The sequence below is a fragment of the Methylobacterium ajmalii genome, assembly GCF_016613415.1.
GTDB classification, from domain to species: domain Bacteria; phylum Pseudomonadota; class Alphaproteobacteria; order Rhizobiales; family Beijerinckiaceae; genus Methylobacterium; species Methylobacterium ajmalii.
In genome coordinates this window covers 1-51,822 of record NZ_JACWCT010000071.1, presented here as the reverse complement: position 1 = coordinate 51,822, position 51,822 = coordinate 1, and the positions used below count along the sequence as shown (strand labels likewise).

Below are 51,822 nucleotides of genomic sequence, written 5' to 3'. Positions count from 1 at the left end.
CCGACGAGGAGGCCGAGGAGGCGGCGGCTGCCGCCGCGCAGGACGCCCCGGTCATGGACCAGGGCAGCTTCGGCGATCCGACCGCCGACCTCTACGACCAGGCGGTGGCGGTGGTGCTGCGGGACAAGAAGGCGTCCACGAGCTACATCCAGCGCCGCCTGCAGATCGGCTACAACCGGGCCGCCTCGCTGATGGAGCGGATGGAGCGCGAGGGCATCGTCGGCCCCGCCAACCATGCCGGCAAGCGGGAGATCCTGATCGAGCCCGCCCCGCAGCCCGGATCGGATGAGGCGTGAGCGGCCCCGCCGTCGCATATTCGCCACAGGGGGCGGCTCTATGGCGAGACCGCCCCCTCGTGGCACACCCGCTTCCCGGGTGGGCGGGGCACCGGCATCCCCGTGCCGGCCTGCCCCGGTCCCTCCCCGTCCGCCCACACGGAGAACCCTGCCGATGACCGGCCGTCCCCGCTCCGGCCCGCTCCGCGCGGCGTCCCTCGGCGCCGCCCTCTCGGTCGCCGCCCTGCTGAGCGTGGCCCCCGCCGAGGCGCAGGTGTCGTCGTTCCTCGACGGCCTGTTCGGCCGCAAGGACCCGGCCGCCGAGGCGCCGCAGCCGGACGCCGCGCCGGGCCAGGCCCCGACGGCCGGCCAAGGAAGCGGTCAAGGAAGCGGTCAGGCGTCCGGCTCCTCCGCCAGGGCGCCGCTGCCGCCGCGCCGGCCGGCCTCGCTCGGCGGCGGCAAGGGCGCCGCGCCCGAGCCGGTCGAGACCGCCGCGGTGCCGGCCGCCGCGCCGGCGCAGGTCGCCGCCGTGACTCCGGCCACCGCCGTCGATCCCGGCAACCCGGCCGCGGTGATCGAGCGCGCCAACGCCTATTTCAACGGCGTCACGACGCTCACCGGCAACTTCGTCCAGATCGGCGCCGACGGGCGCAAGATCGGCGGCAAGCTCACCCTGGCCAAGCCCGGCCGCCTGCGCTTCGACTACGACCAGCCCTCGACGCTGGAGGTGATCGCCGACGGCACATCGGTGGCGGTGCGGGACCGCAAGCTCGCGACCCAGGACCTCTACTTCATCTCGCAGACGCCGCTGAAATTCCTCTTGCGCGACAAGATCGACCTCGCCCGCGACCTCACCGTCACCGACGTGGCGGCCGAGCCCGGCGGCATCCGCATCGTGCTCGACGACCGCTCGACGCTGGGGGGCACCTCCCGCATCGCGCTCTACTTCGACGACGCGATGAAGACCCTGAGCCAGTGGCGGATCACCGACCCGCAGGGCTACCAGACCACCGTGCTGCTCTCCAACCTCCAGCGCGGCCGCGCCGTCGACGGCATGCTGTTCGTCATCAATTACGGCCGTGCGGTCGACAAGGAGCTGGAAGCCAAGATGCAGCAGGCCCGCCCGAACTGATCCATCCCCATGCGCTTCCCTCGTGTGCTACGCCATCGACATGTCGATGGCGTAGCGTCCGGCGCGTGAGCGCCGACGCCCATTCGGGCTTGCCTCTTCGAGTACCCGACCGTTGCGCCTCACCGTCAGCACCTGGAACATCAACTCCGTCCGCCTGCGCATCGACCTCGTGCGCCGCTTCCTCGACGAGGCGAAGCCCGATGTGCTCTGCCTGCAGGAGACCAAGTGCCCGGACGACCGCTTCCCGCTCAAGGAGCTGCAGGGCTTCGGCTATCCGCACGTCGTCTTCGCCGGGCAGAAGGGCTATAACGGCGTCGCGATCCTCTCGCGCCTGCCGCTCGTCACCCGCGAGGTGATGAGCTTCTGCGAGCGCCAGGACGCCCGCCACATCTCGGCGGTGCTCGGGCCCGAGGCGGGTGCGGCCGCCGGCATCGCGATCCACGATTTCTACGTCCCGGCCGGCGGCGACGTGCCGGACGTGAAGCTCAACGACAAGTTCGCCCACAAGCTCGCCTTCATGGACGAGCTGCGCGCCTGGGGCGGCCGGCGCCCCGCCGGCCCGGCGATCCTCGTCGGCGACCTCAACGTGGCGCCGCTCGAGCACGACGTCTGGTCCCACAAGCAGCTCCTCGACGTGGTGAGCCACACCCCGATCGAGACCGAGCGCCTGGAATCCCTGCGGGGCGAAGCCGGCTGGGTCGACACGATGCGCCACCTGCGCCCGCCGCCGGAGAAGATCTACACCTGGTGGAGCTACCGCTCCCCCGACTGGGCCGCCGCCGACAAGGGCCGTCGCCTCGACCACATCTGGGTCACGCCGGACCTCGCCGAGACGGTGAAGTCGGTGACGGTGGCGCGGCACACCCGGGCCTGGGAGAAGCCGTCGGACCATGTGCCGGTGACGGTGGAACTGGAGCTGTAGAGGCTCGACGGGAGCCCGCCTTCGAACTGCTATCGTCAGGAGGCGAGGCCGCCAGATGCAACGCGCCGCTGGCGGCCCAAGCAGATTTCGCCGAAGTGATTACCGGTTCGGCGCCGAAAATCCGCGACAAAACAATGACTCAGAGGGCTTCGCGATTGCAACGCGATCGTGAAGCGCTCTAGCGCGATCCGCCCTACCGATCCGCCTTCTCGCCCTTGGTCTCCCGGGCGACGAACGCCTTCGTCACCGGCACGATATGGGCAAACACCGCCTCGGCCATCCGCTCTTCCTCCTTGAGCGACAGGCGCAGGATCTCGATGTCCCGGCCGTGCCCCGCTTCCTCGGCGAGCGCGATCAGCGAGGTGTAGGCGGCGATCTCGTAGGTCTCGACCGAGTAGTCGGTGTAGAGGTTCTTCAGCACCTCGTCGCCGGTCACGCTGTGGACGAGCGCCGCGACGTTGCCGACCGTCTGGGTCACCACGTCCTTCAGGAGCGAGCGGTCCTCGCCGTGGCCGTGAAGCAGGTCGGCGAGGCGGGTGACCTGCTGGTCGGTCTCGCTCTTGTGCAGCCGCAGCGCCTGGGTCAGCTCAGGGTAGCTCTCGTAGCGCTCGATCTGGCGCTGGATCATCTGCGCCGCCTGCTTCTCCAGGGCGTGGGTGTTGCGCAGGGCCGTGACGTAGATCGCCTGCACGGTCTCGTCGGTCTCGGCAGCGGTGTGGGCGGCGGTCGTGGTCATGGCGCATCCTCTCGGGGCGTAGGGAACGGCGGGCAAACTGCTCGGGGGTATTCGGGTTCGAGCTCGGCCGTTCCCACACCCCCGGATGAGGGCGTGACGAAACCGCGCGTGGGGAGTGGACCGCCCACGGAACCCGGGGGAGTGGCAAGGACCGGCGGATCGTGTATAGGCTGCGCCACCCTCGCCCGCACACGGCGAGGTTTTTCGCCTTGGCAGACCGCGCTGGACGACATCCCGGCCCGGCCGAGCCCCGTGCGAAAGGCGGCCTCCTCGCGGAGCCCGCGCACCTCGTGAACCCGTAACACCGAAAGGACACGCGATGTCGATCACGGCGGAGCGCAAGACCGCGCTCATCAAGGAACACGCCCGCGGCGGGACCGACACCGGCTCGCCGGAAGTGCAGGTCGCGATCCTCACCGAGCGGATCCAGAACCTCACCGGGCACTTCAAGACCCACACCAAGGACAACCACTCGCGCCGCGGCCTGCTCAAGCTGGTCTCGCAGCGCCGGTCGCTCCTCGACTACCTGAAGCGCAAGGACGAGGCTCGCTACCGCGCCCTCATCGAGCGCCTCGGCATCCGCCGCTAAGGTGGATCTCACGCGGTTCGGGCACCGGTCCGGGCCGCGTTTTTGCGAGGAAGCCGAACTTCTCCATTGGAGGAGGTTTCCTCGTCCCGGGTGGGCCGGAATGGGTCCGGCCGCCCTTATTCCGGGACCCGCACGTCGAGATGCGGGCCGCGACCGCCAGGGCAGGATCGCCGGTGGCTCATCGCATGAGCCCCTCGCCGTCTTGCGCTGGCGTCGCCCTCCCGGACCGCAGGAAGGCATGACAAGATGTTCGACGTTCAACGCGAAGAGCTGCTGTGGGGCGGGCGCAAGCTCGTGCTCGAGACCGGCAAGGTCGCCCGCCAGGCCGACGGCGCCGTGATCGCCACCTACGGCGAGACCTCGGTGCTCGCCACCGTGGTGTCGATGAAGGAGCCGAAGCCCGGCATCGACTTCCTGCCGCTCACGGTGAACTACCAGGAGCGCACCTACGCCGCCGGCCGCATCCCGGGCGGCTACTTCAAGCGCGAGGGCCGTCCCTCCGAGAAGGAGACCCTGGTCTCCCGCCTGATCGACCGGCCGATCCGCCCCCTCTTCGTCGAGGGCTGGCGCAACGACACCCAGGTCGTCGTCACGGTGCTCTCGCACGACCTCGAGACCGATCCCGACATCCTCGCCATGGTGGCGGCCTCCGCGGCCCTGACGCTGTCGGGCGTGCCGTTCATGGGCCCGATCGGCGCGGCGCGCGTCGGCTATGTCGGCGGCCAGTACAAGCTCAACCCGCCCATCCAGGAGATGGAGGGCTCGACCCTCGACCTCGTCGTCGCCGGCACCCAGGACGCCGTGCTGATGGTCGAGTCCGAGGCGAAGGAGCTGCCCGAGGACGTGATGCTCGGGGCCGTGATGTTCGGCCACAAGCACTTCCAGCCGGTCATCGAGGCGATCGTCCGCCTGGCCGAGAAGGCCGCCAAGGAGCCGCGCAACTTCCAGCCCGCGGACAATTCCGAGGTCGAGAAGGCCGTGCTCGAGGTCTGCGAGACCGATCTGCGCGAGGCCTACAAGAAGACCGTCAAGCAGGAGCGCTACGCCGCCGTCGACGCCGTGAAGGCGAAGGTGATGGCCGCCCTGGCTCCGGCCGAGGGCGAGGCCCGCTTCGAGGCCGAGAAGGTCAAGGCCGCCTTCAAGGAGGCCCAGTCGAAGGTGGTCCGCTGGAACATCCTCGACACCGGCTCGCGCATCGACGGCCGCGACGTGAAGACCGTGCGTCCGATCGTCTCCGAGGTCGGCGTGCTGCCCCGCACCCACGGCTCGGCGCTGTTCACCCGCGGCGAGACCCAGGCGCTGGTCGTGGCGACGCTGGGCACCGGCGACGACGAGCAGTTCATCGACGCGCTCTCGGGCACCTACAAGGAGACGTTCCTCCTCCACTACAACTTCCCGCCCTATTCGGTGGGCGAGACCGGCCGCATGGGCTCGCCGGGCCGCCGCGAGATCGGCCACGGCAAGCTCGCCTGGCGCGCCGTGCACCCGGTCCTGCCGGCCGCCCACGAGTTCCCCTACACGATCCGCGTCGTGTCGGAGATCACCGAGTCGAACGGCTCGTCCTCGATGGCCTCGGTCTGCGGCGCCTCGCTGTCGCTGATGGATGCCGGCGTGCCCCTGCGCCGTCCGGTGGCCGGCATCGCCATGGGCCTCATCCTCGAGGGTGAGCGCTACGCGGTGCTGTCCGACATCCTGGGCGACGAGGATCACCTCGGCGACATGGACTTCAAGGTGGCCGGCACGGAGGAGGGCATCACCTCGCTCCAGATGGACATCAAGATCGCCGGCATCACCGAGGAGATCATGCGGGTGGCCCTGGCCCAGGCCAAGGACGGTCGCAGCACCATCCTCGACGCGATGGCGACGGCGCTCACCGCCGCCCGTCCCGAGCTCGGCGAGCATGCGCCGCGCATCGAGACGATGCAGATCCCGACCGACAAGATCCGCGAAGTGATCGGCACCGGCGGCAAGGTGATCCGCGAGATCGTCGAGAAGACCGGCGCCAAGATCGACATCCAGGACACCGGCATCATCAAGATCGCCTCGGCCGACGGCAAGGCGATCAAGGCGGCCTACAACTGGATCCGCTCGATCGTGGCCGAGGCCGAGGTCGGCATGATCTACGAGGGCACCGTCGTGAAGACGATGGAGTTCGGCGCCTTCGTCAACTTCTTCGGCGCCAAGGACGGCCTCGTCCACATCTCCGAGCTCGCCGCCCAGCGCGTCGCCAAGGTCACCGACGTGGTGAAGGAGGGCGACAAGGTGAAGGTGAAGTTCCTCGGCCAGGACGATCGCGGCAAGATCCGCCTGTCGATGAAGGTCGTCGACCAGGAGACCGGCGAGGACCTCACCGAGAAGCTGAAGGCCCAGCGCGACGCCGACCGCTCGCGCGAGCGTCAGCCGCGCGGCGAGTGATCGCCTGACCATCGGCGGGGCCCTCGCGGGTCCCGCCCTCGCTTGCGGAAAGCGCGGTCCCTCGGGGCCGCGCTTTTTTCGTGGGCGGGGCGAGCGAGTCCCCGGGGGCGTCAGGCCCGCGTCATGACCACGTCGAGCTGCGGCTTCTGGCTGATGGTCTGGAAGACCACGCAGTAGCGCTCGGTGAGCTTCAGGAGCTGGTCGAGCTTCTCCTGCGGCGCGTCCGCGTCGACCTCGAAGGTCAGCCGGATCGCCCGGAAGCCCACGGGGGCGCCCTTGTCGACGCCGAGCGTGCCGCGGAAGTCGAGGTCGCCCTCGGCCTTGACCAGCCCCTTGCGCAGCGGGATCTCCAGCGCGGTCGCCACCGCCTTCAGGGTCACGCCCGCGCAGGCGACCAGGGCCTCGAGCAGCATGTCGCCGGAGCACAGCTCGGCGCCCGAGCCGCCGCTCGCCGGGTGGAGGCCGGCCACCGCCAGCGCCCGGCCGGTCTCGACCTTGCAGGCGATGCCGCCGTCGTCGAGGGAGCCTTGCGCCTTCAGGGTGATCACGGCCGCGTCCGGATCGCTGCGGTAGCGGTCCTTGATCGGGGCCTGGAGCGAGCGCAGTTCGGTGGCGTCCATGGCGTGTCGTCCTCCCGGGGTTATGGGCGAACGGCTTAGCACCCCGTCCCGGCCGCTCGCCAGGGGACGGGACTCACGACCAAAGGCGGATCGACCGGCCGGCTCGTCCCCCGGGGCTCACCACCACAGCGCGGAGGCGTCGGGCTTCGCCCGGTCGGCCGCGCCCTCCGGGCGCAGCGAGCGGTCGAGGCTTGCCAGGATCGTGCGGGCGGCGGCCTCGCTGCCGGGCGAGGACGGCTGGCGCGGGCGGCTCAGGGGCAGCGGGATCGTGTCGTCGATCCGGCCGGGCTTGGGGCGCAACACCACGGCCCGGTCGGCCAGAGCCACCGCCTCGGCGACGTCGTGGGTGACGAGGAGCACGGTCGGCCGGCTCTCCTCCCACAGGGCCAGCAGGTGGCGGTGCAGCCCGGCCCGGGTCAGGGCGTCGAGGGCCGAGAACGGCTCGTCGAGGAGCAGCACCTTCGGGGCGGCCACGAAGGCGCGGGCGATCGCGACCCGCTGCTGCTGGCCGCCCGAGAGATCGCGGGGCCAGCGCCCGGCATGCTCGGCGAGGCCGACGCGCTCGAGGGCGTGCGCCACCCGGGCCCGGCGCTCGGCCCGGGGCAGGGCGGCGAGGCCGAAGGCCACGTTGTCGGCGACGCTGAGCCAGGGCAGCAGCCGCGGCTCCTGGAAGACGATGCCGACGCCTGGATGCGGGCCCGCGATCCCCTCCCCGTCGAGGTGGATGCCCCCGGCGCTCGCCCGGTCGAGCCCGGCGATCAGGCGCAGCAACGTGGTCTTGCCGCATCCCGAGCCGCCGATCAGCGCCACGATCTCGCCGGCCCGAACGGTGAGCGAGATGTCGGCGAGCGCCCGCGTGCCGTCGGCGTAGGTCTTCGACAGGTGGTCCAGGATCAGCATGCGAGCCTCAGCATCTCACAGCGACTCCCGGGCGGTGTCCTGCCAACGGGCGAGCGGCTGTGTCAGGCCGACCAGCACCGCGTCGCACAGCTTGCCCAGCGCCGCGAAGGCCAGGATCGCCGCGACGATCTGGTCGGGCTTGCCGAGCTGCTGGCCGTCGAGGAGGAGGTAGCCGAGGCCCTCCGAGGCGCCGAGCAGCTCGGCCGCCGCCACGAACATGAAGCCGAGGCCCAGCCCGGTCCGCAGGGCCACCAGGGTCGCGGGCAGCACCGCCGGCAGCAGGATGCGCCGGGCGAGCGCGAGCCTCGAGAGCCGGAAGACCCGCCCCACCTCGACGAGCTTGCGGTCGACCCCCGCGATGGCGCCGGCCACCCCGAGATAGACCGGAAAGAACACGCCGACCGCGATGAGGGTGATCTTCGAGGCCTCGAAGATGCCGAACCACAGGATGAACAGCGGCACCCAGGCGATCGACGGGATCGCCCTGAGCGCCTGCAAGCTCGGATCGATCAGCCGGCGCACCGGCGGCAAGGTGCCGGTGAGCGCCCCGACGAGGATCCCGGCGAGCGCGCCGAATCCGAACCCGGCCGCGACGCGGGTCAGGCTGGCCAGCACGTGGGTCCAGAGCTCGCCGCTCGCGGCAAGCCCCCACAGGGTGGCGAGCACCCGGCTCGGCGGCGGCACCAGCCGCCCTTGCGCCCACCCCGCCCGCACCGCCGCCTCCCAGCCGAGGGCGAGGCCGACCGGCAGGACGAGGCCGACGAGCATCCGGCCGCCGGGCAGGCGCAACGGACGCCGCGCGGCGGGGACGGCGGCTGCGGCCGCCACGGGCAAGGAGCTCGCTTCCATGGGTTACGGCGCGACCGGCCCGAAGCGCGGGTCGATCAGCGCCTGGACCGCGGCGCCGACATCGGTGCCGGCGGGGATCACCCCGGCATCGAGGAGCGCGGTGCCGGCATCCAGGATCGTCTCGGCCTGGAGCTTGCCGATCGCCGGCTGCGACAGGTCGGTGCGTTCGAGCTGGCGCGCCACCACCGGCTCGGGCAGCTTCGTCGCCGCGGTCAGGATGCGCTTGAGCTCCTGCGGGTCCGCGAGGGCGAGCTTGCGCGCCTCCTCGTAGGCACCCAGCACCGTGCGGGTCAGGTCCGGGTTCTGCTTGGCGAAGTCCTCGCGGACGTTGAGCACGCCCCAGGTGTTGGCCGCCGCGTCGCGGTGGAACAGCACGTCGCCGTTCTCGATCTCGGCCGCCGCCATGATCGGGTCGAGGCCCGCCCAGGCATCGACGTCGCCGCGGTCGAGCGCGGTGCGCCCGTCCGGATGCTGGAGCAGCACCAGCTTCACGTCGCGCTCGGTCAGGCCGGCGCCGCGTAGCGCCCGGATCAGGAAGATGTGCGGGTCGGTGCCGCGGGTGACGGCGACGCGGCGGCCCTTGAGGTCCTTGACCGCCGTGATGCCGGTCTCCGACCGGGTCACCAGCGCGGTCCATTCCGGCCGCGAGAAGGCGTAGACCGCCTTGATCGGGTTGCCGTTGATCCGCGCCAGCAGGGCGGCGGCGCCGGCGGTCGAGCCGAAATCGATCGAGCCGGCGTTGAGGAACTCGAGCGCCTTGTTGGAGCCGAGGGACTGGACCCAGCGCACCGTGATCCCTTGCGGCGCCAGCGCCTTCTCCAGGAGGCCCTTGTCCTTCAGGACGAGGCTGACGGGGTTGTAGGTCGCCCAATCGAGGCGCACCTCCTTGGCGGCCTGCGCGCGGGCCGGCGCGCCTGCGGCGAGGCAGAAGCTTCCGAGGGCGGCCCCGATCAACGCGCGGCGGTGGATGCGCATCCGTCTCTCCCTGGCTGGCCGCGCCTTCACCGGCGACCGGCCGGGAAGCTAGGGCGCGTCGTTCGGAGTGTCAAACGATCCGGCCGGTGAAGCGGATTAGCCTTTCGGAGCGAACGCCCGGCCGCCCCCTGCGGAAGCGTTGGCTTTCGGCGGGCCGGGATGCGAAACAGGCGGGGACGCGACGGGATCCGGCCGCGCCTCCCGGTCCCCGTCTCCCAGTCCCCGCCTCCCCCTCGCCCGAACCCGGCTGCCATGCCCGACACCACCGTCATCGACCCGTCCGACACCGAGGCCGCCCTGCGCGCGATGCTGGCCGGCATCGACCAGTCGCTCAGCGACCCGACCCGCCTGCGCGAGCGGCTGGTGCCGGAACTGCGCCGCATCATCGAGGCTGGCCGGGCCGAGGCCGAGCGGCGCCTGCTCGCCGACCGCGACGGCCATGCCTGCGCCGGGCTGATCTGCGCCCAGATGGATGCGGTGATCCGGGCGATCTACGACGCGGTGGTCAAGCGGCTCTACCGGGCCGACAACCCGACCGCCGCCGAGCAGATCGCCGTGGTGGCGACCGGCGGCTACGGCCGCGGCCTGCTGGCGCCGGGCTCCGACATCGATCTCCTGTTCCTCCTGCCCTACAAGCAGACCGCCTGGAGCGAGAGCGTCGTCGAGGCGATGCTCTACGTGCTGTGGGACCTCAAGCTGAAGGTCGGCCACGCCACCCGCTCGGTCGCCGACTGCCTGCGCGAGGGCCGCGGCGACATGACGATCCGCACGGCGCTCCTCGAATCGCGCTTCCTGTTCGGCGACCGCGCGCTGTTCGACGAGCTCGAGACCCGCTTCGACCGCGAGGTGGTGCAGGGCACGGCGGCGGAGTTCGTCGAGGCCAAGCTGAAGGAGCGCGACGCCCGCGTTCAGAAGAGCGGCGCCTCGCGCTACCTCGTCGAGCCCAACGTCAAGGACGGCAAGGGCGGGCTTCGCGACCTCAACACCCTGTTCTGGATCGCCAAGTACACCTTCCGGGTGAAGCGGGCCGAGGACCTGGTCGAGGCCGGCCTGTTCACGGCCGAGGAGTTTCGGCTGTTCGAGCGCTGCGACGAGTTCCTGTGGCGGGTGCGCTGCCACATGCACTTCGTCACCGGGCGCTCCGAGGAGCGGCTGGGCTTCGGCCTGCAGCCGCGCATCGCCGAGCGGCTGGATTACGGGGCGCGGGGCGGCCTCGCCGCGGTCGAGCGGTTCATGAAGGCCTACTTCCTCATCGCCAAGGACGTCGGCGACCTCACCGCCATCGTCTGCGCCGAGATGGAGGCACGCCACGCCAAGCGCCCCCCGGTGCTCGACCGCTGGCTGCGCCGCTTCAAGCAGCATTTCCGTGCCCCCGACCTGGAGGCGGACGATTTCCGCATCCATACCGGCCGGCTCGACGTCCGCGACGACGCCGCCTTCGAGCGCGATCCGGTCAACCTGATCCGGCTGTTCTGGCTCTCCGACCGGCACGACCTCGCGATCCATCCCGATGCCAGCCGGCTGGCGACGCGCTCGCTCGCGCTCCTCGGCCCGATGGTGCGGGTCGACCCGGAGGCCAACCGGCTCTTCCTGGAGCTCCTGACCTCGCAGAACGCCCCCGAGACGGTGCTGCGGCACATGAACGAGACCGGGGTGCTCGGGCGCTTCGTGCCGGATTTCGGCCGCATCGTCGCGATGATGCAGTTCAACATGTACCACCACTTCACGGTGGACGAGCACCTGATCCGCTCGCTGGGCGTGCTGGCGAAGATCGAGGCCGGGGAGCTGGAGGACGAGCATCCGCTGGCCCACCGCATCGTCGGCACGATCCAGAACCGCCGCGCCCTCTACGTGGCGATGTTCCTGCACGACATCGCCAAGGGCCGGAAGGAGGACCACTCGATCGCCGGCGCGGCGGTGGCCCGCAAGCTCGGGCCGCGCCTCGGGCTCGACGCGGCCGAGACCAGCACCGTCGCCTGGCTCGTCGAGCATCACCTCCTGATGTCGATGACGGCCCAGAGCCGCGACCTGTCCGACCCCAAGACCATCGAGACCTTCGCCAGCGTGGTGCAGAGCTTGGAGCGGCTGAAGCTGCTCCTGGTCATCACCATCGCCGACATCAAGGCGGTCGGCCCCGGGACCTGGACCGCCTGGAAGGCGACGCTCTTGCGCACCCTGTACTACGAGACCGAGATGGTGCTCTCGGGCGGCCGCTCGGAGATCCCGCGCACCGATCGCGTCCGGCTGATCCAGATGCGCCTGCGCGAGCAGCTCGGCGACTGGTCGGCGGAAGAGTTCGACGCCTACGCCGCGCGCCACTACCCGCATTACTGGCTCAAGGTCGATGCCGGGCGCCAGCTCAAGAACGCCCGCTTCATCCGCGCGGCCGCCGAGGCCGGCAACACCGTCGCCACCGCCTTCGAGACCGACCCGTCGCGCGGCGTGACCGAGCTCTGCGTCTACTCCCCCGACCACCCCCGGCTGCTCGCGATCCTGACCGGCGCCTGCGCGGCGTCCGGCGGCAACATCGTCGACGCGCAGATCTTCACCACCGCCGACGGCTTCGTCCTCGACACCATCACCCTGTCGCGGGCCTTCGAGCGCGACGAGGACGAGATGCGCCGGACCGGCCGCATCGCCACCGCGATCGAGCGGGCGCTGAAGGGCGAGATCCGCATCGCCGACCTCGTCGCCGACAAGCATCCGGTCAAGGACCGGCCGCGCACCTTCCAGGTCGCCCCCGATTTGTCGATCGACAACGCGCTCTCGGCCCGCGAGACCGTCCTGGAGATCTCCGGCCTCGACCGGCCGGGCCTCCTGTTCGATCTCACCTCGGCGCTCGGCCGGCTCAACCTCAACATCACCTCGGCCCATGTCGCGACCTTCGGCGAGCGGGCGGTCGACGTGTTCTACGTCACCGACCTCACCGGCACGAAGGTGACCCAGCCCGACCGGCAGGCGACGATCCGCCGGGCGGTGATGGCGGTGTTCGAGGCCGACCTGCCCCGCGGCGACCGTGGCCGCCGGTCCGGGACCAAGGCCTCTCTTAAGGACGAGCCCAACCGGGCGGCGCCCGCGTCCGGCGAAGCTTGATTTCGGGGGCCGTCCACCTGATATCGGGGTCACTCCCAGATCCCTTTTCCGGAATGACGATGACGCCGAACGACACGGAGAACGCCGCGCGGGCGCACGAGCCCGAGGCTGCCGAGGGCGCTCCCGCCTCCGCGCCGGAGGCCGCCCCGAAGGGCGACGCGCTGGCGACCCTCGAGGCCGAGAAGCTCGACCTCAAGGACAAGCTCCTGCGCACGCTGGCCGACATGGAGAACCTGCGCCGGCGCACCGAGCGCGAGGTGGCCGACGCCCGCACCTACGCGGTGACGAACTTCGCCCGCGACATGCTCAACGCCGCCGACAACGTCCGCCGCGCCCTCGAGAGCGTGCCGGCGGAGGCCCGCGAGACCGCCGAGGGCGCGCTCAAGGCGCTCGTCGACGGGATCGAGCTGACCGAGCGCGACCTGCTCAAGACCCTGGAGCGCCACGGCGTGAAGCGGGTCGACCCGCAAGGGCAGCGCTTCGATCCCAACCTGCACCAGGCGATGTTCGAGGTGCCGAACCCCGACGTCACCTCCGGCACCGTCGTGCAGGTGGTGCAGTCGGGCTACGTCATCGGCGAGCGCGTGCTGCGCCCGGCCCTCGTCGGCGTCGCGAAGGGCGGCCCGAAGGCCGAGGCGAAGCCCGCCGAGGCGTAAGGGCCTTCCCAACCGATCGCGGGGCGCCGGCCGGCGCCCCGCGCTCACGCCTCCTCGGCCGCCCGTTCCCGCGCCCCCGACCTGCCCGTCCCGGCCGGCGGCGTGCCGAAGGGCAGGCGCAGCCGGGCGATGCAGGGATAGATCGTCGGCAGCACCACCAGGGTGAGGAGCGTCGCAGTGACGAGGCCGCCGATCACCACCGTGGCGAGCGGGCGCTGCACCTCGGCGCCGGCGCTGGTCGAGAGCGCCATCGGCAGGAAGCCGAGGGCCGCCACCAGGGCGGTGGTCATCACCGGGCGCAGGCGCATCTCGGCGGCCCGGGTCGCGGCCTCCTCCGGGTCGAGGCCGCTGCGCTCGAGGTCGCGGATGTAGCTCGTCAGCACGACGCCGTTCAGCACCGCGATGCCGAAGGTGGCGATGAAGCCGATCGCCGCCGAGACCGAGAACGGCAGCCCGCGCAGAGAGAGCGCCAGGATCCCTCCGGTCGCCGCCACCGGCACGTTGAGGAAGATCAGACCGGCGAGGCGGATGTCGCCGAACATCACCACCAGCAGCACCAGGATCGCCGCCATCGCGGCCGGCACCACCACGACGAGCCGCGCGGTCGTCTCCTGCAGGTTCTGGTACTGGCCGCTCCATTGCAGGGCGTAGCGCGGCGGCAGCGGCACCTGGGCGGCGACCGCCGCCTGCGCCTCCGCGACGAAGCTCTGGACGTCGCGCCCCCGGACGTTGGCCTGGACCGAGATGCGCCGCTGCAGCCGCTCGCGGCTGATCTGGGCCGGGCCGGTCTTCACGCTCACCGAGGCCACGAGGGAGAGCGGCACCTGGGCGCGGCCGTCGCGCCCCACCGGCAGGGCGCGGATGCGCTCGAGGTCGGCCCGGTCGTCGGGGCTGAGGCGTACCACGATGTCGGTGATGGCGTTGTCGTCCCGGTAGACGCTTCCCGCCATGCGCCCGCCGATCGCCTCGACGACGTCGAGCACGTCGCTGACCGCGACCCCGTAGCGGGCGGCCGCCGCCCGGTCGACCTGGATCGACAGGGCCGGCATCCCGGCCTGGGCCTCGGCCTTGACGTCGGCCGCCCCCGGCACCGCTCCGACCGCGCGCACGATCGCGTCGGCCTTGTCCTTCAGGACCGCGAGGTCGTCGCCGTAGAGGCTGATCGCGACGTCGCCGCGCACGCCCTCGATCAGGTCGTCCATCCGCATCTGGATCGGCTGCGAGAAGGCGTAGGCCACGCCCGGCACCTCCTCGCGCAGGCGCTTGTCGAAGGCGGCGACGAGGCCGTCCTGGGTCGTCGCGGTGGTCCAGGTCGCGGGGTCGGCGAGCGTGACGAAGCTGTCGGTCGATTCGACGCCCATCGGGTCGGTCGGGATCTCGGCGCTGCCGGTGAGCGAGACCACCCGCTTCACCTCCGGGAAGGACTTCAGCACCGTCTCGATTCGCCGCACCGCCTTCAGCGAGGCGTCGAGGTTGATGCCCGGCAGCTTCTCGGAGGTGAGCACGATCGAGCCCTCCGAGAGCTTGGGCAGGAACTCGCCGCCGAGCCGCGTCGCGAGCCAGCAACTGCCGCCGAACAACGCCAGGGTGAGGAGCACGGTGGCCCCGGCCCGGCGCTCGGCCAGCCGCAGCACCGGCGTGTAGAGCGCCCGCATGCCGTGGACGAGGCGGGTCTCGCGCTCGCCGATGCCGGGGCCCGCCAGCATCAGCGCGGCGAGCGCCGGCATCAGCGTCAGGGTGAGGACGAGCGAGCCGGCGAGCGCCAGGATCACCGTCAGCGCCATCGGCCGGAACATCTTGCCCGCCACCCCTTCGAGGGCGAGCACCGGCAGGTAGACCAGGATGATGATCGCCACCGCGAACAGGATGGGCTTGGCCACCTCCGCGGCGGCGTCGCGGATCACCGCGAAGGCCGGGCGGTCGGGATGCTCGCCGCGGGCACGCAGCACGTTCTCGACCATCACCACCGCGCCGTCGACGATGAGGCCGAAATCGATCGCGCCGAGGCTCATCAGGTTGCCCGACAGGCCGAGCACCCGCATGCCCGCGAAGGCCATCAGCATCGAGAGCGGGATCGCGGCGGCGACGACCAGGCCGGCCCGCAGGTTGCCGAGCAGCAGGAGCAGCACGACGACGACCAGCACCGCGCCCTCGACGAGGTTGTGCGCCACGGTGTGGATCGTGCGCTCGACCAGCGTCGAGCGGTCGTAATAGGGCACGATGGCGACGCCGGGCGGCAATTGCCCGCGCAGCTCCTCGATCGTCGCCTTCACCCGCGCCACCACGGCGCTGGCATTCTCGCCCTGCTGCATCATTGCGATGCCGACCACCGTCTCGCCGGCGGCGTCGTGGCTCACCGCGCCGAGGCGGACCTTGGGCGCCTCCACCACCTGGCCCAGGGTCGCCACCGTGACCGGCACGCCGCCGGGCCGCGTCGCCACCACGATGCCGGCGATGTCCTCCGGCCCCTTGGCGAGGCCGAGGCCCCGGATCACCTCCTGCTGGTCGTTGTGCTCCAGGTAGGCGCCACCGCGCGCCATGTTGTTCTCGGCGAGCGCGGCGTAGACCTGGGACAGGGTGACCCCGTAGCGGCGCAGGTTCTCGGCCGAGACCCGGACCTCGTAGGTCGGCAGCTGGCCGCCGTAGATGTTCACGTCGGCGATGCCGGGGGTCAGCTTCAGGCGCGGCGCGATCGTCCATTGCAGCAGGCGCTTGAGCTCCATCGGCGAGTAGGCCGGCCCGCGCAGCTCGAACTGGTAGATTTCGCCGAGGCCGGTCGCCATCGGGCCCATCTGCGGGTCGCCGACGCCCGCCGGCATCATCGCCTTCGCCTGGGGCAGGCGCTGGAAGACCTGGGCGCGGGCCTCCGCGAGCGGCACTCCGTCCTCGAAGGTGACGTAGACCGCCGAGACGCCGTAGCGCGAGGTCGAGCGCAGGCCGGTGAGGCCGGGCGCGCCCGCCATCGCGCTCTCGACCGGAAAGCTCACCAGCCGCTCGACCTCGAGCGGCCCGAGGCCCGGCGAGAGGGTGAGCACCATCACCTGCTTGGGCGAGATGTCGGGCACCGCGTCGATCGACAGCCCGCGCAGGTTGGCGAGGCCGCCGGCGGCGCCGGCGAGCGCGATCATCAGCACCAGCCAGCGGCGGCGCACGAGGAGGGCGAACCAGGTCTTCATCGGATTCAGTCCGTGGAACCGAGGAGGGCGCGCAGCAGGATCGCCTTGAGGCCGAAGCTGCCGGTCGTCGCCACGGTCTCGCCGGGCGAGAGCCCCGCCGTGACCTCGACCCAGTCGGCCCGCTGCACGCCCAGGGTGAGCGCGCGCTTCTCGAACCGGTCCTCGCCGGTGCGCACGAAGGCGACCGGGCCGTCCTCGGTCAGCTGCAGGGCGGCGGCCGGCATGGTCGTGCCGCTGCGGCCGAGATCGGCCGCGATCTCGACCGAGACGAACATGTTGGCCCGCAGCCGCCCGTCCGGGTTGGCGATCTCGATCCGGGCCGGTGCGGTGTTGCTCGCCGGGTCGATCGCGGCGTTGACCGATCGCACCCGCCCCTCGAAGACCGGGCGCTCGGGCACCGGGGCCGTCACGGTGGCGGTGTCGCCCGCCTTCACGGCGTCGATGTCGCGCCCGTAGAGGTTGGCAAGCACCAGGATCCGGCGCGGATCGGCCACCGTGAAGGCGTCGCTGCCGGTATCCACCACCTGGCCGAGGCTGAGCGCGGCGCTGGTGACGACCCCGTCGATCGGCGAGACGATGGCGCTGGTCTCCGGGCTCGCGCCGGGCTCCGGCGCCAGGCGGGCGACCTGCGCGGTGTAGAGCCCGACCCGGGCCCGGGCCGACGCGGTGGCGGCCTGCGCCTTGGCGAGATCGACCCGGCGCCGGTCGACCTCGGCCTGGGCGACGCCGCTCACCTTCATCAGGTCCTGGCCGCGGGTGAGGTTGAGGGCGGCGACTGCCTCGGTGGCCTGGGCCTCGGCGAGGCTCGCCTGCGCCTCGGCCAGCCCGTTGCGGGCCTCCAGCAGGCCGGCGGCGTCGAGGGTGGCGAGGGTCTGGCCCGCCCGCACCGCGTCGCCCGGCTGTACCGCGAGCGACAGCACGCGGCCCGCCGCCCGCGGCTTCAGGTGGGTGACGCGGCGCTCGTCGAAGGCGACGGTGCCGGGGGTGCGGACCGGCAGGACGATGCGCCGCGTCTCGACCGGCCCGAAGGCGAGACCGAGACGCTTCTGCCCGGCGGCGTTGAGGGTGACGAGGTTGGGATCCGTGGGCGCGTCCTTCTGGGTATCCTTCGCCGCATCCTGCTCGGCGGCCGGCGTGTCGAGGAGCGGCGCGAGCAGCGGGGCGAGGCGCGCCGGCACGAGAGGTGCGAGGAGGTCGCGCGCCGCATCGCGCTGCCACCAGCCGAGGCCGAGCACGCAAGTGACGGCGAGGAGGACGATCGCCCATCGCGACGGCCCGCCGCCCGGCCCCCGCCCCGACGGGCGTCGCCGCGCCGGCTGAACCGGTGCGGCGATCCGCCCGCGCGGAGCCTGGTCCTCGTCGCGGGCGAGGTGCACCGCCCTCTCCATCGTCACGCCCACGACCGCCCTCGCCTCTCCAGATTGGAACCGTTCCAGCACCTAGCGAGGGTGGTCCGGCCCGCCATTAAATTCGCGTTCATCGTGCGATTCCGCCGAGGATCGCGGTGCGGTTCGTGAGACAAGGCGTCGGGTTCACGCAGCGCGGCGAAGGACGGTGGCGAAGCTTCTGCTGATCGAGGACGATGCCGAGACGGCGACCGAGCTGCTCGGCGATTTGCGCGGGCGCGGCTACGCCGTCGACTGGGTCGCGACCGGGCCGGAGGGCGCGGCGCGCGCCCGGGCGGAGCCCTGGGACGCGATCATCCTCGACCGGATGCTGCCGGGCCTCGACGGGCTGAGCCTGCTGCGCGACCTGCGCGGGGCGGGCGACCGCACCCCCGCCCTGGTGCTCAGCGCGCTCGGCGACGTCGACGAGCGCATCCGCGGCCTGCGGGCGGGGGGCGACGACTACCTGGCCAAGCCCTTCGTCCTCGCCGAGCTCGCCGCCCGGATCGAGGCGCTGCTGCGCCGCCCGGCCGACACCCGCGAGACGCTGCTGCGGGTCGGCGACCTCGAGATCGACCTCATCGCCGGCACCGGCCGGCGCGGCGCCCGCGACCTCGACCTCTTGCCGCGGGAACTGAAGCTCCTCGAATACCTGATGCGCCGGCCCGGCCAGGTCATCACCCGGGCGCTGCTGTTCGAGGAGGTGTGGAACTACCGCTTCACCCCGAAATCCAACCTGATCGACGTCCATCTCGGCCGCCTGCGCCGCAAGCTCGAGGCGGAGGGCGAGGCGCCGCTGATCCACAACGTGCGCGGCATCGGCTTTGCCCTGATGCCCGATGCCTGACCTCTTCCGCTCCACCGGCTTTCGCTGGGCGCTCGGCATCGCCGCCTGGACCACCGTGATGGCGCTGACGATGTTCGCCTTCGTCTACTGGCAGACGGCGGACTTCATGCGCGAGGAACTGGCCGAGACCCTGCGGCTCGAGGTGCGCGCCGCGGCCGCCCAGCCGGCGGCGGCGACCGAGCGGGTCGAGACCTGGATCGCCATGGACCGGCACGCCACCCATTACGCCGGACTGTTCGGGCCCGACGGAACGCGGCACGCCGGCAACCTCGTCGCCCTGCCGGCCGCCCTGCCCCGGGACGGCGACGCCGCCCGGGTCGATGCCGTGCTCGATCTGAGCCAGGGACGCGTCGACGACGCGATCTGGGCCGCCGCCCTGGCGCTGCCCGACGGCGGCACTGTGGTGATCGCCCACGACACCGACGAGATCGACCGGGTGCGCACCACGACCCTGCGCGCCCTCGGCCTCGGCCTCGTGCCGATTCTGGTCCTGTCGGGGCTCGGCGGCCTGGTGCTCGCCGGCCGGGCGCGGCGGCGGCTCGCCACCACCGAGGTCGCGGTGGCGGAGGTGATGCGCGGCGATCTCGGCCGGCGCCTGCCGGTCGGCCGGGCCAACGACGAGTTCGACCGCCTCGCCGGCACGGTGAACCGGATGCTCGACGAGATCGAGCACCTCGTCCACGAGGTCCAGAGCGTCGGCGACGCGGTGGCGCACGACCTGCGCACGCCGCTCACCCGCCTGCGGGCCCGGCTGGAGCGCAGCCGCGAGCAGGCGACGAGCGTCGCCGAGCTGCACGCGGCCATCGACCAGGGCCTCGCCTGGATCGACCAGACGCTCGCCATGATCACCGCCGTCCTGCGGATCGGCGAGATCGAGCACGGGCGCCGCCGCGCCGGCTTCGCCCCCGTCGATCTCGGCGAGGTGGTGCGCGAGGCCGCCGAGTTCTTCGAGCCGGTGGCCGAGGACAAGGCCGTCGCGCTCGCGCTCGCGGTGGATTCCGGGCTGCCCCCGGTCGAGGGCGACCGCGACCTCCTGTTCGAGGCGGTCTCGAACCTGATCGACAACGCGGTGAAGTTCACCCCGGCCGGCGGCACGGTGCGGGTGGAGTTCGCCGCGAGCGAGGCCGGCCGCGCGGTCGTGGTCTCGGATACCGGACCGGGCATCCCGGAGGCCGAGCGGGCCCAGGTGTTTCGCCGCTTCTACCGGGCCGAGCCCGCCCGCCACACCCCGGGCCACGGCCTCGGTCTCGGCCTCGTCGCGGCGATCGCCCGGATGCACGGCTTCTCGGTCGCGGCCGATGCGGCGCCCGGCGGGGGCGCGCGCTTCACCCTGGTCTGCCCGGCAGGCCCGTCGCGCAGGACGTGAACGCCTTCACCCGCGCCCCGCCCCCTCCCGGCTCTCCTCGACGACGTGGGCCAGAATCTCCGACAGGCGCGCTGCCGCATCGGGGCGGCCGATCCGTCGGAAGGCGGCGATCAGGCCGGCGGCGTCCTCGCGCAGCATCCGGGTCGGCAGGTGGCTCGCCAGCGAGGGCGCCACGGTGGCGACGAGGCGGGCGACGCCGTGCTGCTGGGTCGCCGGCAGAACCGGCAGGCTGCGCGCCAGCGCGCGCAGGATCAGGGCGAGGCTCTGGTGCTGGCGCGATTCGGCCGCGGCGACGACCAGGCTCTCGATCGCGTCGAGAACCTGGTCCGGCAACCGGTCGCGATAGGCGATCCGGGACGAGGGCGCGCGCGGCACCGGCGCCGCCCAGTCGTGCAGCAGGCGCTGGAGGGCGTGGACCGCGATGGCCCCGACGGCCGGGTCCGAGCGGGCGGTCGAGATCGCGGTCCAGCCGATCGTGCCGATATGGTCGAGGCTGAAGGCCGGGTCGTGGGCGACGTCGCGCTGGTCCTCGATGGCGAGGGCGGCGCCCACCGCCTCGACCAGGGCCGGATCGGCGGGGCCGCCGACGACGACCGCGACCGCCCCGCCCGGCGGCACGAAGCCGCCGACGGGGAGCGTCAGGACGAGATGCCGTCCCGGATGCGCCTCCAGGGCGCGGGTGAGCCCGCCGACGTCGATCCGCGTCAGGTAGCCTCCGGTCGCGGCGAGGACCGGGATGCCGTCGCCGGGCGGGCCGGACGGCTCGGCGGTCGCGGCGAGCAGCGGCAGCTGGCGCGCTCGCGCCGCGACCGCGGCCTCGCGGATCGTCGCGATGGCGGTGACGGGCCGGGTCTGGTCGATGGTGGTGTAGATCAGCACCACCAGGGCGACGAGGGAGACGGCGCCGAGCAGCGTCGAGATCATCACCCCCAGCACCGGTGCCGTGGTGTGGGTGGTCTGGACCAGGGTGATGAGGACGAACAGCGACACGCCGACGAAGAAGCCGAACCAGGCGCTGTTGGCGCGCCGGCGCAGGTAATGGTCGACGATCTGCGAGTTGAGGGTGGCGGCGCCCTGCTGCACCGCCAGCAGCAGGATCGAGAAGGTGATCGAGGTGACGCTGATCAGGCTGCCGGCGATGGTCGACAGCATGCTGATCGCCGACTGGGTGTCGCCGACATACTGGCTGAGGAAGGTGCGCAACGGCCCCCACCCCTCCCGCGGCCCGGCGGTGTTGTCGATCCGGTCGATCGTGTGGGCGAGCACCACGAAGCCGAGCACGATCACGACCGGCAGGCCGAGGAATTCCGAGAACGAGCGCCTGAGGCCGGACAGGGCGCGCGGCGTCGCGAGGCGCGCGGTCATGCGGGCGCTCCTCCGCCCGTGCATCGTCCCGTCATGAGAACCCCCCCGTCGTGCTCGGCGGGGATCTGGGGCGTTTCCCTACGGCATCAATCCGCGATCACCCCCCGAGCGGCGAGGGCACCGGCGACACCCCCTGCGCCCCGGCCGCCCGCCGCTCGGCCGCGAGCGCCCGGGCGTAGGACGGCTCGGCCTGCAATCCGGCCCAGTACGTCTTGGCGAAGTCCGGCAGCTGCTCGCCGAGGCCCGCGAACTCGGCCAGCATCAGGGCGTAGCCGACCGAGATGTCGGCGGCGGTGAAGCGCCCGGCGGCAATGAATGGGCGCTCGCCCAGCACCGCGCCGAAGCCCTTCAGCCGCGACAGGAACCAGCGCGAATAATCCTCGACGAGGCCGGGGTTGCGCCGCTCCGGCGGCTCGAACCGGCCGTAACGCAGCACCAGGGTCTGCGGGAAGGTCAGCGTCGCCTCGCCGAAATGCAGCGCGTTGAGGTAGCGGCCGTAATCCGGCTCGTCGGGCCGCACCCCGAGCCCGCCGGCGCCGTGGCGCGCCGCCAGGTATTCGCAGATCGCCGCCGATTCGGTCATCCGCACCTCGCCGTCCTCGAGGAGCGGGATCGTCCCGAGGGGATTGAGGGCGAAATACTCCTTGGCGTGGACCCGCGGCGGGAACGGCAGCATCGCCAGTTCGTAGGGCAGGCCCAGTGCCTCCAGGGCCCAGAGCGGCCGGAACGAGCGGGCGCCGACGCAGTGATGCAGCTTCATCTCGTCACCAACGGGCAGTTGCCGGCCTTCAGCGGACGGAAGGCCTGGTCGGCGGGAATCGTCGAGACCAGGCGGTAATAGTCCCACGGGCCCTTCGACTCGGACGGCTTCTTGACCTCGAACAGGTACATCGGGTGGGTCACCCGCCCGTCGGCCCGCACCTCGGAGCGGCCGAAGAGCGGGTCCTCCGCCGGCACCCGGCGCATCTCGGCGGTCACCGTCGCGGGGTCCTTGCTGCCGGTCGCCTTCACGGCCTTGAGGTAGTGCATCATGCCGGAATAGACGCCGGCCTGGACCATGGTCGGCATCCGGCCCTTGTGGCGCTCGGCGAAGCGCCGCGACCAGGCGCGGGTGCCGTCGTTGAGGTCCCAGTAGAAGGCTTCCGTCAGTACCAGCCCCTGCGCCACCTTGAGGCCGAGGGAATGCACGTCGCTCAGGAAGACCAGGAGGCCGGCGAGGCGCTGCCCGCCCTCCGCGACGCCGAACTCGGCGCCCTGCTTGATGGTGTTGATGGTGTCGCTGCCGGCATTGGCGAGCCCGACGACCTTGGCCTTCGAGCCCTGCGCCTGGATCAGGAACGAGGAGAAATCGTTGGCCGCCACCGGGTGGCGGACCGACCCCAGCACCTTGCCGCCGTTGCGCTCCACCACCTCCGACACGTCGCGCTCCAGCGCCTTGCCGAAGGCGTAGTCGGCGGTGATGAAGAACCAGGTGTCGCCGCCACTCCGCACCATCGCCCCGCCGGTGCCGTTGGCGAGCGCCCAGGTGTCGTAGGTCCAGTGGATGGTGTTGGGCGAGCAGAGCGCCCCGGTGATCTCCGAGGCGCCCGCCCCCGAATTGATCATCAGCCGGTTCTTCTCGCGCACGATCTGGTGCACGGCGAGCGCCACCGAGGAGAACGGCACGTCCAGCACCACGTCGAGGTCGTCGCGGTCGATCCACTGGCGCACGATGCCGGCGCCGACATCCGGCTTGTTCTGATGGTCGGCCGACAGGACCCGGATGTCGAAGTCCGGGTTCTGCGCCTTGAAGTCGGCCGCCGCCATCTCGGCCGCCACCACCGAGCCTTCGCCGGCGAGGTCCGAATAGGGCCCGGCGCGGTCGTTGAGCACGCCGAGGGTGACGCGGGTGGAGGCGGCCTGGGCCTCGGCGAGGCAGAGGAGCGAGGCGGCGGCGAGCGCCAGCCATCGTGTCGATCGGCGAAAGGTGGATGTCGGCATGGTGTCCTCCCGGTTTCGTGATGGCATCCGGTCGTTGGTCGCCGGATATTCCTTTGGATCTCCATCGTCATCCTGGGGCCGCGCAGCGAAATCCAGGATGGCGGCGTGTGTCTGAGAGCCTGATTGCTCGATTCAGGCCATCAATCCCACCCGCGACCTCATCCTGAGGTGTCATTCCATCGCAGATGGACTGACCTCGAAGGAGGGCTCCAGGGGTCTCAGCGCTTCCTGGAGCCCTCCTTCGAGGTCAGCCGATTTTCAATCGGCTAACGCCTCAGGATGAGGTCGCGGATGGGAGGCAGAATTCTCATGTTAGCTTCTGATATGGAGCGATCATGAGGCCGGGACGATCGTCACACCCCTCCCCGCTCCCGCAACGCCCGCCGGATGATCTTGCCGGTCGCGGTCATCGGCAGTTCCTCCACGAAGGCGACGTGGCGCGGGTATTCGTGGGCGGCGAGCCGGGTGCGGACGAAGTCCTGGATCGCGCGGGCCAGTTCCGGCGTGCCCGCGACGCCCTCCTTGAGCACGATGAAGGCCTTCACCGCCTCGGTCCGCACCGGGTCCGGCACGCCGACGACCCCGCAGAGCGCGACGGCGGGGTGGCGCAGCAGGCAATCCTCGATCTCGCCGGGGCCGATCCGGTAGCCCGACGAGGTGATGACGTCGTCGTCGCGGCCGACGAACCACAGGAAGCCATCCGGGTCGCGCCGGCCGAGATCGCCGGTGATCAGCCACTCGCCGATGAATTTTCTCTCGATCGCCTCGGGGTTGCGCCAGTAGCCGAGAAACATCACAGGATCGGGCCGGCGCACCGCGATGTGGCCGGTGGTGCCGTCCAGCACCTCGTGGCCCTCCCCGTCGACGATGCGGACGTCGTGGCCCGGCACCGGCTTGCCCATGGCGCCGGGCCGGGCCGGGAACAGGTCGGAGCAGGAGGAGACGACGAGGTTGCACTCGGTCTGGCCGTAGAACTCGTTGACCGGCACGCCGAGCACCGCCTCGCCCCAGGCCAGCATCTCGGTGCCCAGGCTCTCGCCGCCGCTGCCGACGGAGCGCAGGTTCAGGCCCGGATAGGGCGTCGTGCGGGTCTGGCGCATCAGCTTCATGGCGGTGGGCGGCAGGAAGACGTTCCTCACCCCCTGCTCGGCCATCAGCCGGAACGCTCCTTCCGGATCGAATTTCTTGGCGCGGTGCGAGACGACCGGCACGCCGTGATGCAGCGCCGGCAGCAGCACGTCGAGGAGGCCGCCGATCCAGGCCCAGTCGGCGGGAGTCCAGTACCGGTCGCCGGGCTGCGGCAGGAAGCGCTGGGGCATCTCGACCCCCGGCAGGTGGCCGAGCAGCACCCGGTGGGCGTGGAGCGCCCCCTTCGGGTCGCCGGTGGTGCCGGAGGTGTAGATGATCACGGCCGGGTCGTCGGCCGCGGTGTCGACCGGGGTGAAGGCATCGGAGGCCCGCCCGCACAGGGCATGGAAATCCTCCGCGCCCTCGCCTGCGCCGTCGATGCAGTAGACCCGCTCCAGGCCGGGCAGCGCGTCGCGGATGCCGGCGATGAGCGCGGCGCCGGCCCGGTCGGTGACCACGGCCCTGGCGCCGCTGTTGCCGAGGCGGTAGGCGAGCGCGTCGGGCCCGAACAGCACGAAGAGCGGGATGGTGATCAGCCCGGCCCGGAAACCGGTGATGTGCGCCACCGCCGTCTCGGGCGCCTGCGGCAGCAGCACGCCGATCCGGTCGCCGCGAGCGAGCCCGTGCGCCGCCAGAACGTTGGCGAAGCGGTTCGACCAGCGCCGCAGGTCGTCGAAGCCGTAGCGCCGCACGGCGCCGTCTTGGTCGAGGTGGATCAGCGCGAGCGGGTTTCCGGGGGCGTGCCGGTCGCAGACGTCGGTGCCGATGTTGTAGCGGGCCGGAATCCGCCAGCGGAAGTTGTCGAGGAGGTCGGCGTAGGTGTCCGCGCGCTGCAGCATCGGCGTGTTCCACCCGTAATTCTCACGCGGACCGTTCGGCGATCCTTGGATTGAAACGATCGTTCATTCGTTTTTGAGTGTCAACATGGGGGCTGGATCGGCGGCGGGTATGGGTGGACCAAGGCGCGCCATGACGACCGTCACTGCGTCCCACCCACGACCTCATCCTGAGGTGTTAGCCGATCTTCGATCGGCTGACCTCGAAGGAGGGTTCCAGGGATCGCACAGTTTTCTGGAAGCCTCCTTCGAGGTCAGTCCATCTCGATGGACTGACGCCTCAGGATGAGGTCGCGAGTGGGGGGAATGGGACATCGACGATGTCGCCTCACCCCCCCTTCACCGCCCCCGCCGTCAGCCCGGCGACGATCTGGCGCTGGGCGAACACCGTCAGCACCAGCACCGGCAGGGTGACGATGAGGGCGGCGGCTGCGAGCGGGCCCCAGCTCAGCTGGTCGAACGAGATCATGTTGTAGACCGCCACCGGCAGGGTCCGGGTCTCGCGTCCGGCGAGCACGATGCCGAAGACGAAGTTGTTCCAGGAGAAGATCACCGCCAGGATCATCGCGACGGCGATGCCGGGCCTGGCGATCGGCAGCGCCACGTAGCGAAACACCTGCCAGCGGCTGGCGCCGTCGATGACCGCCGCCTCCTCCAGCTCCATCGGCGTGGTCTCGAAGTAGCCGATCATGATCCAGATCACGATCGGCACCGTGACGACGAGGTGGATGATGATCTGCGGCCACAGCGTCCCGAGCAGCCCGAGCCACTGGAACAGCAGGAAGAGCGGGATGAGGTACGACAGGCCCGGGGTGATGCGGGCGACCAGGATCACCACCGCGGCCTTCGCCGCCTTCATCCGGGCGATGCCGTAACCGGCCGGCACCCCGACGAGGAGCGCGAGCCCCGTCGCCGTGCCCGTCACCAGCAGGCTGTTGAGGAAGTAGGTCGAGAACCGGTTCGATTCGAGGACGTCGATGTAGTTCTTCCAGGCGAAGCGCTCGGGAATCAGCACCGGCGGATAGGCGGCGTTGTCGATCTCGTACTTGACCGAGAGCGACAGCATCCAGACGAAGAACAGGATCACCGGCGAGACGATGACCAGGACGGCGAAGAGCAGGGCGGCCTGCCGGAGAAGCCAGCGGACATTCATGCCACCGCTCCCTGCGTGCGCTTGCGGACCACCAGCAGGGCGGCGGCGAGCGCGATGATGAGCAGGAAGAACACCACGGCGATCGCCGACCCGTAGCCGACGTCGTAGTAGGCGAAGGCGACGCTGTAGAGGTAGATGTTGATCGTCTCGGACGCGGTGCCGGGTCCCCCTTGAGTGATCGCGAAGATGATGTCGAAGCTCTTCACCGCATCGATCATCCGGATCATCGCGGCGACGAACAGGAAGGGTGCGACCAGCGGCAGGGTGATGTGGCGAAATACCTGCCAGAGCGAGGCGCCGTCGATCTGCGCGCTCTCGTAGGGCTCGGTGGGAAGCGCCGCGAGGCCGCCGAGCACGATCAGCATCACGAGGGGCGTCCATTGCCAGGTCTCGACCAGCACCAGCGACGGGATCACGGTCGCCGGGTGAAAGACCCAGAGCTGTGGCGGGATGCCGACCAGCGAGAGCAGGTAGTTCAGCACCCCGAGCTGGGGGTGGAACATCATGGTCCAGACGAGCGCGATGGCCACCGGCGTCGCCATCATCGGCAGGATGAACACCCCGCGCAGGAAGCCGCGCAGGGGGAAGCGGGCGTGGAACACGCAGGCCGCCAGCGTGCCGAGGATCAGCGGCAGCACCACCGAGAGCGCGGTGTAGACCAGCGTCTGCCACACCGCGTCGAGGAAGCGCGGATCGGTGGGCAACCGCGCGTAGTTCGACAGGCCGACGAAGGCCGGCGCCGCACCGACCTTCCATTCGTGCAGGCTCATCCACAGGGTGAAGGCCCAGGGAAACACGATCACCCCGACGACGACGACGAGGGCCGGCACCACGAAGGGCCAGTAGCCCGGCGGCTGCCAGCGGGCGGCCGGCACCTCGGCGGGCGCCAGTTCCTCGGTCGGGGCGACCGGTGGCGCGAGGCCGGCCCGGGCCATCAGGCCTTCTCGCTGCGCTCGAGGATCGGGCGGTACTGCTCGGCCGCCTTCTTCAGCTCGGCTGCCGGGTCGGCCCCCGACAGGGTGGCGGTGACGGCGGAGCCGACGATGTCGCGGAACTCCGCCACCGGCACCACGACCGGCAGGCCGAGCTTGCTGATCTTGGCTGAGCCGATCGCCGAATCGAGCCACTCGCGCGGCATCTTCACGCCCTGCTGGACCTCGGCGTCTCCGAGGATCGAGTCGCGGAACGGCACGCCGCCGCCGGCCTGGAGCAGGCGCGCGCCCATCAGCTTCGAGACCGCCCACTGGCAGTAGAGGTAGCCCGCCTCCTTCTTCGAGCTGGCCGCCGCCACCCCGATGCCGTCGCCGTAGGTGGCCGCCGCGTGGTCCGCCGGCCCCTTCGGCACCACCGCGTAGCCGACCTTGCCGACGACCCGCGACGCATTGGGGTCCTCCAGCGGCGGGGCCCAGCCGACGCCGTCGAGCCACATCGCGGCGCGGCCCTGCGTGAAGGCCGCCATCGACTCCATCCAGTTGAAGCCGACGACGCCGGGCGGCGCGGTCTTGGTCAGCAGCCGCTGGTAGAGCCTGGTCGCCTCGACCGCCTCCGGGCCGTCGATCAGCAGGTTGCCCTTGTCGTCGAGGAAGCGGCCGCCATAGGCGAGGAAGAACGCGCCCCACAATGCCATGTTGGCGTTGCGCAGGCCCCGGCCGACGAAGCCGTAGGTGCCGGCCTTCGGGTCGGTCAGCGTCTCGGCCGCCCGCATCATCTCGTCGAAGGTCGTCGGGAACGCGACGTTCTTCTTCTGGAAGAGTTCCTTGTTCCAGTACAGGATGAAGTAGTCGACCGAGAGCGGCAGCGAACGCATCTCGCCGTTCGGGGTCTTGGCGTAGAGAAGGCCGGCCGAGCTGAAATCGGCCTCCTTCAGGGAGGGCTCGGTCAGGGCCGGGTCCTTCATGAACCCGGTGAGGTCGGCGAGCCAGCCGGCCTTGTCGAACTGGCGCTTCTGGACGTGGTAGCTCAGATGCACCACGTCGAAGCTCGGCCGGCCCGAGGTCAGCTCGATGACGATCTTCTGGCGTTGCTGCTGCTCGGGGATCACCTCGGAGGAGACCTTGATCCCGGTGAGCGCCGTGAACTCGGCGGCGCTGCGGTGGAGCAGGTCGCCGCGCGGCCCCTTGATCAGGTTGACCTCGAGGGAGGTGCCGGCGTGGCGCTTCCAGTCCACCGCCGCGAAGGCCGGCCGGATGCCCAGGGATCCCCCGCCCATCACGCCGAGACCGACCGCGGCGGCGCCGGACGCCAGGAGGCTGCGACGGCTCGGGCCGCCGCGAGACATCTCGCTCATCGTTTCCACCCTTGCGATTCCGCCCGGATCTGGCGCCGGGCTGGTTCGGGGCGGGGCCGGTCTTCCGGTCCCCGAGGCGCTGCGCCGCGTGAATTGGCGTCGCGGAGCGGCAGCGCTGCCGACCGAACGTAGTGCAAGAGCCGCGCTGGTGGGAAGCGGTTCGCTGCGGGGAACGTGGGAAAAATCCGTGAGCGAGCGCCGTGCCGAAAGCCAGTCAAAATGACGTCAGAGCGCCTGCCGGCAAAATGGATGCGAGTGCGCTATCGAAAATTTTGCAAAAACAAACATTAAAATGTTTTTTATTGCGATGCTATTATAATATTTTTCAGCACCCGGGCAAGCCTGAACGCGATACACCAGCTCGTTGAAGCGCTTCATCGATTTTCTCGACTCGGCGCTCGATCTTTGTAACCTCGATCGAAACCGAATCCCGCCCTTCACCCCACTGGCTCTCTTTTGCAAGCCCTTCGATGAATTTCTTATAACAATCACTATCGCTTTTTGCGATCGCGTTCATTTCAGGTAAGTGGCGAACTTGATGAGACGGCGCAAGAAAATTGCGGCCTATCAACATGCCTACGGCGAGCGCTGCCAGCAATTCGATTGTCTTGAGCACGATGCGCAATCGATCGACGCTCATTCTATCCGAGCCTCCGCGTGCAGGATCGCAGTCCGTCCGGCATTTCGTCGACAACAGCGAAAGAGGAACGGCCGATCGGGGCCTCACCCTACGCCTTGCCGAGATCCAGCGTCAGGGCGAAGCACGCCCCGTCCGTGCCCGTGACGGTGAGCTCGCCGCCGAGCTGGCGCGACAGGCCGTGGATCACCCGCATGCCGAGGCTGCGGCGGGCGGCGCCCGCGTCGAAGCCCTCCGGCAGGCCGACGCCGTCGTCCGACACGCTCAGGCGCACCCGGTCCTCGTCCCGCGCCTCCGCCTCGACCCGCACCGGGCCGTGGCCGTCCGGGTAGGCGTACTTGATCGCATTGGTGACGAGCTCGTTGACGAACAGCCCGAGCGGGATCGCGAGGTCGGCCGGGATCGGCATGGCGGGGGCCCGGCAGGTGATGGCGTGGCCGGGCGCGCTCTCGCGCAGCTTCTCGCACAGGCTCTCGAGGAAGCCCGAAAGCTCCACCGCCGCGAGGTCGGGCTGGCGCCAGAGCTGGTCGTGGACCTGGGCCACCGCCTCGACCCGCGAGCGGGCATCGGCGAGGGCGTCGCGCGCCTGCTGGTTCTCGGTGGTGCGGGCCTGGAGCGAGAGAAGCCCCGCCACGGTGGCGAGGCTATTCTTGACCCGGTGGCTCATCTCGCGGGTCAGCAGCTCCTGCCGGTCGAGGGCGGCCTGGAGCCGGGCCTCCGAGCGCTGGCGCTCGATCGCGCCGCCGAGCAGGTTGGCGAAGCCCTGCATGAAGGCGATGTCGGCCTCGTCGAACTGGCCCTCGCGGGTGTCGTCGACCTCCAGCACGCCGAAATCGCCCTGGCGGTTGCGGATCAGCACGTTCAGCGCCCGGCGCACGCCGTGATCCGCCATCAGCTGCGGGGTGCGGAAGCGGCGCTCGTTCTCGAGGTGGTTGGAGATCACCGGCTGCCCGGTCTTGAGGGCGTAGCCCGCCGGCGAGGCGAGGTCGGCGCCGACATGGGCCTGGCCGACGACGTTCGGCCCCCAGCCGACGCCCGCGATGACGAGCAGCGTGTCCTCGCCGGGCTTGTACTCGAGCGCCTTGCAGAACTGCGCCGACATGCCCTCCGCGCACAGTTCCGTCGCGCGTTGCAGCAGCTGCCCGAGATCGTCGGCGCGCAGCGCCTCGACGCCGAATTCCGACAGGATCTTCTGCTGCTTCAGGCGGTAGTCGAGGTCCGAACGGCTGAGTTCCGCCATCGTGCGAGATCCTGCCCTTTCCCAGCGACAGAGGCGGGAGATGGTTCCGTCAGGTCGCCGTAGCGTAGCCGGACCCGATCAGGCCAGAAGGTTCATGTCTGCGCGGACGGGTCAAGCGCGCCGATCGCAGCGGAGCGGGGACGGCGCAGAGGGCAGGAACTCACGAGCGGGACCTTCCGGGGCGGTCGAGCGACCCCATATCGCAGGGGGTCGCCCACAGCAGGAGCGCGAATCCGATGCTGCGCCTCGTCGCCCTCGGTGTCATCGTCGCCGCCGCCGCGACGATCCTGGTCGCCGCCTGGAATCCCTCGGCGCTCCTGGCACAGCAGGAGACCGGGTGCCGCCCTCCCCTCAAATCCGCCGCCGGCGCCTGCGTCGCCCAGTGCCCGGCGGGCTACGAGGATCGCGGTCGGACCTGCGTCTTCCGCAGCCTGTCGCGCTGACGCCTCAGGCGGCCTCTGTCTCGGCCCCGATTTCGTGCCTGGTCGCGGCGGGCGGCGCGGCATGGGCGTCGCCCCAGGCCTTCAGCGCCCGGATCACCGGTTCGAGGCTGCGGCCGCGCTCGGTCAGGCGGTACTCCACCCGGGGCGGCACCTCGGCGTAGACCGTACGGTGGACGAACCCGTCCGCCTCCAGCTCCCTGAGCTGGTTCGTCAGCATGCGCTGGGTCACGTTCGGCATCCGGCGGCGCAGGCCGTTGAAGCGCAGGGACCCGCCGTCCGGCGCCTCCGCCAGCAGGTGGTAGAGGATCACCCCCTTCCACTTGCCGTCGATCAGCTGCAGCGTCGCTTCCACGGCGCAGCCCGGGCTGCAATCCAGGCTGCGGTGCCGGGTGCGGGCCATGACGGTATCCTTTTCGACACTATGGGCGCTTCATGTGCGTTCTTGCGTGGCCGGAGGGTAGCGGTCATCTCGGCTCCAGTCATCCAAGGAGCCCGCTGATGCGCGCCGTCGGTTACCAGACCTCCCTGCCGATCGAGGACGAGGCCGCCCTCCAGGACATCACTCTGCCCCGCCCCGAGCCGACCGGCCGCGACCTCCTGGTCGAGGTCCGGGCGGTGTCGGTGAACCCCGTCGACACCAAGGTGCGCCGCCGCGCCGCCCCGGAGGCGGGTGCCTGGAAGGTCCTGGGCTGGGACGCCGCCGGCGTCGTCGTGGCGGCCGGCCCCGAGGCGACGCGGTTCCGCCCGGGCGATGCGGTGTTCTATGCCGGGGCCCTGGAGCGCCCCGGCACCAACGCCGAGTTCCACCTCGTCGACGAGCGCATCGTCGGCGGGAAGCCCGCCTCGCTCTCCTTCGCCGAGGCCGCCGCCCTGCCGCTCACCGCGATCACCGCCTGGGAGACGCTGTTCGACCGGCTCGACGTGCGAAAGCCCGTGCCGGGCGCCGCGAACGCGATCCTGATCGTCGGCGGGGCCGGCGGCGTCGGCTCGATCGCGACGCAACTGGCGCGCCGGCTCACCGACCTCACGGTGATCGCCACCGCGTCGCGGCCGGAGACGAAGGACTGGTGCCGGGCGCTCGGCGCCCACCACGTCGTCGATCACGGCGCCGCGCTGGCGCAACAGGTCGCCGACCTCGGGCTCGGCGCCCCGGGGCTGGTCTTCTCGACCACCCACACCGACACGCATCTTCCGGCCATCGCCGAGCTGATGGCGCCGCAGGGTCGCCTCGCGCTGATCGACGACCCGGCGACGCTCGACGTGTCGCTCCTCAAGCGCAAGAGCCTGTCGCTGCACTGGGAGTTCATGTTCACCCGGCCGATGTTCGGCACCGTCGACATCGCGGCGCAAGGAGCGTTGCTCGACGAGGTCGCCCGGCTCGTCGATCGGGGCGCCCTGCGTACCACGCTCGCCGAGCATTTCGGTCCGATCACCGCGGCGAACCTGCGCCGGGCGCACGCGCTCCTGGAGAGCGGGCGTGCGAAGGGGAAGATCGTTCTGGAAGGGTTCGCCTGAGGGGCGCTTCTATCGCCCGTCGTTCCCCCCGCGGTCACCCCGGGGCCGCGAGAGCGGACCCCGGGACGACCCTGTGGGGCGGGACGGCGGGCCCCGTGCCTCAGCGCATCACCTGCCGCTGCGCCCGATGCATCTTCGCCTTGGCGTGATGCCGAGGGGCGACGCCGTGCCGGACCCGGTGCGTCCGCATCCGCGGCGCGTAAGCCGGCTCGTCGTCATAGCCCGCCGGGCCGTAGCCGTAGCCCGGCGTCTGGTACTGGTAGGCGCGCACCGGCCGCATCGGCGCCTGGATCCCGTCATAGGGACCGTGCCCGGTCCGGGCCCGGTAGGCGGCGCCGGCGAAGTCGCCGGGGGTCGGCGGCGTGCCGGGCTGTGAGAAGCTGGTCTCGGGCCGGTAGGCCGGGCCCCAGCCGATCTCGTCGTCGCCCGCGGGGTCCCGGCCGGGAAGGCCGGTGGCGTAGCCGACGCTCTGGGCCGCCGCCGGCAGGGCGGTCGCCAGGGTGGCGAGGCCGGCGAGCAGGCCCGCCGCGAGGATGCGTGTACGCATGGACGTGTCCTTCCTGTCAGGAGTCGGGATCAGTACGGGCGATTGCCGAGGACGTAGTCGGCCGGGCGGTGCGGGCGGTTCAGCGGGCCTTCGCTCACGCTGTCGCCGTAATAGCCGAATCCGGTCGGCCCGAAGCCGCCGCCATTGGTGACGGCGGCGACCGGCACGGCGCGGATCGCCACGAGCCCGCTCGCGCCCACGGGCAGCGGCCCGATGACGGCATCGGGAGACATCTGCAGCACGACGGGGCCGGCCGCTGCGGCGCGGTTGTAGATGTCGGGCTCGGCGACGGGCGGGCGCACCCGCACCCCGAGCGGAGCTTGCGCGAAGGCGGGGCCCGACAGGCAGGCCAGGGCGGCGAGCGGCAGGATGAAGCGACGGACCACGCGGGGCATCCTCGTTGATGGATGCCGGTCAACGCGCGGCAGGCCGCGCCCGGTTCCGGGGCGCGGCGAGCTGTCCGGGTCGGTCGAGTCGTGCGAGGGCGGCGTACGCCCCGCGTATCAGCCCTTGGTGCGGACCACGACCTCGCGCTCGCGCCGGATCCGCTCGCACTCGGCCCAGTAGCCGTTGAGGAGCGCCGGGGTCGAGGAGCAGCGATAGGCGATGTCGGGGCTCGGGGCCGGGACGGGGTCGCGGGCGATGATCGGGTTCGGCGCGCAGGCGGCCGGGAGGGCGGCCGCGGCGGCGAGAACGACGAGCTTCAGCGAGCGACGCATCGGATACCCTAGGGTGGAGCAGAACCTTGGCCGCACCCTGACGCCCCGTCCCGCCCGGATCAACCCAGGGCGCGGCCGAGGCGACGACACGGGGATGCGATTGCGCCTCCCCTGTCGCCCCCCGGCCACAAGCCGCCGGATCAGCCGACCTTCTGCATCGGCACGACGTTGTGCAGGGTGCGGTCGGCGTTGTCGAAGAAGCGGCGGATGTTGCGGGCCGCCTGGCGGATGCGCTGCTCGTTCTCGACCAGCGCGATGCGGACGTACTCGTCGCCGTGCTCGCCGAAGCCGATGCCCGGCGCCACCGCCACGTCGGCCTTCTCGACCAGAAGCTTCGAGAATTCCAGGCTGCCGAGGCTGCGGAAGCGCTCCGGGATCGGCACCCAGGCGAACATCGACGCGGACGGGACCGGGATGTCCCAGCCGGTCTTCTGGAAGGCGTCGACCATCGCGTCGCGGCGGCGGCGATAGGTGGCGCGCATCTCGTGGATGCAGTCCTCCGGGCCGTTCAGCGCCGCGGTGGCGGCGACCTGGATCGGCGTGAAGGCGCCGTAATCGAGGTAGGACTTCACCCGCGTCAGCGCCGCCAGCAGCCGCTCGTTGCCGACGGCGAAGCCCATCCGCCAGCCGGCCATCGAGAAGGTCTTCGACAGCGAGGTGAACTCCACCGCCACGTCGATCGCGCCCGGCACCTGCAGTACGGAGGGCGGCGGGTTGTGATCGTCGAAATAGACCTCGGCGTAGGCGAGGTCGGAGAGCAGGATCAGCTCGTGCTTCTTCGCGAAGGCGACGAGGTCGCGGTAGAAGTCGAGGGAGGCGACGTAGGCGGTCGGGTTCGAGGGATAGCAGACCACCATCGCCACGGGCTTGGGGATCGAGTGCTGCATCGCCCGCTCGGCCGCCGGGAAGAAGGCCGGGGTCGGCTCGGCCGGGACCGAGCGGACCACGCCGCCCGCCATCAGGAAGCCGAAGGCGTGGATCGGGTAGCTCGGGTTGGGCACCAGCACCACGTCGCCCGGCGCCGTGATGGCCTGCGCCATGTTGGCGAAGCCTTCCTTGGAGCCGAGGGTGGCCACAACCTGCGTGTCGGGATTGAGCGAGACGCCGAAGCGGCGCTGGTAGTAGTTCGCCTGGGCGCGGCGCAGGCCCGCGATGCCCTTCGAGGCCGAGTAGCGGTCGGTGCGCGGCTTGCCGGCGGTCTCGACCAGCTTCTCGATCACGTGGCGGGGCGCGTCGAGGTCCGGGTTGCCCATGCCGAGGTCGATGATGTCGGCGCCGTTGGCGCGGGCGGCGGCCTTGATCCGGTTGACCTGCTCGAAGACGTAGGGGGGCAGTCGCTTGATGCGGTGAAAATCGGTCATGGCCGGGTCCTGGATCGGCGCCGCCGCTGCGACGCGCGTGTCACATACGCTGTCTAGAGGGGTTTTGGGGCGAGAGGAAGATTCGCCGGGGTGCCGCCGCCCTGGGACTTAAGCCTCACCCGGCGGTGTCGCTCCCCCTTCGTCACCCGGGGCGTCACTCGGCGGGCGGCACCTTGGGCGGGGCCGGCGGCTTGACCGCGCCGCCGACCTTGGCGGCATCGCGGCCCCGCGCCTCGTTGCGCTGGCGGCTGGCGTCGAGCTCGGCCTCGAGCGCCTTCACGCCGGCGGCCGACTTGGCGCGAGTTTCGCGAGGCGGGGCCGAGACGCCGACGGGCAGGAAGTCGCCGCCGCCGCGGCGGGACTTCTCGACGAAGTCGGGCGCGGCCACCTCCTTGGGGCCGAGGCCCGCCGACTTGGCGGCGTCGCGGATGCCGGCCCCGTCGAGGACGCAGCCCCCGGCGGACAAGCAGGTGACGACGAGCGCGGCGGCGGCGGCGAGGCGGGGCGAAACAACGGGGAAGACGGGCATGGACGGGCGAGAACCTTGCGCGAGGGCAGCGTGGCGGTGAGGAAACCGGGTCCGGTCATCTGGCGCAACCGGCGGTTTGGGACGATATCTTGTCGGAAAGGCGGCTCGCCGAAGCCGGCCACAATACGGGAGGAGAGTGCGCGTGACGTCTTCTGAACGAGGTGCGGCGCCGACTGCGAAGGTCCCGGTCGCTGAAGTCCCCGTTGCGGACATGGAGGCCCTGTCGCGCAACGCGGGCCTGATGACCGAGCAGTTCAGCCGGGCGCTCGCCGCCTACGCCAAGCCCCTCGAGGAGGGCAAGCCGAACGCGGCGCTCGCCGAGTCGGTGACCGAGGTCGTGCGCACGCTCGGCACCGTGGCGGAGAAGTGGTTCACCGACCCCCAGAAGGCGATGGAGGCCCAGAGCCTGATCGGCGGCCAGTTCCTGGCCCTGTGGGGCTCGACCCTGCAGCGGATGCAGGGCGAGACGGTCACCCCCGTGGCCCTGCCCGATCCCAAGGACAAGCGCTTCGCCGCCCCCGAATGGACGACGAACCCGGTCTTCGACTTCCTGAAGCAGGGCTACCTCATCACCACGCGGTGGGCCGAGATCATGGTCGACGAGGCCGAGGGGCTCGACGACCACACCCGCGCCAAGGCGCAGTTCTACGTCCGGCAGATCTCCGGCGCGATGTCGCCGTCGAACTTCCTCGCGACGAACCCCGAGCTCCTGCGCGAGACGTTTCGGGAGAACGGCGCCAACCTGGTGCGCGGCATGAAGATGCTGGCCGAGGACGTCGAGGCCGGCGGCGGCGAATTGCGCGTGCGCCAGACCGATCCGGGCCAGTTCAAGGTCGGCGTCAACATGGCGAGCACGCCGGGCGAGGTGATCTTCCGCAACGACCTGATCGAGCTGATCCAGTACGCGCCGCAGACCGAGACGGTGCTCAAGCGCCCGCTCCTGATCGTGCCGCCCTGGATCAACAAGTTCTACATCCTCGATCTGAACAAGGACAAGAGCTACATCGGCTGGGCGGTCGCCCAAGGCCTGACGGTGTTCGTGATCTCCTGGGTCAACCCGGATGCGCGCCACGCCTCGAAGGACTTCGAGAGCTACATGCGCGAGGGCGTCTTCTCGGCGCTCGAAGCGATCGAGCAGGCGACCGGCGAACGCCAGGTCTCGGCGGTGGGCTACTGCGTCGGCGGCACGCTGCTCGCCGTGAGCCTGGCCTACATGGCGGCGGTGGGCGACGACCGCATCGCCAGCGCCACCTTCCTGACAACCCAGGTCGACTTCACCCATGCCGGCGACCTCAAGGTCTTCGTCGACGAGGCCCAGATCCGCTCGATCGAGGCCGGCATGAAGGACCGCGGCTACCTCGAAGGCGCCAAGATGGCCAACGCCTTCAACATGCTGCGACCCAACGACCTGATCTGGCCCTACGTCGTCAACAACTACCTGAAGGGCAAGGCGCCGCTGCCCTTCGACCTGCTGTACTGGAACTCCGACGCGACCCGGATGCCGGCCGCCAACCACTCGTTCTACCTGCGCAACTGCTACCTCGACAACAAGCTGTCGCGCGGCGAGATGGTGCTCGGCAACGTGCGCCTCGACCTCGGCAAGGTGACCGCGCCCGTCTTCAACCTCGCGACCCGCGAGGACCACATCGCCCCGGCCCTCTCGGTCTTCGAGGGCTGCCGCGCCTTCGGCGGTACCGTCGACTACGTGCTGGCGGGCTCGGGCCACATCGCCGGCGTGGTCAACCCGCCGGCCAAGCCCAAGTACCAGTACTGGACCGGCGGTCCGGCCTACGGCTCGCTCCAGGACTGGATCGCGGCGGCGACCGAACATCCGGGCTCGTGGTGGCCCTACTGGCTCTCCTGGCTCGAGCACCAGAACAACGAGCGGGTGCCGGCGCGCCGGCCCGGCGGCGGGGTGCTGCCTTCGCTCGGGGCGGCGCCAGGGACCTACGTGCTCGAAAAGGCGTGAGACGAGAAAGGCCCCCGGGAGATCCTCCCGGGGGCCTTTCTCTTGACGGTGGTTGGGTTTCAGTACTTGCGCACCAGCGGCACCGGGATCGGCGCCGGGGCCGGCGGGTTGTCCCAGCGGTACTTCAGGCCGACCGAGACGATGTCGGCGCTGGCGTCGGTGGTGGCCAGGAAGGCCAGCGGCGCGGTGTAGAGCGGCTCGCCCGGCACCAGCGCGATCCGGTTGCGGCCGGCGGCGAACAGGTGCTGGTAGGAGACGTCGAACTGGATCTTCTCGCTGTAGCGGTAGCTGGCGCCGACCGACGCGAAGTAGCGGTCGCCGTCGGGCAGGCGGGTCGAGCGGTTCGAGTTGTCGATCGGCGACTGCTCGTAGGCGACGCCGACGCGGCCGGTCCATTGCGGGGTGAAGTCGTACTCGGCGCCGAGCGAGTAGTAGAAGCCGTTCTTGTAGTTGAGCGGCAGGGCCGTCACCGGCCGGCCGAGCGCCACCGAGACGATCGCCGGCGAGCCGATGCGGGTCCAGTTGTCCCACTCGAAGCCGAAGTTCAGGCGGAAGTCCCGGGTGATCGCCTGCGTCAGGCCGACCGAGACCTTCTCGGGGGTGTTGAGGCTGGCACGGACCTGACCGATGCCGAAGGCCGAGCCCTCGATCCGGTGGTTGATCGACGAGCGGTAGCCGACGCCGACCGTGGTCCCCTCCGAGAGCCGCGCCACCACGCCGGCCGTGAAGCCCCAGGCCCAGTCGTCGCCCTTGAGGAAGGCGGAGTTCGCCAGCGGCGTGATGCCGGTGGCCTGGCGCAGGGTGAGCTTGAAGTATTCCAGCACCGGGCCGGCCGCGACCGACAGCCAGTCGTTGACCTTGTAGCCGATCACCGGGTTGAAGTTCAGGGTGAAGATCTTGGACGAGCGGCTGTAGGTCTGGCCGGCCCAGACCTGGTTCGGCTTGGTGATGAGGCCGAACGGCGCGGCGCCGGACAGGCCGAGATAGAGCCGGTCGTTGATCTGGTAGTTCGAGTACGTCGCCGGCAGCACCGCCGCCTGGCCGATATCGCCCGACTCGCCGAGCCCGATGAGCGGCGGGAAGGTGCCGGTGGTCGGCGTGATCCGGGCCGAGGGGGCGACCAGGGTGGCGTTGAAGTCCGAGTTCCAGCCCGGCTTCATCGTGACGACGGCCGGGTTCCAGAACATCGACGACAGGCCGCCGGAGCCGGCGGCGGCACCCGCGAAGGCGAGGCCCATCGCCTGGGCGCTCTGCTCGCGCAGGCCGAACGCCCCCGCCTGCGCGGCCCCGCTGGCCCCCGCCAGCAATGCCACCGAGGCGCCGGCCAGCAGCGCCGTCCTCCTCAAACCCGTCATGACGTTACCTCGACCCCGAATTCGTAAGCGATGCCGCGCGGCTTCCAGACGCCCGCAGCTTGAGCGGAATGATGCGGCAGCAGGCAGGGGCTGCGCAATCCCGCCGGGTCGCCGGTCGCCGGTCATGTCCTCAAGACGATCTCTCGCATCGGTCAGACAAGAGCGAGTCGATGGAAGAGATGTCTGGGAATTCAGTCGTTGTCTCTTGGCGTCGCGTGTATAGCGTGGACGCCCGGATCGGCGCGCGGCGGCCGCGTCCGACACGGTTTCGCCTCAGATGTGACGAAACTGCAACGGGGCGATGCCGCGGACGCGGGCGTATCGGCTTGCGACGGCGGCGCACCGGCGCCAATGTCCCGGCCCGACGGGCCTCAGGCTCGGATGGACAGGGGGAGACGGCCGATGAAGCTTGTACGCTGGGGCGAGAGCGGGGCGGAGAAGCCGGGCCTGATCGACGCCGCGGGGGCGATCCGCGACCTGTCGGGCGTGGTCCGCGACATCGCCGGCCCCTTCCTCGCCGCCGACACCCTGGCGAACCTGCGCCGGATCGATGCGGCGACCCTGCCGGAGGTGCCGGCCGGCACGCGGCTCGGCGCCTGCGTCGGCCAGGTGCGCAACTTCATCGCCATCGGCCTCAACTACGCCGACCACGCCGCCGAGACCGGCTCGCCGATCCCCGCCGAGCCGATCCTGTTCAACAAGGCGCCGTCCTGCATCGTCGGCCCGAACGACACCGTGATCCTGCCCAAGGGCTCGGCCAAGACCGACTGGGAGGTCGAGCTCGCCATCGTCATCGGCAAGCGGGCCTCCTACGTCCACGCCAACGAGGCGCTCGACTACGTCGCCGGCTATTGCGTCTGCCACGACGTCTCCGAGCGCGAGTTCCAGCTCGAGCGCGGCGGCACCTGGACCAAGGGCAAGGGCTGCCCGACCTTCGGCCCCCTCGGGCCCTGGCTCGTCACCCCCGACGAGGTCGGCGACGTGCAGAACCTCGACATGTGGCTCGACGTGAACGGCGAGCGGATGCAGACCGGCTCGACCCGCACGATGATCTTCGACGTGCGCCAGATCGTCTCCTACCTGTCGCACTTCATGCTGCTCGAGCCCGGCGACGTCATCACCACCGGCACGCCGCCCGGCGTCGGCATGGGCATGAAGCCGCCGCGCTACCTCAAGTCCGGCGACGTCGTCAGCCTCGGCATCGCCGGCCTCGGCGAGCAGCGCCAGGCCGTCGTCGCCTTCGACGACTGGACCGCCAAGGTCGCGGCCGGCGAGCCGACCAACTGACCGTGACCGGGCCCGCGGCGCCGCCGCGGGTCCCTCCCCCCGAAGGACCGCACCCGTGAACGTCCTCGTCGTCGACGACCATCCGATCGTGCTGCAGGGCTGCCGCCGCGTGCTGGAGGATGCCGGCGTCGAGACCGTGCACGAGGCCACCGGCATCGCCGCCGGCTATCGCCGCTTCCGCCGCCACCGCCCGGACCTCGTGGTCGCCGACCTGACCTTCCAGGGCGCCGCGCTCAGCGGCCTGGCGCTGATCCGGCGGATCCGCTCGGTGGCGCCCGAGACCCGCATCCTGGTGTTCAGCATGCACGACGACCCGGAGATCGCCGTCCGGGCGATCGAGAGCGGGGCGACCGGCTACGTCCTCAAGGACACCGCCTCGATGGAGCTGCACATCGCCTTCGAGCGGGTGCGCGACGGCGGCACCTACGTGGCGCCCTCCCTCGCCGCCGAGGTCGACCGGCTGCGCCGCGAGGCGCCGGCTGCCCCGCCCCTCACCCCGCGCGAGCGGCAGATCCTCGAGCGGCTCGGCGCCGGGCGCTCGCACGGGGCGATCGCCGAGGAACTGGGCCTCAGCTACAAGACCATCGCCAATGCCTGCACGCAGCTGCGCCGCAAGCTCGGCGCCCGCACCCTCGCCGACCTGATCCGCATCGGCCTGCGTGCCACGCGCGCGCCGTGAGACGGATGTTCCCGCCCGCGGGAGGTCCGGCAAGCGGGGTCCCGGGGGCGGGAACCTTGGCCGCAAGGTGGCACCTGCCACGGCCACGCTCGATCCCCGGTCGACGAGCGAAGACTGTTAACGTTCGTAAACCCGCTCGGTTCCCGTAATCGGTCGGCGCGAATATGCGCAAAGTATTCTCGATTTTGACTGTTCCATAATGTCGCCTCGTTCGGTTCTATGTTGCGCCGCGTCAAGCAACAAGAACGGGAATGCGAAATGGTTTCGAAGGCAAAGCTGGCGATCGTCGGTCTCGCTCTCGCGGGTGCCGCCGGGGTGACGTTACAAGCCAGCACGCCCGCCGAAGCCCAGTCCGGTCGTGCCTCCTGGTACGGTCCCGGATTTCAGGGCCGGCGCACTGCCAACGGCGAGCGCTTCAACACGCACGCCCTCACGGCGGCTCACCGCCGCCTCCCCTTCGGCACCCGGGTCCGGGTGACCAACACGTCGAACGGCCGCTCCGTCGTGGTCCGCATCAACGACCGCGGCCCGTATGTCGGCGGCCGGGTGATCGACCTGTCCCAGGCCTCGGCCCGCGCGATCGGAATCTCGGGCGTCGCCCGGGTGCAGCTGAGCCGCCTCTGAGCGTTCCTCCCCTCCGTCACCGGGCGGTTCCGGCGGGCTCCACCGCGCCGTCGTCTTGACGCGGGGCGATTCAGCGACAGACGAGGGCCGCGCCGGTCTCGGCCGCGCGGTCCTCGTCTGTCGCGACATCTCGGGCTTGACCTGCCGCCAGGTTGCCCGCGCCCACAGGAATGCTATGGGACGCCATCGGCCGGGGCACGCGCCCATGGCCGGGACCGTCCGCCCGCGACCCGCCCCCCCTCGCTCCCCCCGGAGATCATCCGTGCTCCTGCGCTCCACCCTCCTCCTCGTCCTCACGACGGGCGCGGCCCTCGCCGAACCCGTCGTGGTCGACCGCGCGGTGCTCAAGCAGTACTGCACCGGCGATTACCTGACCTATTGCGGGAACTTCGCGCCGGACGGTCCCGAGGTGCAGGCCTGCTTCCGCCAGAACAAGGCGAAGCTGTCGCAGAACTGCCAGGCCGCGATCACCAGCTACATGAAGGCGCAGCGCAAGGGCTGAGCCGCACGAGCCGGCCCGCACCCGTCCGGCCGGCACGGCTCACGGCCGGGGCGAAGGACCGTCGGCGCGCCTTGGCGTGGTGGTGCCGCCATCCCGGCCCCCGTGAAGGACGACCCCCATCCGCTCTCCCCCCGGAGAGCGAACCTCCCCACGGACGGCTGAACCCTCCGAGCCGTCCCGGCGCCGCGCCAGCGGGGCCCGGAAGGACGTCCGGAGAGTGCTCCATCGGGGTTCAGCCGATATAGGCCCCCGCCCCCTCGAACGTCACCCCGGCGAAATCCCCCCGGCGCCAGCGCAGGCGGACCTCGACCGTGCGCAGCTCGTGGGCGGCGATCACGAGCGGAAACGTCTCCGGCAGGGTGAAACGGGCGGGCACGCGCAGCCGCGCGCCGGCGGCCGAGAGGTCGGCGATCTCGCACGCCACGAGCCGGTCGGGCCCGAGGACGATCCGCCCCTGCTGGATCACGCGGTGGCGCCGGCCCGCGCGGGGGATCGGCTCGGATCCGCGACCGTCGTCGAGTTTCGGCACGTGAGGGCCGGGGCGATCGGTCTCCGGTCGGTCGGCCATGGTCTCCCCGCTTCCGGGCCGCGACGCCCCTTCCGCCACGCTTACGGCGTTCCGGCCGCGGCGCAAAGCCGGGACGCGCCCGGCCGCTCGCGTTAACCGGTCATAAAGCCTGTTCCTTCATGTCTCGTTAGCCATCCACCATCCGATCGATCCCGGCCATGCCCGCAGCCCCGGCCACATCCCAGCGTCCCGCCCCCACCGGGGGTGCTCCCAAAGGGGCCGCTCCCAAAGGGGCCGCTCCCAAAGGGGCCGCTCCTAGGCGTCCGGCGCTCGAGCGTCCCGCGCCGCCGAGCCCGATCGCGGGCCTGATCGCCCGCCGCCGGGCCCGGGAGGCCGCGACCGAGCGGGGCGTGTTCGGCGCCGCCATCCTGCTGGCGCTCACCGCGACGGGCTTTGCCGGCTACACCCTGTCCCAGCCGACGCGGCCCTACGACGTGCGCGAGGTGCTGCCGGCGAGCGCCGGGCCGTTCACCTGGCGGCGGATCGCGACGCCCGCCGCCCAGCCCGAGATCGACCTCGACCCGGTGATCACCGGCTCGCTGCCGGACGCCCCGCCGACACCGTCCTCCCCCGCCGCCCCGGCCCAGGGCCCGGGCCTCGTCGTGCCGGCGGCACCGCCGCAATCCGGCTTCGTCCTGCGCCGAGCCGGCGCCGGCCAGGCCGTGGTGGAAGGGCGCGACGGCCTCCACCAGATCGCCGTCGGCTCGGTGCTGCCGGGGGGCGGCCGGGTGCTGTCGATCCGCAGCACCGGCGCCGGCTGGATCGTCATCACCACCGAGACCATCATCGGACCGACCCCGCTGTGAGCGCGGCGCGGCGAGCCTTCGGCCGGGTGGCAAGCCCCGAGCAAGCGTGTCCGCCTAGAGCGGAGGCCTCATCGGGGCTTCGTGCCGCTGCGGCCAGGCACCCCGCCCACCGGGCCGACGGGCCGGAGAGCTGATCCGTGACGACTCTCACGAGCTACATGCTGCTGTCGCGAAATCTCGCGACCTCGCTGCAGCGCAAGGGCGCGGAGCCGATCGTGGCCCGCGACACCGCCTATTACCAGGCCAACATCGGCAAGGTGAAGTCGATCGACGACTTCATGGCCGATACCCGCCTCTACAACTACGCCGTCAAGGCCTTCGGCCTCGAGGACATGGGCTACGCCAAGGCGTTCATGCGCAAGGTCCTGACCGAGGGCACGGATTCCTCCGCTGCCTTCGCCAACCGTCTGGCCGACGACCGCTACGTCGCCTTCGCCAAGGCCTTCGACTTCGCGCCCGGCCCCTCGGCGGCCGGCATCGACGGGGTGTTGAAGGAAGGCCAGGCGCCGGTCCCGGCGGTCGCCGCCCGGCTCTCCCTGCCGGGCGCGCTCGCCACGACCTACGACTTCTCCGGCACCAACGAGGCGCGCTTCACGCTCTCGTCCCAGGTCGATGCGGGAACGACGAAGTCCGCCACCATCGTGCTCAACCGAGCCGCCCTCGCCGGCAAGGTCGCCGACCTCGCCAACGTCACCCCGACCGAGCTCGGCCAGGCGATCAGCGCCCAGATCGGCGCCTCGGGCGCCGACGGGCTGATGGGCAAGGTGCAGGTCGGCATCGGCGTCAACGGCAACCTGTTCTTCGAGACCACCGACTACACCGATTACGGCTTCGACGGGGCGCCGGGCGGCGACGGCGTCAACGCCGACACGATCTACGCCGCGGGCGGCAAGGTCCGCACCCTGAGCGTCACCAACGCGCCTCTGTCCGGCGCCGGCCAGAATGCGGTCGACATCGGCAACGGCACCGACCTGCCGCCTGGCGCCAATGTCCAGGCGGTGGTCGACGCCTACCTGCAGCAGAGCCTCGAAGCGGATGCCGGCGCCCAGGATACCGGCGTGCGCCTCGCCCTCTACTTCGCCCGCAAGGCGCCGGGCCTCAACAGCGGCTACGACATCCTGAGCGACCCCGCCCTGACCCAGGTCGTCAACACGGTGATCGGCCTGCCGGCGACGAGCAGCGCCACCACCACCGACGCCCTGACGGTGCGGGCCAAGCTCATCTCCTCGAAGGTCGACTTCGCGAGCTTCCAGGACCCGGCCAAGGTCGAGGCCTTCGCCCGCCGCTTCGCGGCGATCTGGGACGCGCAGAACAACACCGCCACGGACCCGATCCTGGCGCTGTTCAGCAACGGCCAGGGGTGAGGCGGCGATGCAGAACAGCCTCTACGTCAACCTGTCGGCCCAGGTCGCCCTCGACAAGCGCCTGACCACCACCGCCAACAACGTCGCCAACATGTCGACGGCGGGCTACCGGGCCGAGGAGACGAAGTTCTCGGCGCTCCTCGCCCAGGCGACCAAGGGTGCGGTGGCCTTCGTCAATTCCGGCGACACCTACCTGTCGCGGGCCTCCGGCCCGATCTCGAAGACCGACTCGCCCCTCGACGTCGCGCTGCAGGGCGATGCCTGGCTCGCCATCGGCGGCCAGTCCGGCCCCGCCTATACCCGCGACGGGCGCCTGACGATGGACGCTACCGGCCAGCTGCGCAGCCTCACCGGACAGCCGGTGCTCGATCCGGGCGGCTCGCCGCTGCTCCTCGATCCGCAGCAAGGCCCCCCGACGATCGGCCGCGACGGCAGCATCTTCCAGGGTACCAACCAGGTCGGGGCGCTGGGCGTCTTCATCCTCGACAAGAAGGCGACGCTGACCCGGGCGCCCGGCAACGCCGTGACCTCCAGCCTGCCGGCGCGCCCGGTCCAGGACTTCACCGGCATCGGGGTGGTCCAGGGCTACGTCGAGGGCTCGAACGTCAACCCGATCATGGAGATGACGAAGCTCATCACCATCCAGCGCGCCTTCGAGAGCGCCGCCACCGCGACCGCGGAGGCCGAATCCTCCCTCCAGAGCGCCGTGAAGTCGCTCTCGCCGCAGGGCAGCTAGGATGGCGGCCGATCCGCTCGCGCGCCTCGCCGAGACGATGGCGGCCGCCCGCCAGGACGGCGCGCTGGTGCGGATCGGCGGCCCGATCCGCGAGGTCACCGCCAGTGCCTGCCGGATCGGCGGCGTCTCGCCCTTCGTGCGCCTGGGCGACCGCATGGCCTTCGAGGCCGGCGGCCGCGAGCAGGTCGGCGAGATCGTCCGGGTCGATGCCGAGGGCGCGACGCTGAAGGCCTACGAGAGCCGGATCGAGGCCGGGATCGGCACGCTCGCCCGCCGCCTCGGCCCGGCGGAGCTGCGGCCCGACCCGAGCTGGAAGGGCCGGGTCATCGACGCCCTCGGGCGCCCGGTCGACGGAGCAGGCCCCCTCGTCCACGGCGAGCGCGCCAGCCCCCTCGACGCCGACCCGCCGGCGGCCCTCGGCCGCGCCCGGGTGCGCGCGCCCCTGCGCACCGGCGTCCGGGCGCTCGACCTCTTCACCCCTCTCTGCGCCGGCCAGCGCATCGGCATCTTCGCCGGTTCCGGCGTCGGCAAGTCGACGCTGCTCGCCATGCTGGCCGGCGCCACCGGCTTCGACAGCGTCGTGGTCGCCCTGGTGGGCGAGCGCGGGCGCGAGGTGCGCGAGTTCCTGGAGGGCGCGCTGGCGCCGAGCCGTGCCCGTGCCGTCGTGGTGGTCTCGACCGGCGACGAGAGCCCGATGATGCGCCGCCAGGCGCCGAAGGTGGCGCTGGCGGTGGCCGAATCCTTCCGCGACCGCGGCGAATCGGTGCTGCTCATCGTCGATTCGGTGACCCGCTACGCCCACGCCGCCCGCGACGTGGCGCTGGCGGCCGGCGAGCCGGCGGTGGCCCGCGGCTATCCGCCGAGCGTCTTCTCCGACCTGCCGCGCCTGCTCGAGCGGGCGGGCCCGGGGCTGGAGGGCCGCGGCACCATCACGGGGGTGTTCTCGGTGCTGGTCGACGGCGACGACCACAACGATCCCGTCGCCGACAGCATCCGCGGCACGCTCGACGGCCACGTCGTCCTCGACCGGGCCATCGCCGAGCAGGGCCGCTACCCGGCGGTCGACCTCCTCGGCTCGATCTCGCGGCTCGCCACCGAGGTCTGGACGCCCGAGCAGCGCGACCTGATCCGCAAGCTCCGGGCGATGATGGCCCGGTTCGAGGAGACCCGCGACCTGCGCCTGATGGGCGGCTACCGCGCCGGGACCGACCCGGAGCTCGACCAGGCGATCGGCCTCGTGCCGCGGATCTACGACGCCCTGCGCCAGGACCCGTCCCAGCCCGCGAGCCAGGACGCGTTCCTCGAGCTCGCCCAGTCGCTGCGGGGCTGACGCGCGATGGCAACCCGGCTCCCGCGCCTCGTGGCGCTCCCCTCCAAGCCCCGCGCAAGCCTGCGCGGGTCTATTCCGGCCGAAACCCTGCCGCAGGCGGCCCGTCCGCCCGCGCCCGACCACCAGAACCCCGCTGCCCGGCAAGTCCGGCCCCGCATCCTGACGAACGAGGTCCCGCAATGAGTCTCATCGGCGTGCTCCGCTCCGGCGTCTCCGGCATGAACGCCCAGTCGAACCGCATCTCGACGGTGGCGGAGAACATCCAGAATTCCGGCACGACGGGCTACAAGCGCAGCTCGGCGGAGTTCTCGTCGCTGCTGATCGCCGACAGCGCCGGCGGCAACTACAACTCGGGCTCGGTTGAGACCAAGGTGCGCCGGTCGGTGACCGAGGGCGGCACCCTCAACGCCACGACCTCGAAGTCCGACCTCGCGATCAACGGCAACGGCTTCTTCGTCGTCAAGGACCCGTCCGGCGCGCCCTACCTGACCCGGGCCGGCAACTTCAAGGTCGACGGCGTCACCGGCAACTTCACCAACGCCGCCGGCATGACCCTGATGGGCTACAGCCTGCTCGACGGCGAGCCCAACCCGACGCTCAACAGCGTCACCGACATGGTGCCGATCAACCTCGCCTCGGTCAGCACCCGGGCGACCCCGACCACCGAGGCCAGCCTGTCGGGCAAGCTGCCGCTTGACGGCGCCGTGACGCCCGGCGGCCAGTACGCCAAGAAGTACTCGCTCGTGACCTACGACAAGCTCGGCAAGAGCCAGACCCTCGACGTCTACCTGTCGAAGAACACCGGCGGCACCTGGACCGCCTCGATCTACAACGCCGCCGCCAACCCGACCCCGGCCGGCTCCACCCCGGCCCTGCCGGCCGCCGGCCAGCTCGGCACCGCGACGCTCAGCTTCGACGCGCAGGGCCGGCTCGCGAATGCCGGCACCGGCACCGCCAAGTCGATCACCCTCAACACCGCCCCGGGCGGCGCCGGCGAAAACATCACCCTCGACTTCTCGGGCCTGAACCAGCTCGCCGGCGACTACAGCATCGACGGCAAGGCCGACGGCAAGGCGCCGGCGGCGGTGACCGGCACCGAGTTCGGCGCCGACGGCACCGTCTACGCCTCCTTCGAGGACGGCACGCGGCTGGCCGCCTTCAAGGTGCCGCTCGCCACCGTGAAGAGCCCGGACAACCTCCAGCCGCGCTCCGGCAACGTCTACCAGGTCAGCGTCGATTCCGGCGACATCCAGGTCGGCTTCGCCAACCAGAACGGCCGCGGCGGCATCAAGTCCGGCGCCCTCGAGCAGTCGAACGTCGACGTCAGCACCGAGCTGACCGCGATGATCGAGTCGCAGTCGGTCTACACCGCCAACTCCAAGGTGTTCACGACCGGCAACGAGATGCTCGACACCCTGATGAACCTGAAGCGGTAGCCGTCACGGCCACCGGGAGCTGACAGATGGGCCTCTCGCTCGCACTCGACTCGGCACGATCGGCGCTCCTCGCGACGTCGAGCCAGATCGCCGCCTCCGCGCGCAACACCGCGGGGGCGAACGATCCCGGCTACTCGCGCAAGGTCGTCAGCCTGGTGAGCGGGGTCGGCGGGACCACCGTCGTCGTCACCCGGGCGAGCGACGCGGCCCTGTTCATGCGCAAGCTCGCGGCGTCCTCGGGCGCCGCCGAGCGCCAGGCCCTCCTCGACGGCATCACCGCCCTGTCGAAGACGGTGGGCGACACCAGCGAGGCCGGCTCGCCGGCCGCCCGGCTCGGCACCCTCAACGCGGCGCTGCAGGCCGCCGCCAACCGCCCGGACGACGCCAACCTCGCCCGGGCCGCGGTCGAGAGCGCCCGCGACCTCGCGGCGAGCCTCAACGCGGCGGCCTCGGCCGTGGAGCAGGTCCGGTCCCAGGCCGACCAGGGCATGGCGGACTCGGTCTCGCGGATCAACGACCTGCTCGGCCAGTTCGAGACCGCCAACCGGGCGGTGATGCGCGGCACCGCCGCGGGCCAGGACATCAGCGACAGCCTCGACGCGCGCGACCGGGTCCTGGCGCAGCTCTCCGAGGAGGTCGGCATCACCGTCTCCGACCGGTCGGGCGGCGACATGGCGATCTACACCGACAGCGGCGTGCCGCTCTACGAGCGCGGCGCCCGCACGGTGAGCTTTTCGCCGCGCGCCGGCTTCCCGGCGGGCACGCAGGGGGCGGCCGTCATGGTCGACGGGGTTCCGGTCACCGGCGCCACCTCGCCGATGCGGATCGCCAGCGGCAAGCTCGCCGGCTTCGCGGCCCTGCGCGACGAGACGGCCGTCGCCTACCAGGGCCAGCTCGACGCCATCGCGGGAGCGCTCGTCGACACGTTCCAGGAGGCCGATACCCGCAGCCCGCCGGCCTATGTCGGTCCGATGGCCGGCCTGTTCACCGCCGTGTCCGGCGGTGCGTTGCCGGCCTCTCAGACGGGGCTGGCGAGCCGCATCGCCCTCAACGCCGCGGTCGACCCGCAGGCCGGCGGCGACGTCACGCTCCTGCGCGATGGCGGCATGAACGGCAGCGGCTACCGGGCCAACCCCTCGACCGATGCGAGCTATGCCGGGCGCCTGCGCGCGCTCACCGGCGGGCTTTCCGCGGCGCGCAGCTTCGATCCCGGCCCGTCCCTGCGCGAGACCGCGACGCTCGCGGGCTTCGCGGCCGATTCCGCCGGCTGGCTCGAGGCGAGCCGCAAGGCCGCGTCGAACGACGCCGACTACCAGAAGACCCTGCTCGGCCGGGCCACCGAGGCCCTGTCGAACGTCGCCGGCGTCAACGGCGACGACGAGACCGCGCAGATCCTGCAGCTCCAACGCTCCTACACCGCCTCGGCCAAGATCCTGACCATGGTGGACGACCTGCTGAAGACCCTCTTCGCCGCGGTGCGGTGAGGCGGTTTCGCGGCGATCCAGAGACAGAGCCCTGCCAGTCATGATGACCACGAGCTACATCTCCAGCCTCAGCCTGTGGAACCTCCCCCGCAGCGCGTCGGGGCGGCTCCAGGCCGAGATCGCGAACGCCACCAAGGAGATCGCCGACGGACGCTACGCCGATGTCGGCCTCGCGATCGGCGGCCAGGTCGGCCGCAGCCTCTCCCTGCGCCAGAGCGCGGCGGAGATCGCCGCCCTCAAGGACGGCAACGGTCTCACCGCCTCTCGCATCAACGCGAGCCAGGCCAACCTGCAGCAGATGCAGAAGGCGGCCGACGCCCGGCTCGCCACCCTGACCGGGCTGCCCGCCGACCAGCGCGTCGCCGCGATGGCGGCCTCGGCCGACGACACCCTGGCGACGCTGACCGGCCTCCTCAATGCCACCTCGAACGGCCAGTCGCTGTTCTCCGGCACCAACACGGGCGCGAGCCCGATCCGCGACGGCGCGGCGGCGGCCGCCAAGACCAACGCGGTCGCGGCGTTCCAGAGCGCCTTCGGCTTCCCGCCGTCGGATGCCCGGACCGCGGACCTGACGGCCGCGCAGATCCAGGGCTTCCTCGAGGGCACGGTCGCGGCGCAGTTCGCCGACCCGAACTGGGGCACGACCTGGTCGCAGGCCTCCTCGACCGCCATCACCAGCCGGATCTCCCTCACCGAGACCGTCACCACCTCGGTCGGCGCCAACGAGACGGCGTTCCGCCAGCTCGCCGAGGCCGCCCTGGTGTCGTCGCTCGGCATGACCGGCCTCTCGGCCGAGGCCCAGGCGGTCGTCTCCAACCGGGCGATGAGCCTCCTGAGCAAGGGCAGCGCCGGGCTGGTGTCGCTCCAGGCCGATCTCGGCCGCGCCCAGGCCCGGATCACCGACGCCAACGCCCGGCTCGACGCGCAGTCGGCCCTCGTCACCAAGGAGATCGCCGGCCTGGAGGCCGTGGACCCGGCCGAGGCCAAGACCCGGCTCAACGCCGCGACGACCCAGCTTCAGATGTCGTACTCGCTGACCGCGCAGCTCCAGGGCCTGTCCCTGCTGAAATACATCTCGTAGCGCGCCCCCCGCCGCGCCACGCCGACCACACGCGCTGACACATACGAGGCATCGGCTCGATGTACCGCTTTTCCTATTCCGAGATCCTGGAGGACGCCCCGGAGGTCGGCCGCGACCGCGAGCGCGCCGCCTTCGACCGGGCCCTCACCCTCCTGCGCGACGTGGAGGCCCGCGGCCTGTCCGGCCCGGAGCGGACCGCGGCCGTCGGTTTCGTGCAGGAGCTCTGGAACGTCCTGATCGCCGACCTGCTCGAGCCCGAGAACGCCCTGCCCGCCTCCCTGCGCGCCGACCTGGTGCAGATCGGCGCCTGGACGATGCAGGAGGCCGGCGAGGTTCTGCGCTCGCCCGAGCGCAGCCTCGCGGCGCTGATTGAGGTGAACACCTCGATCCGCGACGGGCTGCGGTGAGCCGCACCATGCGCCTGTCGCTGCGAGCCGGGGAACGGATCTACATCAACGGCGCCGTGCTGCGGGTCGACCGGAAGGTGGCGATCGAGCTCATGAACGACGCCACCTTCCTGCTGGAGAGCCACGTCCTCCAGGCCGAGGAGGCGACGACGCCGCTGCGCCAGCTCTACTTCGCGGCGCAGACCCTCTTGATCGAGCCCGCCAAGGCCCAGGCCGCGCGGGCGCTCTACGACGGCATCCGGGACGGGCTGCTGGCCGCCACCGGCGAGCCGGCCCTGCGCGAGGGGCTGGCCTCGGCCGACGCCCTGGTGGCGGCCGGGCGCCTGTTCGAGGCGCTCAAGATGATCCGCGGGCTCTATCCCCTGGAGGCCGCCCTCCTGGCTGCCGATGCAGCGGCCCTCGCCGACCCGGCGGCGCTCTCCGAGCCGGTCCCGCCCGCCGCGCCCGCCCCGGCCCAGTTGCCGACCCTCTCCGCCCTCGGCCGCCGCCCCCGCGGGGTCGAGCGCCCGCGCGAGCGG

49 protein-coding genes and 1 pseudogene are annotated in these 51,822 nt (G+C 71.3%); 26 read left to right on the top strand and 24 right to left on the bottom strand.

All coding sequences use genetic code 11. The features are described from left to right. The 3 genes from HPY23_RS33060 to xth all read left to right on the top strand — a co-directional run. Positions 1-296: DNA translocase FtsK (locus tag HPY23_RS33060; RefSeq protein WP_276530189.1), on the top strand; the 296-nt coding region annotated here is incomplete at its 5' end. A 154-nt stretch (positions 297-450) separates the two neighbouring features. After that, positions 451-1,407, top strand: coding sequence for an outer-membrane lipoprotein carrier protein LolA (locus HPY23_RS13390; RefSeq protein WP_091889635.1), 957 nt, complete (start codon positions 451-453; stop codon positions 1,405-1,407). Between the two features lie 112 nt (positions 1,408-1,519). Continuing rightward, positions 1,520-2,329 (top strand): exodeoxyribonuclease III, encoded by an 810-nt coding sequence (xth, locus tag HPY23_RS13385; RefSeq protein ID WP_060846078.1) that lies wholly within the window; start codon positions 1,520-1,522, stop codon positions 2,327-2,329. Between the two features lie 193 nt (positions 2,330-2,522). Here the strand turns inward: xth and HPY23_RS13380 are convergent, their stop codons facing one another. Then, on the bottom strand, positions 2,523-3,065 hold the full coding sequence (locus tag HPY23_RS13380) for a DUF892 family protein (protein WP_091889633.1): 543 nt from the start codon (positions 3,063-3,065) through the stop codon (positions 2,523-2,525). Positions 3,066-3,384: 319 nt separating this feature from the next. On the opposite strand from HPY23_RS13380, the gene rpsO reads away from it, so the two are divergent. Together rpsO and pnp are read left to right on the top strand one after the other, a co-directional pair. Beyond that, positions 3,385-3,654, top strand: coding sequence for a 30S ribosomal protein S15 (rpsO, locus tag HPY23_RS13375; RefSeq protein ID WP_048427462.1), 270 nt, complete (start codon positions 3,385-3,387; stop codon positions 3,652-3,654). A 246-nt stretch (positions 3,655-3,900) separates the two neighbouring features. After that, positions 3,901-6,069, top strand: a complete 2,169-nt coding sequence (gene pnp, locus HPY23_RS13370; protein ID WP_060846080.1) for a polyribonucleotide nucleotidyltransferase — start codon at positions 3,901-3,903, stop codon at positions 6,067-6,069. A 110-nt stretch (positions 6,070-6,179) separates the two neighbouring features. Here pnp and HPY23_RS13365 read toward each other — a convergent pair whose 3' ends face one another. From HPY23_RS13365 to HPY23_RS13350, 4 genes are all read right to left on the bottom strand, one after another. Then, complete coding sequence (locus HPY23_RS13365) at positions 6,180-6,689, bottom strand: OsmC family protein (RefSeq protein WP_091889631.1); 510 nt, start codon at positions 6,687-6,689, stop codon at positions 6,180-6,182. 117 nt (positions 6,690-6,806) lie between these two features. After that, positions 6,807-7,589, bottom strand: coding sequence for an ABC transporter ATP-binding protein (locus HPY23_RS13360; protein ID WP_060846082.1), 783 nt, complete (start codon positions 7,587-7,589; stop codon positions 6,807-6,809). A gap of 15 nt (positions 7,590-7,604) precedes the next feature. Next, a complete protein-coding gene (locus HPY23_RS13355; protein ID WP_091889629.1) occupies positions 7,605-8,438 on the bottom strand; it encodes an ABC transporter permease in 834 nt (277 codons plus the stop codon). Between the two features lie 3 nt (positions 8,439-8,441). Then, positions 8,442-9,413, bottom strand: coding sequence for an aliphatic sulfonate ABC transporter substrate-binding protein (locus tag HPY23_RS13350; RefSeq protein WP_091889627.1), 972 nt, complete (start codon positions 9,411-9,413; stop codon positions 8,442-8,444). Positions 9,414-9,665: 252 nt separating this feature from the next. Here HPY23_RS13350 and HPY23_RS13345 point away from each other — a divergent pair, with 252 nt between their 5' ends. Together HPY23_RS13345 and grpE are read left to right on the top strand one after the other, a co-directional pair. Beyond that, positions 9,666-12,506 carry a [protein-PII] uridylyltransferase gene (locus HPY23_RS13345; protein ID WP_060846085.1) on the top strand — a complete coding sequence of 947 codons (2,841 nt, stop codon included), beginning with the start codon at positions 9,666-9,668 and terminating at the stop codon, positions 12,504-12,506. 59 nt (positions 12,507-12,565) lie between these two features. Beyond that, the gene (gene grpE, locus HPY23_RS13340) at positions 12,566-13,162 is read left to right on the top strand and encodes a nucleotide exchange factor GrpE (protein WP_060849226.1); all 597 of its coding nucleotides are present in this window, start codon (positions 12,566-12,568) and stop codon (positions 13,160-13,162) included. Positions 13,163-13,206: 44 nt separating this feature from the next. On the opposite strand, the gene HPY23_RS13335 is transcribed toward grpE, so the two are convergent. After that, positions 13,207-16,338, bottom strand: a complete 3,132-nt coding sequence (locus HPY23_RS13335) for an efflux RND transporter permease subunit (protein ID WP_091889625.1) — start codon at positions 16,336-16,338, stop codon at positions 13,207-13,209. A 5-nt stretch (positions 16,339-16,343) separates the two neighbouring features. Continuing rightward, the gene (locus tag HPY23_RS13330; RefSeq protein ID WP_289052723.1) at positions 16,344-17,738 is read right to left on the bottom strand and encodes an efflux RND transporter periplasmic adaptor subunit; all 1,395 of its coding nucleotides are present in this window, start codon (positions 17,736-17,738) and stop codon (positions 16,344-16,346) included. A gap of 154 nt (positions 17,739-17,892) precedes the next feature. Between HPY23_RS13330 and HPY23_RS13325 the strand changes: the two genes are divergently transcribed. Next, positions 17,893-18,570, top strand: coding sequence for a response regulator transcription factor (locus HPY23_RS13325; RefSeq protein ID WP_091889624.1), 678 nt, complete (start codon positions 17,893-17,895; stop codon positions 18,568-18,570). Continuing rightward, a complete protein-coding gene (locus HPY23_RS13320; RefSeq protein ID WP_091889622.1) occupies positions 18,563-19,936 on the top strand; it encodes a sensor histidine kinase in 1,374 nt (457 codons plus the stop codon). Before HPY23_RS13325 ends, HPY23_RS13320 begins: the two co-directional genes overlap by 8 nt. Positions 19,937-19,942: 6 nt before the next feature. On the opposite strand, the gene HPY23_RS13315 is transcribed toward HPY23_RS13320, so the two are convergent. The 9 genes from HPY23_RS13315 to HPY23_RS13275 form a co-directional block, all read right to left on the bottom strand. Further along, positions 19,943-21,301 (bottom strand): DUF2254 family protein, encoded by a 1,359-nt coding sequence (locus HPY23_RS13315; RefSeq protein ID WP_175540049.1) that lies wholly within the window; start codon positions 21,299-21,301, stop codon positions 19,943-19,945. A 97-nt stretch (positions 21,302-21,398) separates the two neighbouring features. Further along, positions 21,399-22,061, bottom strand: coding sequence for a glutathione S-transferase family protein (locus tag HPY23_RS13310; RefSeq protein ID WP_091889618.1), 663 nt, complete (start codon positions 22,059-22,061; stop codon positions 21,399-21,401). After that, positions 22,058-23,281, bottom strand: coding sequence for an ABC transporter substrate-binding protein (locus tag HPY23_RS13305; protein ID WP_091889616.1), 1,224 nt, complete (start codon positions 23,279-23,281; stop codon positions 22,058-22,060). The genes HPY23_RS13310 and HPY23_RS13305 overlap by 4 nt, the downstream gene beginning before the upstream one ends. Before the next feature lie 353 nt (positions 23,282-23,634). Continuing rightward, positions 23,635-25,248: an acyl-CoA synthetase gene (locus tag HPY23_RS13300; RefSeq protein ID WP_091889614.1), complete on the bottom strand. Its 1,614-nt coding sequence runs from the start codon at positions 25,246-25,248 to the stop codon at positions 23,635-23,637. 325 nt (positions 25,249-25,573) lie between these two features. Continuing rightward, positions 25,574-26,398, bottom strand: a complete 825-nt coding sequence (locus HPY23_RS13295; RefSeq protein ID WP_091889612.1) for a carbohydrate ABC transporter permease — start codon at positions 26,396-26,398, stop codon at positions 25,574-25,576. Then, positions 26,395-27,333 carry a carbohydrate ABC transporter permease gene (locus tag HPY23_RS13290; RefSeq protein ID WP_060846094.1) on the bottom strand — a complete coding sequence of 313 codons (939 nt, stop codon included), beginning with the start codon at positions 27,331-27,333 and terminating at the stop codon, positions 26,395-26,397. Before HPY23_RS13290 ends, HPY23_RS13295 begins: the two co-directional genes overlap by 4 nt. Beyond that, complete coding sequence (locus HPY23_RS13285) at positions 27,333-28,676, bottom strand: ABC transporter substrate-binding protein (protein ID WP_091889610.1); 1,344 nt, start codon at positions 28,674-28,676, stop codon at positions 27,333-27,335. Before HPY23_RS13285 ends, HPY23_RS13290 begins: the two co-directional genes overlap by 1 nt. 334 nt (positions 28,677-29,010) lie before the next feature. Further along, complete coding sequence (locus HPY23_RS13280) at positions 29,011-29,325, bottom strand: hypothetical protein (protein ID WP_139235022.1); 315 nt, start codon at positions 29,323-29,325, stop codon at positions 29,011-29,013. A gap of 88 nt (positions 29,326-29,413) precedes the next feature. Continuing rightward, positions 29,414-30,562 carry a sensor histidine kinase gene (locus HPY23_RS13275; protein WP_091889608.1) on the bottom strand — a complete coding sequence of 383 codons (1,149 nt, stop codon included), beginning with the start codon at positions 30,560-30,562 and terminating at the stop codon, positions 29,414-29,416. Between the two features lie 236 nt (positions 30,563-30,798). Here HPY23_RS13275 and HPY23_RS13270 point away from each other — a divergent pair, with 236 nt between their 5' ends. Beyond that, positions 30,799-31,005, top strand: coding sequence for a hypothetical protein (locus HPY23_RS13270; RefSeq protein WP_091889606.1), 207 nt, complete (start codon positions 30,799-30,801; stop codon positions 31,003-31,005). A gap of 4 nt (positions 31,006-31,009) precedes the next feature. On the opposite strand, the gene HPY23_RS13265 is transcribed toward HPY23_RS13270, so the two are convergent. Then, positions 31,010-31,405, bottom strand: coding sequence for a winged helix-turn-helix transcriptional regulator (locus HPY23_RS13265; protein ID WP_091889604.1), 396 nt, complete (start codon positions 31,403-31,405; stop codon positions 31,010-31,012). A 98-nt stretch (positions 31,406-31,503) separates the two neighbouring features. Between HPY23_RS13265 and HPY23_RS13260 the strand changes: the two genes are divergently transcribed. After that, positions 31,504-32,520 (top strand): zinc-binding alcohol dehydrogenase family protein, encoded by a 1,017-nt coding sequence (locus HPY23_RS13260; protein WP_091889602.1) that lies wholly within the window; start codon positions 31,504-31,506, stop codon positions 32,518-32,520. A 100-nt stretch (positions 32,521-32,620) separates the two neighbouring features. Here the strand turns inward: HPY23_RS13260 and HPY23_RS33055 are convergent, their stop codons facing one another. From HPY23_RS33055 to HPY23_RS13235, 5 genes are all read right to left on the bottom strand, one after another. Beyond that, positions 32,621-33,067, bottom strand: a complete 447-nt coding sequence (locus tag HPY23_RS33055) for a hypothetical protein (protein WP_236012674.1) — start codon at positions 33,065-33,067, stop codon at positions 32,621-32,623. 29 nt (positions 33,068-33,096) lie between these two features. Further along, positions 33,097-33,462, bottom strand: a complete 366-nt coding sequence (locus HPY23_RS13250; protein ID WP_091889599.1) for a hypothetical protein — start codon at positions 33,460-33,462, stop codon at positions 33,097-33,099. 108 nt (positions 33,463-33,570) lie between these two features. After that, complete coding sequence (locus HPY23_RS13245) at positions 33,571-33,786, bottom strand: hypothetical protein (RefSeq protein ID WP_048428817.1); 216 nt, start codon at positions 33,784-33,786, stop codon at positions 33,571-33,573. A 140-nt stretch (positions 33,787-33,926) separates the two neighbouring features. After that, the gene (locus HPY23_RS13240) at positions 33,927-35,147 is read right to left on the bottom strand and encodes an LL-diaminopimelate aminotransferase (protein ID WP_060846101.1); all 1,221 of its coding nucleotides are present in this window, start codon (positions 35,145-35,147) and stop codon (positions 33,927-33,929) included. A gap of 154 nt (positions 35,148-35,301) precedes the next feature. Then, positions 35,302-35,676, bottom strand: a complete 375-nt coding sequence (locus HPY23_RS13235) for a hypothetical protein (RefSeq protein ID WP_091889597.1) — start codon at positions 35,674-35,676, stop codon at positions 35,302-35,304. A gap of 211 nt (positions 35,677-35,887) precedes the next feature. Between HPY23_RS13235 and phaC the strand changes: the two genes are divergently transcribed. Beyond that, positions 35,888-37,645: a class I poly(R)-hydroxyalkanoic acid synthase gene (gene phaC / locus HPY23_RS13230; protein ID WP_091889595.1), complete on the top strand. Its 1,758-nt coding sequence runs from the start codon at positions 35,888-35,890 to the stop codon at positions 37,643-37,645. A gap of 59 nt (positions 37,646-37,704) precedes the next feature. Here the strand turns inward: phaC and HPY23_RS13225 are convergent, their stop codons facing one another. Beyond that, entirely contained in the window at positions 37,705-39,000 is a 1,296-nt protein-coding gene (locus HPY23_RS13225) for an OmpP1/FadL family transporter (RefSeq protein WP_060846104.1), read from the bottom strand. 402 nt (positions 39,001-39,402) lie between these two features. Between HPY23_RS13225 and HPY23_RS13220 the strand changes: the two genes are divergently transcribed. The 4 genes from HPY23_RS13220 to HPY23_RS13205 all read left to right on the top strand — a co-directional run bounded on the left by HPY23_RS13220 (position 39,403) and on the right by HPY23_RS13205 (position 42,092). After that, positions 39,403-40,287 (top strand): fumarylacetoacetate hydrolase family protein, encoded by an 885-nt coding sequence (locus tag HPY23_RS13220; RefSeq protein ID WP_060846105.1) that lies wholly within the window; start codon positions 39,403-39,405, stop codon positions 40,285-40,287. Positions 40,288-40,342: 55 nt separating this feature from the next. Then, positions 40,343-40,966: a response regulator gene (locus HPY23_RS13215; protein ID WP_060846106.1), complete on the top strand. Its 624-nt coding sequence runs from the start codon at positions 40,343-40,345 to the stop codon at positions 40,964-40,966. A 258-nt stretch (positions 40,967-41,224) separates the two neighbouring features. Beyond that, on the top strand, positions 41,225-41,590 hold the full coding sequence (locus HPY23_RS13210; RefSeq protein ID WP_060846107.1) for a septal ring lytic transglycosylase RlpA family protein: 366 nt from the start codon (positions 41,225-41,227) through the stop codon (positions 41,588-41,590). 262 nt (positions 41,591-41,852) lie between these two features. Next, entirely contained in the window at positions 41,853-42,092 is a 240-nt protein-coding gene (locus tag HPY23_RS13205) for a hypothetical protein (RefSeq protein ID WP_060846109.1), read from the top strand. A 232-nt stretch (positions 42,093-42,324) separates the two neighbouring features. Here HPY23_RS13205 and HPY23_RS13200 read toward each other — a convergent pair whose 3' ends face one another. Further along, positions 42,325-42,660, bottom strand: a complete 336-nt coding sequence (locus HPY23_RS13200; RefSeq protein ID WP_091889593.1) for a PilZ domain-containing protein — start codon at positions 42,658-42,660, stop codon at positions 42,325-42,327. Positions 42,661-43,010: 350 nt separating this feature from the next. Here HPY23_RS13200 and HPY23_RS13195 point away from each other — a divergent pair, with 350 nt between their 5' ends. The 10 genes and pseudogenes from HPY23_RS13195 to flbT form a co-directional block, all read left to right on the top strand. After that, on the top strand, positions 43,011-43,466 hold the full coding sequence (locus HPY23_RS13195; protein WP_091889591.1) for a hypothetical protein: 456 nt from the start codon (positions 43,011-43,013) through the stop codon (positions 43,464-43,466). Positions 43,467-43,624: 158 nt separating this feature from the next. After that, positions 43,625-43,948 (top strand): annotated as a pseudogene (locus tag HPY23_RS33860) (DUF1217 domain-containing protein); the annotation flags it as partial. Positions 43,949-44,221: 273 nt separating this feature from the next. Further along, positions 44,222-44,830: a DUF1217 domain-containing protein gene (locus HPY23_RS33855; RefSeq protein ID WP_329618816.1), complete on the top strand. Its 609-nt coding sequence runs from the start codon at positions 44,222-44,224 to the stop codon at positions 44,828-44,830. Between the two features lie 7 nt (positions 44,831-44,837). Continuing rightward, positions 44,838-45,566, top strand: coding sequence for a flagellar basal-body rod protein FlgF (gene flgF, locus HPY23_RS13185; protein ID WP_060846111.1), 729 nt, complete (start codon positions 44,838-44,840; stop codon positions 45,564-45,566). Position 45,567: 1 nt separating this feature from the next. Beyond that, entirely contained in the window at positions 45,568-46,896 is a 1,329-nt protein-coding gene (gene fliI / locus HPY23_RS13180) for a flagellar protein export ATPase FliI (protein WP_060846112.1), read from the top strand. A 179-nt stretch (positions 46,897-47,075) separates the two neighbouring features. Beyond that, positions 47,076-48,332, top strand: a complete 1,257-nt coding sequence (locus tag HPY23_RS13175) for a flagellar hook protein FlgE (protein WP_091889587.1) — start codon at positions 47,076-47,078, stop codon at positions 48,330-48,332. Positions 48,333-48,358: 26 nt separating this feature from the next. Further along, positions 48,359-49,816, top strand: a complete 1,458-nt coding sequence (gene flgK / locus HPY23_RS13170; RefSeq protein WP_091889585.1) for a flagellar hook-associated protein FlgK — start codon at positions 48,359-48,361, stop codon at positions 49,814-49,816. A 40-nt stretch (positions 49,817-49,856) separates the two neighbouring features. Beyond that, positions 49,857-50,897 carry a flagellar hook-associated family protein gene (locus HPY23_RS13165; RefSeq protein ID WP_175540046.1) on the top strand — a complete coding sequence of 347 codons (1,041 nt, stop codon included), beginning with the start codon at positions 49,857-49,859 and terminating at the stop codon, positions 50,895-50,897. Between the two features lie 59 nt (positions 50,898-50,956). Then, a complete protein-coding gene (gene flaF / locus HPY23_RS13160) occupies positions 50,957-51,304 on the top strand; it encodes a flagellar biosynthesis regulator FlaF (RefSeq protein ID WP_060846116.1) in 348 nt (115 codons plus the stop codon). A gap of 8 nt (positions 51,305-51,312) precedes the next feature. Continuing rightward, positions 51,313-51,822, top strand: a 510-nt coding sequence (gene flbT, locus HPY23_RS13155) for a flagellar biosynthesis repressor FlbT (RefSeq protein ID WP_210346957.1), incomplete at its 3' end; no start/stop codon positions are given.

What these genes read in the sequence shown, in the direction of transcription:
- HPY23_RS33855 (WP_329618816.1), top strand. Translation starts at nt 44,222, where the DNA reads ATGGGCAAGGTGCAGGTCGGCATCGGCGTCAACGGCAACCTGTTCTTC.
- HPY23_RS13380 (WP_091889633.1), bottom strand. Translation starts at nt 3,065, where the DNA reads ATGACCACGACCGCCGCCCACACCGCTGCCGAGACCGACGAGACCGTG.
- HPY23_RS13285 (WP_091889610.1), bottom strand. Translation starts at nt 28,676, where the DNA reads ATGTCTCGCGGCGGCCCGAGCCGTCGCAGCCTCCTGGCGTCCGGCGCC.
- flgF (WP_060846111.1), top strand. Translation starts at nt 44,838, where the DNA reads ATGCAGAACAGCCTCTACGTCAACCTGTCGGCCCAGGTCGCCCTCGAC.
- HPY23_RS13365 (WP_091889631.1), bottom strand. Translation starts at nt 6,689, where the DNA reads ATGGACGCCACCGAACTGCGCTCGCTCCAGGCCCCGATCAAGGACCGC.
- HPY23_RS13290 (WP_060846094.1), bottom strand. Translation starts at nt 27,333, where the DNA reads ATGGCCCGGGCCGGCCTCGCGCCACCGGTCGCCCCGACCGAGGAACTG.
- HPY23_RS13295 (WP_091889612.1), bottom strand. Translation starts at nt 26,398, where the DNA reads ATGAATGTCCGCTGGCTTCTCCGGCAGGCCGCCCTGCTCTTCGCCGTC.
- HPY23_RS13310 (WP_091889618.1), bottom strand. Translation starts at nt 22,061, where the DNA reads ATGAAGCTGCATCACTGCGTCGGCGCCCGCTCGTTCCGGCCGCTCTGG.
- HPY23_RS13315 (WP_175540049.1), bottom strand. Translation starts at nt 21,301, where the DNA reads ATGACCGCGCGCCTCGCGACGCCGCGCGCCCTGTCCGGCCTCAGGCGC.
- HPY23_RS13355 (WP_091889629.1), bottom strand. Translation starts at nt 8,438, where the DNA reads ATGGAAGCGAGCTCCTTGCCCGTGGCGGCCGCAGCCGCCGTCCCCGCC.
- HPY23_RS13225 (WP_060846104.1), bottom strand. Translation starts at nt 39,000, where the DNA reads ATGACGGGTTTGAGGAGGACGGCGCTGCTGGCCGGCGCCTCGGTGGCA.
- grpE (WP_060849226.1), top strand. Translation starts at nt 12,566, where the DNA reads ATGACGCCGAACGACACGGAGAACGCCGCGCGGGCGCACGAGCCCGAG.
- HPY23_RS13210 (WP_060846107.1), top strand. Translation starts at nt 41,225, where the DNA reads ATGGTTTCGAAGGCAAAGCTGGCGATCGTCGGTCTCGCTCTCGCGGGT.
- fliI (WP_060846112.1), top strand. Translation starts at nt 45,568, where the DNA reads ATGGCGGCCGATCCGCTCGCGCGCCTCGCCGAGACGATGGCGGCCGCC.
- HPY23_RS13300 (WP_091889614.1), bottom strand. Translation starts at nt 25,248, where the DNA reads ATGCTGCAGCGCGCGGACACCTACGCCGACCTCCTCGACAACTTCCGC.
- HPY23_RS13305 (WP_091889616.1), bottom strand. Translation starts at nt 23,281, where the DNA reads ATGCCGACATCCACCTTTCGCCGATCGACACGATGGCTGGCGCTCGCC.
- HPY23_RS13350 (WP_091889627.1), bottom strand. Translation starts at nt 9,413, where the DNA reads ATGCGCATCCACCGCCGCGCGTTGATCGGGGCCGCCCTCGGAAGCTTC.
- HPY23_RS13260 (WP_091889602.1), top strand. Translation starts at nt 31,504, where the DNA reads ATGCGCGCCGTCGGTTACCAGACCTCCCTGCCGATCGAGGACGAGGCC.
- HPY23_RS13345 (WP_060846085.1), top strand. Translation starts at nt 9,666, where the DNA reads ATGCCCGACACCACCGTCATCGACCCGTCCGACACCGAGGCCGCCCTG.
- HPY23_RS13390 (WP_091889635.1), top strand. Translation starts at nt 451, where the DNA reads ATGACCGGCCGTCCCCGCTCCGGCCCGCTCCGCGCGGCGTCCCTCGGC.
- flgK (WP_091889585.1), top strand. Translation starts at nt 48,359, where the DNA reads ATGGGCCTCTCGCTCGCACTCGACTCGGCACGATCGGCGCTCCTCGCG.
- HPY23_RS13250 (WP_091889599.1), bottom strand. Translation starts at nt 33,462, where the DNA reads ATGCCCCGCGTGGTCCGTCGCTTCATCCTGCCGCTCGCCGCCCTGGCC.
- HPY23_RS13275 (WP_091889608.1), bottom strand. Translation starts at nt 30,562, where the DNA reads ATGGCGGAACTCAGCCGTTCGGACCTCGACTACCGCCTGAAGCAGCAG.
- HPY23_RS13320 (WP_091889622.1), top strand. Translation starts at nt 18,563, where the DNA reads ATGCCTGACCTCTTCCGCTCCACCGGCTTTCGCTGGGCGCTCGGCATC.
- HPY23_RS13165 (WP_175540046.1), top strand. Translation starts at nt 49,857, where the DNA reads ATGATGACCACGAGCTACATCTCCAGCCTCAGCCTGTGGAACCTCCCC.
- HPY23_RS13220 (WP_060846105.1), top strand. Translation starts at nt 39,403, where the DNA reads ATGAAGCTTGTACGCTGGGGCGAGAGCGGGGCGGAGAAGCCGGGCCTG.
- HPY23_RS33055 (WP_236012674.1), bottom strand. Translation starts at nt 33,067, where the DNA reads ATGCGTACACGCATCCTCGCGGCGGGCCTGCTCGCCGGCCTCGCCACC.
- flaF (WP_060846116.1), top strand. Translation starts at nt 50,957, where the DNA reads ATGTACCGCTTTTCCTATTCCGAGATCCTGGAGGACGCCCCGGAGGTC.
- pnp (WP_060846080.1), top strand. Translation starts at nt 3,901, where the DNA reads ATGTTCGACGTTCAACGCGAAGAGCTGCTGTGGGGCGGGCGCAAGCTC.
- HPY23_RS13245 (WP_048428817.1), bottom strand. Translation starts at nt 33,786, where the DNA reads ATGCGTCGCTCGCTGAAGCTCGTCGTTCTCGCCGCCGCGGCCGCCCTC.
- HPY23_RS13235 (WP_091889597.1), bottom strand. Translation starts at nt 35,676, where the DNA reads ATGCCCGTCTTCCCCGTTGTTTCGCCCCGCCTCGCCGCCGCCGCCGCG.
- rpsO (WP_048427462.1), top strand. Translation starts at nt 3,385, where the DNA reads ATGTCGATCACGGCGGAGCGCAAGACCGCGCTCATCAAGGAACACGCC.
- HPY23_RS13360 (WP_060846082.1), bottom strand. Translation starts at nt 7,589, where the DNA reads ATGCTGATCCTGGACCACCTGTCGAAGACCTACGCCGACGGCACGCGG.
- HPY23_RS13335 (WP_091889625.1), bottom strand. Translation starts at nt 16,338, where the DNA reads ATGAAGACCTGGTTCGCCCTCCTCGTGCGCCGCCGCTGGCTGGTGCTG.
- HPY23_RS13175 (WP_091889587.1), top strand. Translation starts at nt 47,076, where the DNA reads ATGAGTCTCATCGGCGTGCTCCGCTCCGGCGTCTCCGGCATGAACGCC.
- HPY23_RS13200 (WP_091889593.1), bottom strand. Translation starts at nt 42,660, where the DNA reads ATGGCCGACCGACCGGAGACCGATCGCCCCGGCCCTCACGTGCCGAAA.
- HPY23_RS13280 (WP_139235022.1), bottom strand. Translation starts at nt 29,325, where the DNA reads ATGAGCGTCGATCGATTGCGCATCGTGCTCAAGACAATCGAATTGCTG.
- HPY23_RS13240 (WP_060846101.1), bottom strand. Translation starts at nt 35,147, where the DNA reads ATGACCGATTTTCACCGCATCAAGCGACTGCCCCCCTACGTCTTCGAG.
- HPY23_RS13265 (WP_091889604.1), bottom strand. Translation starts at nt 31,405, where the DNA reads ATGGCCCGCACCCGGCACCGCAGCCTGGATTGCAGCCCGGGCTGCGCC.
- HPY23_RS13270 (WP_091889606.1), top strand. Translation starts at nt 30,799, where the DNA reads ATGCTGCGCCTCGTCGCCCTCGGTGTCATCGTCGCCGCCGCCGCGACG.
- phaC (WP_091889595.1), top strand. Translation starts at nt 35,888, where the DNA reads ATGGAGGCCCTGTCGCGCAACGCGGGCCTGATGACCGAGCAGTTCAGC.